The sequence below is a fragment of the Halocola ammonii genome (assembly GCF_049334165.1).
GTDB lineage: Bacteria > Bacteroidota > Bacteroidia > Flavobacteriales_D > Sanyastnellaceae > JBEGHD01.
The window spans coordinates 1-57,671 of sequence record NZ_JBEGHD010000011.1 but is presented as its reverse complement, the minus strand read 5'-3'; the positions used below and the strand labels follow the sequence as shown (position 1 = coordinate 57,671).

Annotated in this window: 47 protein-coding genes (1 of these 47 running past the window's edge); 21 read left to right on the top strand and 26 right to left on the bottom strand. The window is 45.0% G+C overall.

Features of this window, described 5'->3' with window-relative positions; all coding sequences use genetic code 11:
• On the top strand, nucleotides 1-3,244 hold the 3' portion of the coding sequence (locus ABHV44_RS11925; RefSeq protein ID WP_459074924.1) for a hydantoinase B/oxoprolinase family protein. The gene continues 500 nt to the left of window position 1, outside the view; 3,244 of the gene's 3,744 nt are visible here — the last part of the coding sequence; the start codon falls outside the window, past its left edge; the stop codon is at nucleotides 3,242-3,244.
• A gap of 22 nt (nucleotides 3,245-3,266) precedes the next feature.
• On the opposite strand, the gene ABHV44_RS11920 is transcribed toward ABHV44_RS11925, so the two are convergent.
• From ABHV44_RS11920 to ABHV44_RS11845, 16 genes are all read right to left on the bottom strand, one after another.
• Entirely contained in the window at nucleotides 3,267-4,280 is a 1,014-nt protein-coding gene (locus ABHV44_RS11920) for a potassium channel family protein (protein WP_459074923.1), read from the bottom strand.
• Nucleotides 4,281-4,291: 11 nt separating this feature from the next.
• Nucleotides 4,292-4,522 carry a PspC domain-containing protein gene (locus ABHV44_RS11915; protein WP_459074922.1) on the bottom strand — a complete coding sequence of 77 codons (231 nt, stop codon included), beginning with the start codon at nucleotides 4,520-4,522 and terminating at the stop codon, nucleotides 4,292-4,294.
• On the bottom strand, nucleotides 4,503-5,798 hold the full coding sequence (locus ABHV44_RS11910; RefSeq protein WP_459074921.1) for a DUF2851 family protein: 1,296 nt from the start codon (nucleotides 5,796-5,798) through the stop codon (nucleotides 4,503-4,505). Before ABHV44_RS11910 ends, ABHV44_RS11915 begins: the two co-directional genes overlap by 20 nt.
• 50 nt (nucleotides 5,799-5,848) lie before the next feature.
• Nucleotides 5,849-6,667 carry an orotidine-5'-phosphate decarboxylase gene (pyrF, locus tag ABHV44_RS11905; RefSeq protein ID WP_459074920.1) on the bottom strand — a complete coding sequence of 273 codons (819 nt, stop codon included), beginning with the start codon at nucleotides 6,665-6,667 and terminating at the stop codon, nucleotides 5,849-5,851.
• Nucleotides 6,664-7,740, bottom strand: coding sequence for a peptide chain release factor 1 (prfA, locus tag ABHV44_RS11900; RefSeq protein ID WP_459074993.1), 1,077 nt, complete (start codon nucleotides 7,738-7,740; stop codon nucleotides 6,664-6,666). The genes pyrF and prfA overlap by 4 nt, the downstream gene beginning before the upstream one ends.
• Before the next feature lie 20 nt (nucleotides 7,741-7,760).
• A complete protein-coding gene (locus ABHV44_RS11895) occupies nucleotides 7,761-8,930 on the bottom strand; it encodes an AIR synthase related protein (protein WP_459074919.1) in 1,170 nt (389 codons plus the stop codon).
• A 107-nt stretch (nucleotides 8,931-9,037) separates the two neighbouring features.
• Nucleotides 9,038-11,035 (bottom strand): OmpA family protein, encoded by a 1,998-nt coding sequence (locus tag ABHV44_RS11890; RefSeq protein ID WP_459074918.1) that lies wholly within the window; start codon nucleotides 11,033-11,035, stop codon nucleotides 9,038-9,040.
• Nucleotides 11,036-11,326: 291 nt separating this feature from the next.
• Complete coding sequence (locus tag ABHV44_RS11885; protein WP_459074992.1) at nucleotides 11,327-13,513, bottom strand: glutamine synthetase III family protein; 2,187 nt, start codon at nucleotides 13,511-13,513, stop codon at nucleotides 11,327-11,329.
• 174 nt (nucleotides 13,514-13,687) lie between these two features.
• Nucleotides 13,688-15,028, bottom strand: coding sequence for a glycosyltransferase 87 family protein (locus ABHV44_RS11880; RefSeq protein WP_459074917.1), 1,341 nt, complete (start codon nucleotides 15,026-15,028; stop codon nucleotides 13,688-13,690).
• Between the two features lie 10 nt (nucleotides 15,029-15,038).
• Complete coding sequence (locus tag ABHV44_RS11875) at nucleotides 15,039-16,514, bottom strand: cellulose synthase family protein (protein WP_459074916.1); 1,476 nt, start codon at nucleotides 16,512-16,514, stop codon at nucleotides 15,039-15,041.
• On the bottom strand, nucleotides 16,511-17,194 hold the full coding sequence (locus tag ABHV44_RS11870) for a glycosyltransferase family 2 protein (RefSeq protein ID WP_459074915.1): 684 nt from the start codon (nucleotides 17,192-17,194) through the stop codon (nucleotides 16,511-16,513). The genes ABHV44_RS11875 and ABHV44_RS11870 overlap by 4 nt, the downstream gene beginning before the upstream one ends.
• Before the next feature lie 79 nt (nucleotides 17,195-17,273).
• On the bottom strand, nucleotides 17,274-18,509 hold the full coding sequence (locus tag ABHV44_RS11865; RefSeq protein ID WP_459074914.1) for a pyridoxal phosphate-dependent aminotransferase: 1,236 nt from the start codon (nucleotides 18,507-18,509) through the stop codon (nucleotides 17,274-17,276).
• 94 nt (nucleotides 18,510-18,603) lie between these two features.
• Nucleotides 18,604-19,068, bottom strand: a complete 465-nt coding sequence (locus tag ABHV44_RS11860) for a GNAT family N-acetyltransferase (RefSeq protein ID WP_459074913.1) — start codon at nucleotides 19,066-19,068, stop codon at nucleotides 18,604-18,606.
• Entirely contained in the window at nucleotides 19,065-19,427 is a 363-nt protein-coding gene (locus ABHV44_RS11855) for an RNA-binding S4 domain-containing protein (RefSeq protein ID WP_459074912.1), read from the bottom strand. Before ABHV44_RS11855 ends, ABHV44_RS11860 begins: the two co-directional genes overlap by 4 nt.
• 75 nt (nucleotides 19,428-19,502) lie before the next feature.
• Entirely contained in the window at nucleotides 19,503-19,655 is a 153-nt protein-coding gene (locus ABHV44_RS11850; RefSeq protein WP_459074911.1) for a hypothetical protein, read from the bottom strand.
• Nucleotides 19,656-19,677: 22 nt separating this feature from the next.
• Nucleotides 19,678-22,098 (bottom strand): TonB-dependent receptor, encoded by a 2,421-nt coding sequence (locus ABHV44_RS11845; RefSeq protein WP_459074910.1) that lies wholly within the window; start codon nucleotides 22,096-22,098, stop codon nucleotides 19,678-19,680.
• 99 nt (nucleotides 22,099-22,197) lie between these two features.
• Between ABHV44_RS11845 and ABHV44_RS11840 the strand changes: the two genes are divergently transcribed.
• On the top strand, nucleotides 22,198-22,590 hold the full coding sequence (locus tag ABHV44_RS11840; RefSeq protein ID WP_459074909.1) for a hypothetical protein: 393 nt from the start codon (nucleotides 22,198-22,200) through the stop codon (nucleotides 22,588-22,590).
• 2 nt (nucleotides 22,591-22,592) lie between these two features.
• Here the strand turns inward: ABHV44_RS11840 and dnaX are convergent, their stop codons facing one another.
• Nucleotides 22,593-24,296 carry a DNA polymerase III subunit gamma/tau gene (dnaX, locus tag ABHV44_RS11835; protein ID WP_459074908.1) on the bottom strand — a complete coding sequence of 568 codons (1,704 nt, stop codon included), beginning with the start codon at nucleotides 24,294-24,296 and terminating at the stop codon, nucleotides 22,593-22,595.
• A 224-nt stretch (nucleotides 24,297-24,520) separates the two neighbouring features.
• Here dnaX and rpsF point away from each other — a divergent pair, with 224 nt between their 5' ends.
• The 3 genes from rpsF to rplI are packed head-to-tail and all read left to right on the top strand — an operon-like array spanning nucleotide 24,521 to nucleotide 25,633.
• Nucleotides 24,521-24,886, top strand: coding sequence for a 30S ribosomal protein S6 (gene rpsF, locus ABHV44_RS11830; protein ID WP_459074907.1), 366 nt, complete (start codon nucleotides 24,521-24,523; stop codon nucleotides 24,884-24,886).
• Between the two features lie 28 nt (nucleotides 24,887-24,914).
• A complete protein-coding gene (gene rpsR / locus ABHV44_RS11825; protein ID WP_459074906.1) occupies nucleotides 24,915-25,178 on the top strand; it encodes a 30S ribosomal protein S18 in 264 nt (87 codons plus the stop codon).
• Nucleotides 25,179-25,186: 8 nt separating this feature from the next.
• Nucleotides 25,187-25,633: a 50S ribosomal protein L9 gene (rplI, locus tag ABHV44_RS11820; RefSeq protein ID WP_459074905.1), complete on the top strand. Its 447-nt coding sequence runs from the start codon at nucleotides 25,187-25,189 to the stop codon at nucleotides 25,631-25,633.
• 362 nt (nucleotides 25,634-25,995) lie between these two features.
• Here the strand turns inward: rplI and ABHV44_RS11815 are convergent, their stop codons facing one another.
• Nucleotides 25,996-27,516, bottom strand: coding sequence for a hypothetical protein (locus tag ABHV44_RS11815; protein WP_459074904.1), 1,521 nt, complete (start codon nucleotides 27,514-27,516; stop codon nucleotides 25,996-25,998).
• Nucleotides 27,517-27,730: 214 nt separating this feature from the next.
• Here ABHV44_RS11815 and ABHV44_RS11810 point away from each other — a divergent pair, with 214 nt between their 5' ends.
• The 7 genes from ABHV44_RS11810 (at nucleotide 27,731) to ABHV44_RS11780 (ending at nucleotide 35,814) form a co-directional block, all read left to right on the top strand.
• Entirely contained in the window at nucleotides 27,731-30,127 is a 2,397-nt protein-coding gene (locus tag ABHV44_RS11810) for a DUF2339 domain-containing protein (protein WP_459074903.1), read from the top strand.
• Between the two features lie 148 nt (nucleotides 30,128-30,275).
• On the top strand, nucleotides 30,276-32,309 hold the full coding sequence (gene uvrB, locus ABHV44_RS11805) for an excinuclease ABC subunit UvrB (protein ID WP_459074902.1): 2,034 nt from the start codon (nucleotides 30,276-30,278) through the stop codon (nucleotides 32,307-32,309).
• Nucleotides 32,310-32,510: 201 nt separating this feature from the next.
• Nucleotides 32,511-33,014, top strand: a complete 504-nt coding sequence (locus ABHV44_RS11800) for a hypothetical protein (protein ID WP_459074901.1) — start codon at nucleotides 32,511-32,513, stop codon at nucleotides 33,012-33,014.
• 38 nt (nucleotides 33,015-33,052) lie between these two features.
• Nucleotides 33,053-34,186 carry a glycosyltransferase gene (locus ABHV44_RS11795; RefSeq protein WP_459074900.1) on the top strand — a complete coding sequence of 378 codons (1,134 nt, stop codon included), beginning with the start codon at nucleotides 33,053-33,055 and terminating at the stop codon, nucleotides 34,184-34,186.
• Nucleotides 34,177-34,785, top strand: a complete 609-nt coding sequence (locus ABHV44_RS11790; RefSeq protein WP_459074899.1) for an RNA polymerase sigma factor — start codon at nucleotides 34,177-34,179, stop codon at nucleotides 34,783-34,785. Before ABHV44_RS11795 ends, ABHV44_RS11790 begins: the two co-directional genes overlap by 10 nt.
• Nucleotides 34,786-34,797: 12 nt before the next feature.
• Nucleotides 34,798-35,427, top strand: a complete 630-nt coding sequence (gene rsmG, locus ABHV44_RS11785; RefSeq protein WP_459074898.1) for a 16S rRNA (guanine(527)-N(7))-methyltransferase RsmG — start codon at nucleotides 34,798-34,800, stop codon at nucleotides 35,425-35,427.
• A gap of 72 nt (nucleotides 35,428-35,499) precedes the next feature.
• Nucleotides 35,500-35,814 (top strand): HPF/RaiA family ribosome-associated protein, encoded by a 315-nt coding sequence (locus ABHV44_RS11780; protein WP_459074897.1) that lies wholly within the window; start codon nucleotides 35,500-35,502, stop codon nucleotides 35,812-35,814.
• A gap of 265 nt (nucleotides 35,815-36,079) precedes the next feature.
• Here the strand turns inward: ABHV44_RS11780 and ABHV44_RS11775 are convergent, their stop codons facing one another.
• Entirely contained in the window at nucleotides 36,080-36,787 is a 708-nt protein-coding gene (locus ABHV44_RS11775) for a response regulator transcription factor (protein ID WP_459074896.1), read from the bottom strand.
• A 123-nt stretch (nucleotides 36,788-36,910) separates the two neighbouring features.
• Here ABHV44_RS11775 and ABHV44_RS11770 point away from each other — a divergent pair, with 123 nt between their 5' ends.
• The 4 genes from ABHV44_RS11770 to ABHV44_RS11755 are packed head-to-tail and all read left to right on the top strand — an operon-like array spanning nucleotide 36,911 to nucleotide 41,026.
• The gene (locus ABHV44_RS11770) at nucleotides 36,911-37,324 is read left to right on the top strand and encodes a PaaI family thioesterase (RefSeq protein ID WP_459074895.1); all 414 of its coding nucleotides are present in this window, start codon (nucleotides 36,911-36,913) and stop codon (nucleotides 37,322-37,324) included.
• A gap of 14 nt (nucleotides 37,325-37,338) precedes the next feature.
• Nucleotides 37,339-38,412: a chorismate-binding protein gene (locus tag ABHV44_RS11765; RefSeq protein WP_459074894.1), complete on the top strand. Its 1,074-nt coding sequence runs from the start codon at nucleotides 37,339-37,341 to the stop codon at nucleotides 38,410-38,412.
• Between the two features lie 18 nt (nucleotides 38,413-38,430).
• Entirely contained in the window at nucleotides 38,431-40,122 is a 1,692-nt protein-coding gene (gene menD, locus ABHV44_RS11760; RefSeq protein ID WP_459074893.1) for a 2-succinyl-5-enolpyruvyl-6-hydroxy-3-cyclohexene-1-carboxylic-acid synthase, read from the top strand.
• 4 nt (nucleotides 40,123-40,126) lie between these two features.
• On the top strand, nucleotides 40,127-41,026 hold the full coding sequence (locus ABHV44_RS11755) for a 1,4-dihydroxy-2-naphthoate polyprenyltransferase (RefSeq protein WP_459074892.1): 900 nt from the start codon (nucleotides 40,127-40,129) through the stop codon (nucleotides 41,024-41,026).
• 3 nt (nucleotides 41,027-41,029) lie between these two features.
• Here ABHV44_RS11755 and ABHV44_RS11750 read toward each other — a convergent pair whose 3' ends face one another.
• Nucleotides 41,030-41,251, bottom strand: a complete 222-nt coding sequence (locus tag ABHV44_RS11750; RefSeq protein WP_459074995.1) for a hypothetical protein — start codon at nucleotides 41,249-41,251, stop codon at nucleotides 41,030-41,032.
• Here ABHV44_RS11750 and ABHV44_RS11745 point away from each other — a divergent pair.
• From ABHV44_RS11745 to ABHV44_RS11725, 5 genes are all read left to right on the top strand, one after another.
• Complete coding sequence (locus tag ABHV44_RS11745) at nucleotides 41,224-42,282, top strand: o-succinylbenzoate synthase (RefSeq protein WP_459074891.1); 1,059 nt, start codon at nucleotides 41,224-41,226, stop codon at nucleotides 42,280-42,282. The genes ABHV44_RS11750 and ABHV44_RS11745 overlap by 28 nt on opposite strands.
• Entirely contained in the window at nucleotides 42,272-43,303 is a 1,032-nt protein-coding gene (locus tag ABHV44_RS11740; RefSeq protein ID WP_459074890.1) for an AMP-binding protein, read from the top strand. The genes ABHV44_RS11745 and ABHV44_RS11740 overlap by 11 nt, the downstream gene beginning before the upstream one ends.
• Nucleotides 43,300-43,878, top strand: a complete 579-nt coding sequence (locus ABHV44_RS11735) for a non-canonical purine NTP diphosphatase (protein WP_459074889.1) — start codon at nucleotides 43,300-43,302, stop codon at nucleotides 43,876-43,878. Before ABHV44_RS11740 ends, ABHV44_RS11735 begins: the two co-directional genes overlap by 4 nt.
• A 190-nt stretch (nucleotides 43,879-44,068) precedes the next feature.
• Nucleotides 44,069-45,025 (top strand): acetyl-CoA carboxylase carboxyltransferase subunit alpha, encoded by a 957-nt coding sequence (locus ABHV44_RS11730; RefSeq protein WP_459074888.1) that lies wholly within the window; start codon nucleotides 44,069-44,071, stop codon nucleotides 45,023-45,025.
• Between the two features lie 245 nt (nucleotides 45,026-45,270).
• Complete coding sequence (locus tag ABHV44_RS11725) at nucleotides 45,271-46,977, top strand: tetratricopeptide repeat protein (RefSeq protein WP_459074887.1); 1,707 nt, start codon at nucleotides 45,271-45,273, stop codon at nucleotides 46,975-46,977.
• An 83-nt stretch (nucleotides 46,978-47,060) separates the two neighbouring features.
• On the opposite strand, the gene ABHV44_RS11720 is transcribed toward ABHV44_RS11725, so the two are convergent.
• From ABHV44_RS11720 to ABHV44_RS11695, 6 genes are all read right to left on the bottom strand, one after another.
• The gene (locus ABHV44_RS11720) at nucleotides 47,061-47,606 is read right to left on the bottom strand and encodes an RNA methyltransferase (RefSeq protein ID WP_459074886.1); all 546 of its coding nucleotides are present in this window, start codon (nucleotides 47,604-47,606) and stop codon (nucleotides 47,061-47,063) included.
• Between the two features lie 71 nt (nucleotides 47,607-47,677).
• On the bottom strand, nucleotides 47,678-50,830 hold the full coding sequence (locus ABHV44_RS11715; protein ID WP_459074885.1) for a two-component regulator propeller domain-containing protein: 3,153 nt from the start codon (nucleotides 50,828-50,830) through the stop codon (nucleotides 47,678-47,680).
• A 10-nt stretch (nucleotides 50,831-50,840) separates the two neighbouring features.
• Entirely contained in the window at nucleotides 50,841-51,809 is a 969-nt protein-coding gene (locus ABHV44_RS11710; RefSeq protein ID WP_459074884.1) for a hypothetical protein, read from the bottom strand.
• Nucleotides 51,802-53,757: a PKD domain-containing protein gene (locus ABHV44_RS11705; RefSeq protein WP_459074883.1), complete on the bottom strand. Its 1,956-nt coding sequence runs from the start codon at nucleotides 53,755-53,757 to the stop codon at nucleotides 51,802-51,804. Before ABHV44_RS11705 ends, ABHV44_RS11710 begins: the two co-directional genes overlap by 8 nt.
• Nucleotides 53,757-54,671: a PorP/SprF family type IX secretion system membrane protein gene (locus ABHV44_RS11700; protein ID WP_459074882.1), complete on the bottom strand. Its 915-nt coding sequence runs from the start codon at nucleotides 54,669-54,671 to the stop codon at nucleotides 53,757-53,759. The genes ABHV44_RS11705 and ABHV44_RS11700 overlap by 1 nt, the downstream gene beginning before the upstream one ends.
• A gap of 1 nt (nucleotide 54,672) precedes the next feature.
• The coding region (locus ABHV44_RS11695) for an HYR domain-containing protein (RefSeq protein ID WP_459074881.1) at nucleotides 54,673-57,671 on the bottom strand (2,999 nt) is incomplete at its 5' end.

Sequence of the window (57,671 nt, the reverse complement as noted above, 5' to 3'; positions counted from 1 at the left end):
AACCCAACAGCGCAAAGATCTTTTTAATCTCAACGTTAAAAAACCTTCGCCACTTGCTACCCATGTTGTAGAACTCAACGAAAGAGTGAGTTCAAAAGGAGAAATTATTCAGGAAGTGGATGAGCGTAAATTGCTGGAGGTGGCAGAAAAGTGTTCTTCAAAGGGGATTAACAATGTGAGTGTTTGCCTGCTCAACAGCTTTAAAGATATTTCGCATGAGCAAAAAGTCGCAGAGGCATTAAAAAATGCAGGAGTTGAGTACGTAACACAATCGGCCAAACTCTTGCCGGAAATCAATTACCTCGATCGCACCGAAACTGCGGTGGTCAACTCTTACCTTCTCCCCATTGTCGACAATTATCTCAACGGAATAGAAAAGCATGTCTCCACCCTCAACGTGATGAAGAGCTCTGGCGGACTCGCGGGAAGACACGACTTTGAACCTAAAGACAGTCTCCTCAGCGGGCCGGCCGGTGGAGTTGTTGCCGGCTCCGTGATCGCCCGCCAAACTGGTGAAGACAAAGTGATCACGTTCGACATGGGCGGAACGAGCTCGGATGTGGCTCGCTACTACGAGCGCTACGACTACACCTACAACACAACCATTGGCGATGCGCACATCAGCGGACCGGCACTTCACATTCACACCGTTGCTGCCGGTGGCGGATCAGTTTGCGATTTTGACGGGAAAAAATTCACCGTAGGACCCGAAAGTGGTGGGGCACAACCGGGGCCAGCGAGCTACGGAGCTGGAGGCCCTCTTTGTATCACAGATGTCAACCTGCTACTCGGCAAAATGGCTACCGACAAAATGAGCATTCCGCTAAATCGGGAAGCAGCTCAGTCGGCTCTGGAAAAAATTCTCGAGAGAGGGGAAACGAGTGGATCTAAAGAGCAAGTACTGCAAGGATTTCTCGACATCGCTAATGAAAAAATGGCTGATGCCATCAGAAAAATCTCGGTTGGGAAAGGCTACGATCCAGCTGAATATGCGTTGCTCGCTTTTGGCGGAGCCGGAGGAATGCATGCCTGCAAGGTGGCTGAGTTGCTCAACATGAAAAAACTAATCATCCCACAAGACGCAGGAATACTAAGTGCTTTTGGAATTGGAAATGCACTCGAGGAACGCTTCGTTTCCAAACAGCTGCTCACTTCTCTCGAGAACGCATCGGAGATTGACAAGGCAATTGAAAATGCATCAGATGAAGCACTTCAGGAACTCAAAGAAGTCGGTTACAGCGAAGAGGAAATCCACGTTCGTCACGTGTTTTGCTACCTGCGTTTCGAAGGTCAGGAGCACAACATCGAAATCGACAGAAATGAGACCGACAACCTGGAAGCGGCCTTCGAGGAAACTTACCGCTCGCTTTACGGCCACTACATCACTGATAGAAAAATAGAACTCGACACAATCAAGGTCGTTGCAAGTACTCGCGAAGAAAAAATTGAAGTTGCTCCGGTACCCTCCGAAAAAATCCCGGCAAAGCCAATTAAAAAACAACAGGCCTGGACCGGTAATGAGATGGAAGAAGTTGGAGTTTTCGACATCGATCAAATGCAGCCCGGGTCTTTCTTCCGCGGACCAGCGATTTTGGTTTTCCCCACATCTACCACTTTTATCGAAAAAAACTGGTCTGCCAGTTTCGATGAAAATTTAACACTGCGCGTAAAGAGAAAACAGACTGAAAAAACCAAAGCTCTCGATCAACCAGAAGAGGTACAACTCGAACTTTTTAGCAATCGCTTCACCAGAATTGCCGAAGAAATGGGAGCGCTGCTTCAGCGAACTGCCTTTTCGGTTAACGTAAAAGAACGGCTCGACTTTTCTTGCGCCTTGCTCGACACCAATGGAGATTTGGTGGTGAACGCGCCTCACATACCTGTTCACCTTGGGGCATTGGGTGTTTGTGTTAAGGCCGTTAGAGGGGAACTCGATCTTCAGGAAGGCGATGTAGCAATTACAAATCACCCTGGTTTTGGTGGCTCCCATTTGCCGGATGTCACTTTGGTGATGCCGATTTTTCACAAGGGAAATCTGATTGGTTACGCGGCCAACAGAGCGCACCATGCAGAAATTGGCGGAATTACTCCCGGATCGATGCCGGCCAGAGCAACCCGTCTGGCCCAGGAAGGCGTAGTGATTGCCCCTACCTACATAATGAAAAATGGCGAGGTGAAATGGCAAGAAATTGAAGAACGGCTTACATCGGGGAAATATCCGACCAGAGCACTTCAGGAGAACCTGGCCGATCTAAATGCCGCACTTGCTTCACTCAATTCGGGAAAAACCCAACTCGTGGAGCTGGTCGAAAAAGAAGGAAGAGAAAAAGTGATGCACTACATGCACTCACTGAAAAAATACGCTAGCGATAGCCTTTGGAGAGCTCTCAAATCTTTTGGTCAAAAAAACTGGCAGGCAGTGGAAAAGCTAGACGATGGAAGTCAGTTGGCTGTAAAAATCGAAATGGGTGAAAAGTTAGTTTTCGACTTTGAGGGAACTTCGCCCACTCACCCAAAAAACCTCAATGCCAACAGAGCAATTACCACTAGTGTCTTGCTCTACGTGATGCGCCTCATCGCTGGAGAGAACATTCCGCTCAATGAGGGAATGCTCGACAAAGTCGAGATCCGACTTCCAGAAGATTGCATGCTCAACCCAACTTTTAGTGAAGATCCTGAAGAGTGCCCTGCCGTGGTTGGAGGAAATGTTGAAATCAGCCAGCGATTGACCGACACACTCCTGAAAGCGTTCGAACTGGCAGCTTGTAGCCAGGGAACGATGAACAACGTGCTCTTTGGAAACGACCGTTTTGGCTACTACGAAACTATTTGCGGAGGAACCGGAGCGGGACCAAATTTCGATGGGGCCGATGGAGTTCACCAGCACATGACTAACACGCGAATTACGGACGCAGAAATCATGGAATATCGCTATCCGGTGCGGGTTCGTGACTTTTCAATCCTCAAAGGTTCGGGTGGTGCCGGAAACCACAGAGGTGGAAATGGCGTGAAACGGGAACTTGAATTCCTGGAGGATGTCACTCTCACTGTTCTCACTCAACACAGAACCACTGCACCTTACGGAATGAATGGAGGTGCTCCCGGGCGAAGCGGTAGTCAGATGGTGAGACGGAAAAACGGAAATATTGAGCCGATGGAATTTATCGACACTTCGGAGCTAAAGGCTGGAGACAGATTTATCATTGAGACTCCAGGAGGTGGTGGATTCGGAAGGAAAAGTTAGTTTTCTGAAAGCAGAGAAGACTCTAGTTCAGACCCAGTTCTTTGTTCAGGTCATCGATTTGTTGACGTTGACCCAACACAAAAATTTTGGCGTGTTTCGTAAGTCGATCGTCCGGACCTGGATTTAGAACAAATTCACCATCTTCGCTTTTGAGACCGATAATGTTCACTCCGAAACGCTTTCGAATGTCGAGTTCGCGAAGTGTTTTATCTTTCATTTCATCAGGCAAGTCTTTACAGGCTATCTCCTCGAGATTGACATTGCCCTCACCCGCCACCGAGATTTGATTTACAAAGTCGAATACATCAGGACTCGTAACCATAGAAGCCATCTGTCCCCCTCCCACTTTATCGGGCATGATAACATTATTGGCACCACCAATGATCAGCTTCTTTTCAGTAGTATCCACAGACGCTCGACTCACAATTTGTATTGTTCCATTCAGTTCCCTTGCAGTTACCACAACAAACAAGTTTTCAGCGTCATCAGGCAGTGCAGATATTAAAGCACTTGCCTTTTTGACATGGGCTTTTTCAAGTGTTTCATCTTCAACGGCATTTCCATGCAAGTGTAAAATCCCGTCCTCCTTAAGCTCTTCGCAAGTCTCTTCACTTTCATCTATTACTATGAATTCATAATTGTGCTTTTGCAGGTGATTACAAGCCATTCTGCCTACACGACCATAGCCACACACAATAACATGATCGTTTAGATCATCAATGCGATTTTTCATTTTGAGAATTTTTAGTTGATCCTGAAATTTTCCGGTTACGAAGAAGCTAGTCACCGCAGAAACGGTGTAAGCAAAAACACCAAAACTGAAAACAATTAGAAAAATAGTAAAGACCTGTCCACTAGGTGAAAGGTCTCCCACCTCCTTATAGCCTACTGTAGAAACAGTAATGACAGTCATGTAAAGAGAATCCAAAAAGCTAAAACCCTCAATTAGCATGTAGCCAGTGATTCCACCAACGAGAATGATGAAAATAATACCTAAGGCGAGATAGATGCGCTTAAAAGACTCAGTACTCAGCAAGGTCGACAGCTTTACTCAAGTTCCCAAATGGTTTTGCGCTTCTTTTTCAGCTTGAAGTAATTCTTGTTTTCAAGAACAAAGGCCATCACAAGATAAACTATGATAGGCGAACCGAGAGTAATAAAAGACAAATAAATAAATGATAGGCGAACCTTGTGCGCCTTGATGCCGAGCTTGTCGCCCCACCACGCGCATACACCAAAAGCTTGCTTTTCGAAGAAATCAAATATCCTGTTTATCATGACGATTTGCTTTTAGTAATTGAACACCAATATGGCAATTTAAGCATTTTTTGTGAGTGCAGTATTCGTTCTTTAACTCTATGAGAGCCTGACTGTCGTAGGCGTTCTCAGCTTCAATCCCAAGTTTCTTCCAGTTGCGGATGATCTGATTGTTTTCAGCTCCGCAAGATTGAAGCAATCGAAAAGCCCGATTGACAAATCTCTCTTCTTTCTTGTAGCGGCCGTAAACAAAAAGAAAAGGAACGACTGTATTGATGATAATATTTTCAACTGAGGACTTCCCGAGTTTTTTCACGCGCTTTTTCGACTCTTTGCTAAATGTATAGTGCCGATCCCAAAACTCACTGGCTTGAACATCCAGCAAGAGATGCACTTCTTTCGGCTCTTCAATTTCGATAAATTTTGAGAAAAGGTTGCTCGACTTGTAAATTAAGTGAGCAAACTGAGCAATCCTCACGTAAGGAAAATTCGAAGGCATCAATCTCAGGAGTTTCCAGTTGGCGGAGGCGATTGGCTTCAAATCAAATTTACTCTTCAAAAAATTATATTCGTTGATCAGGTCGTTTTCGTAGTAGTTCTCTGCTTCTTCGGGGAGCAAGCCCGACTGGCCAAAGAGCAATGCCTCAATTTGAAACTGACTCGATTTGTGCTTTCCCAAAATTTTCAGCGGGAGTGATTCCGCCAGCCGCTCAAAAGCATGGGCATTCACCTTGAAGCCAAAGTTGCGTGCAAGAATCTGATAAAGCGTTTCGCTCCAATCGTATTTATTGGCTTCGAGCTTGTCAGATATGTAATCGGTCTTTCGTTCCAGCCTTTCTACAATCAGCCGGTCGAGCCACGAACTCATGTAAAAAGATTTCACCTGATGGATATGGGAAGCACATGGGATCCAGGTCTTGTTTTTCAAAAACTGCTGATAGCGATGGTAGGCATCCATGTAGATGTAGCCGGAAACCACCAGAGTTGGCAAGTCGCCCTCCTGCCTCAAATGAACCGGTCGGTCGTTGTTGAGGACTACGTGCAAAATCACGTTGTCATAATTCTCGTCTTGGTGGTGTTTGTGTGCCCACCAGTCGGAAGCATTCTGGTGGATTTCTACATTTCCAAACCACTCGCGCTCTCCGAGTTTGATTCGGGCCTGAAGGAAATCGGGACCTGCATTGAAGTTGTGAACTCCGGGCTTGAGCACCGTAATGGGTTCACCTTCGGTTGTTTTGAGCCGGGGCGTAGTAAAGAGCTGGAATTTCCAGAGGTAGTGCAAAAAATCTTCGTTCATGGCTAAGGCTTTTCAAAAATGAAATTAGCACAAAGCTGATAACAAAGCAATTAGATCACTCCCTTTTCTCTGAGTAGGGCTTCCATTTCGGATTGTAAACTTTCGGCCTGGGCTCGTGCAGCGGTTTCAAAATCGCTTCCGTTGGACGCGTAAAGAATGCTTCTCGAAGCGTTTACCAACAAACCGCAATCTTTATTCATGCCGTAGTGAGCTACGTCTTTCAGGCTTCCGCCCTGGGCTCCCACTCCGGGAACCAACAAAAAGTGATCGGGAATAATTTTGCGAATGTCTCCCAACATTTCTGCACGCGTTGCGCCCACTACAAACATGGTGTTCTCAGCAGTTCCCCAACCTTTTACTCGCTTGATGATTTTTTGATAGAGTGGGGTGTCCTTGTCGTAGATAAATTGAAAGTCGAGCGCTCCGGGGTTTGAGGTCAAAGCCAGCACGATCGCCCATTTCCCAGGATAACTCAGAAATGGTTTGATAGAATCTTCTCCCATGTAAGGAGCCACTGTAACTGAGTCGCACTTTAGCTCTTCGAAAAATGCATTGGCGTAGTACGAAGATGAATTTCCGATGTCTCCTCTCTTAGCATCGGCAATCACAAAAATGTCATCGGGCAGATAGTCGATGGTTCTTTCGAGACTTTTCCAACCCTGCAAACCGTAGCGTTCGTAAAAAGCGAGGTTTGGTTTAAAAGCTACTGCCAAATCTTTTGTCGCATCGATGATCGACTTGTTGAAAGCAAAAATCGGATCTTCGGTATTCTTGAAGTGATCCGGAATTTTGTCGAGGTCAGTGTCTAGTCCAATGCAGAGAAATGACTTCTTCTTTTTAATGTTTTCAATCAGTTGCTCTCTTGTCATGAGTCTTCTCCGGCTTTAAGTTTCTCAGAGTTTTCGGCCATTTTCAGCGCATCGATGATTTCCTGAATTTCACCTCCATCGATCACGCTTGAAAGGTTGTAAAGAGTGAGATTAATTCGGTGATCGGTCACTCTTCCCTGTGGGTAATTATAGGTTCGGATTTTAGCAGAGCGGTCACCGGTAGAAACCAGGGACTTTCTTTCCGCAGCTCGTTCAGCTTGCTTTTTCTCCAGCTCTTTTTCATAAAGTCTAGAACGCAAAACCTGAACTGCCTTCTCGTAGTTTTTGTGCTGACTTCTTCCATCCTGGCACTCCACCACCATTCCTGAAGGGATGTGGGTGAGGCGAACGGCACTTTCTGTTTTGTTTACGTGCTGACCACCTGCTCCTGATGAGCGATAAGTGTCCTTTTTCACATCCGACATGTTCAGGTCGATATCCACTTCATCGGCTTCTGGAAGCACTGCCACAGACGCAGCACTGGTGTGAACCCTTCCCTGGCTTTCTGTTGCCGGAACACGTTGAACACGGTGCACTCCAGATTCGTATTTCATAGTACCATACACTTCATCCCCGGAAACACTAAATGTGATTTCCTTGAATCCGCCCATCGTACCCTCGTTGATATTGGCGATATCGAGCTTCCAGCCTTTTCCTTCAATGTACTTGGTGTACATTCTAAAAAGGTCACCTGCAAAAATACTGGCTTCGTCACCACCAGCTCCGGCACGAATTTCAACGATAACATCTTTCTTGTCTTCCGGATCTTTGGGGATGAGCATGAACTTGATTTCTTCCTCGAGCTTGTCGCGCTCTTTCTCCAGATCGTGCAGCTCTTCTTTAGCCATTTCCTTCATCTCCGGATCGTCATCCTGCTCAATCATTTCACGTGAAGAAGAAATGTTGTCCAGTACATTTTTGTACACATCGTGCATTTTGCTGTACTGTTCCAATTCGCTGTATTCTTTCATCAGCTTGGCGTAGCGCGTTTGATCCGCAATCACGTCAGGGTCGACAACTAGCTTGCCTACCTCACGATAGCGATCGGCAATTGCTGCCAGTTTGCTCAACAAATCACTCATCTCAAATTGGATTAATATTCAAAAGTTCCGTGCTCCGTGTCGATCGTGAGACTGGCTTTTTCAGCTTTTTCACAACGGCCAACGATCTGAGCATCCACGCCAAAGGATTTCGAAATTTCGATCACTTCAGACGCATATTCTTCAGGAAGGTAAATCTCCATGCGGTGGCCCATATTGAACACCTTGTACATCTCTTTCCACTCAGTACCAGACTCTTCCTGAATCATCTTGAAAAGCGGTGGAGTTGGAAAAAGATTGTCTTTTACGACATGAAGATCGTCCACAAAATGTAGCACCTTGGTTTGGGCTCCACCACTACAGTGAACCATTCCATGGATTTTGTCACGGTGCGATTCTAGTAGCTTCGAAATGATTGGAGTGTAAGTTCGAGTTGGGGATAAAACCATTTTCCCAGCATCAATTGGCACTCCGTCAACCTTGTCAGTTAATTTTTTACTTCCCGAATAAATCAACTCTGAAGGCACTCCAGGATCGAAACTCTCGGGAAACTTGCTTTTCAGCTCACCGCCAAAGACATCGTGACGAGCGGAAGTAAGGCCGTTGCTGCCCATTCCCCCGTTGTATTCTTTCTCGTATTTGGCCTTTCCAAAAGAGGAAAGTCCGACTATCACATCGCCATCGGATATATTGCTATTGTCGATCACCCGGTCGCGCTTCATGCGGCTCACCACTGTAGAATCGACAATGATCGTTCTCACCAAATCACCCACATCGGCTGTTTCGCCACCAGTAGAATAAATCGAAAGTCCCATTTCGCGCAAGTCGGCAAGCAACTCTTCAGTGCCATTGATGATTGCCGAAATCACTTCTCCTGGTACCAGGTTTTTGTTTCTGCCGATGGTCGAAGAAACCAGAATGTTCTCGGTTGCACCAACACACAACAGATCGTCCACATTCATGATCAATGCATCCTGGGCAATCCCCTTCCACACCGACAAGTCACCAGTTTCTTTCCAGTACATGTAAGCCAGCGAAGATTTTGTACCTGCTCCATCGGCATGCATCACCACGCAGTGATCTTCACTGCCTGTGAGATAATCTGGGATAATCTTGCAAAACGCCTTCGGGAACAGACCTTTATCGATGTTTTCAATGGCCTTGTGAACGTCTTCTTTTGACGCGGACACTCCCCTGGCATCGTATCTAGATTCGGTTGGCATACTGTGATTTTTTGTAGTGCTCCAAAAATTTGGCGCAAAGATAAGGGGCTGACCCGACATGCAGGCCAGCCCCTTTCAATATTTTATCGACTGATTGTTAACCTCCGCTAATTGTTCTGAGGCGGTACATAATCATTGCTTCGAATAGTAAAGACTGTCCGCCTGTTTTTCTGGTGGGCAGCTTCTTTTGCTTCCTCAGTAGCCATGGCACTGATTTGCTTATCGGTGATCTTAGGCTCTTCCTCACCTTTACCAACGGCATATAGTCGAGCCTTGTCGATTCCCTGATCAATAAGATAATCTACACAAGTCTGTGCACGTCTTTGAGAAAGTTCCTGGTTGTAGGAAGCTGAACCTCGCGTATCGGTGTGTGCCTCGAGGTTAATTACGAGCGTTGGGTTTTTCTCCAAAAGGTCAACAAGGTATTGAAGTGAATCCGGTGAGTTCACCGTGTCGTTAACAAGGAGGTTTGCTTTGTTGAATGGATAAAGTACAGTCGGGAAAGTGTACTCTTTATCAATTCTGATTTCCTGAATAAAGTACTCACGAGCAAAAGTTGTAGACTCGCTGAGGCCAACAGTACTGAACTGATCACCTGTTCCGATGTAATTCTCTTTAGAAACATCCACCGTGTAGTTCGTTTCTGGTTTAATTTCACCATCACAAAGTGAGAAGCCACCGTTTTCATCTGTCGTCAACTCGAAAGAAGAACCGTCAGATCCATTTACAATTACTCTCGCATTTGGGATTGTAGCTGCAGTTTCGTCATCGTAAACCGTAGCCTGAAGGCAGAACTCAAGAGGTGGCATTTTGAATGAGTAGATGTCATCCAAACCTTTTCCGCCATCGCGGCTAGAAGTGAAAAGTCCTTTATCTTCTTCTCCTTCGAAAATAATTCCGTAGTCGTCAGCTGCAGTGTTGATCGGGTAGCCCATGTTTTTCACATTTCCCCACTCGCGATCACCTGTTGCTTCAGCTTCGTAAATGTCCAGTCCTCCAAGACCACCATCGTGACCGTTTGAGGCGAAGTAAAGAGTTCCGTCTTCGCGGATGTAGGGAAAGCGTTCGTCATCTGCAGTATTGATCTGCGGACCGAGGTTGGTGATATTTGTCCAAACATCTTCTCTTCTGTCGTAAGTTGCCATCCAGAGGTCCCTTCCACCCTGGCCACCTGGCATGTTTGAAACGAAAATCATGTACTCATCATCCGGGCTGATCCATGGATTACCAACGTGGCTCGAGTCGTCTTGCTCTCTGTCGATCATTGGCACGAGCTCTGAAACTCCGTAGTCGTTACCTCTTTTCTGTGCCTTGTAAATCTTACAAGGTAGGCGCCCGTCATCGTTAAATTCACAGCGAGTGAAGTACATGTCGCTCATTCTGCTATCGAAAGAGCCGGTTCCTTCGTTAGACTTTGTATTAACAGTACTGTTCAATGGAACTGGTGTGCTCCACTTTCCTTTTTTGTCTCTTTTGGCAGAGAAAAGATCCATGAAGTTGTTTCCAGTCTTTGGATCGGTGTCGTCTCCCTGAGCGCTTGGACGCGAGCTGGAGAAAACGATTTCTTCCAACCTTCTATCCGAAAACGCAGGGCTGAAATCGAAGTACTCAGTGTTGAGCAAAATTTCGTTTTCTACGATGTAGCGCGATTCCGGGTCTTCGAATTGCTCTGCAGCTTTCTCTGCTGCTTCTATCATCATATCAGCTTTTCCCTGATCTCCACCTTCGCGAGCGTAGCTGTTGAACTGCTCCACTGCCTCATCATATCGCTGCTGATTCAGCATTACTTCACCTAAGCGATAAAACACAATTGGATCCTGAGTGTGGTATCTGGCAGTGAGAGCTTTTTTGTAATACTCCTCAGCGTTTTCGTTTTGGGTTACCTGGCGATAGCACTCTCCTATTCTAAAAAGGATGTAAGCCGCTCTTTCGAGGTCATCCTCTTTTTCGTAAGCTGTTTTGTAAAGGTCTGCTGCTTCGTGGAAGCCTTCATTATCGTACTCAACTTCAGCTACGATAAATTGTTTGCTCTTGTCCTGACCGTAAGAAGACAGTGAAAAAGCAATGAATAGAAAAGAGTATAGTAAGATTTGAGCTGTTCTCATTTGTATCGAAAATTTAACGACATTGGATAATAGTAAGGGCGAAAATAATGAAATAATAATTAGATACACAAATGCATTATGCCGCCAGAGCGTGCATGATTCAAAGAAATCAGCGGATGTGCTACTTAGGCAAAGTCAAAAACATTCATTACAGTTTCCAACATCCTATGCGACTTTTTTAACATGTGCTTTATTAAACGCCTGTTAGACGAATTCATTTCACAAAAAAACCGGGGAGCACCTTTTTAGCACTTCCCCGGTCTTGCAGGTTAAAAAATTGTCCGTCTGGACCTAGCGCGTAAAAAGTAATTCTCTGAGCTTCGGCATTGGCCACACCTCATCGTCAATCAGCGACTCAAGGTGATCAGAGTGAATTCTAATCTCTTCAGTGATTGGCTTCATTGAGTGGGCATAAATCTCAGCGATTTTCTGAACATCCTCTTCTCTGTCAATCTCCTCTGACTTTTCGTGAAGTAGATCCAGTTGCTCGCGAATACCGTTTACGTGATCGGAGATGTCGCGAATCAATTTGATCTGAGTTTGTGAAGCAGTTCCTGCATCATTTCCGAGCACGTCCATCAATCCTTTCACATTTTCAATCAATCTGTTCTGGTAAGTGATGGCCGCAGGAATGACGTGGTTTTGAGCAAGGTCTCCGCAAACTTTCGCTTCGATCTGTCTTCTTAGAATAAAGTTTTCCATCTCAACTTCCCAGCGCGCGTCCAACTCCTGGGGTGCAAGGACATTCAGACGATCAAACATCTCGCGAACGTCTTTATTGAGCCAGGTTCCAAGTGCTGAAGGTGTGTCTTTCAGGTTTGAAAGACCGCGCTTCTCAGCTTCTTTCACCCATTCTTCACTATAGCCGTTTCCTTCAAAACGAACATCTTTCGACTCTTTGATGAGCTTTTGGAGTTCTTTCAGAATTGCTTCGTCTTTTTTCAATCCGTCTTTAATGCGCTTATCTACAGCTTTCTTAAATTTCTGAAGCTGGTCAGCCATAATCGTGTTGAGCGCGATCATCGCATTGGCACAGTTGGCACTCGAACCAACAGCACGGAACTCAAATTTGTTACCAGTAAAAGCAAACGGTGAAGTTCTGTTTCTGTCGGTGTTGTCAAGCAGGAACTGAGGAATCTTTCCGATCTCAAGCTTGAGTTCGGTTTTGTCCTCTGGAGTCATTTTTCCTGCTTTCACGTTTTTCTCGAGGTCATCCAAAAGTTGGGTGAGCTGCGAACCGATAAAAACTGAAATAATTGCCGGAGGCGCCTCGTGAGCTCCGAGTCTGTGATCATTCCCTGCAGAAGCAATGCTTGCGCGAAGGACGTCTGCATGATTGTGAATGGCCATGATCGTATTCACAAGGAATGTGAGAAACTGAAGGTTCGATTTAGGATTCTTGCCCGGCTTCAATAGGTTCACTCCTGTATCAGTGCTGAGTGACCAGTTGTTGTGCTTTCCTGAACCGTTCAAACCAGCAAATGGCTTTTCGTGAATCAGTACGCGGAAATCGTGTTTCTTAGCCACTTTCTCGAGAAGGTCCATCACAAGCAGGTTGTGATCGTTGGCCAGGTTGGCCTCCTCAAACATCGGAGCCATCTCAAACTGGTTTGGCGCTACCTCATTGTGGCGAGTAGTCACCGGAATTCCAAGTCTGTGCGACTCCACTTCAAAATCTTGCATGCAAGCCATCACTCGCTCGGGAATAGAACCGAAATAGTGGTCGTCAAGTTGCTGACCTTTGGCCGGTGCGTGCCCAAAAAGGGCTCTTCCGGTTAATGCAATGTCTGGGCGAGCGTTGTAAAGTGCCTTGTCAACGAGGAAGTACTCCTGCTCCCATCCGAGAGTAGTATTCACACGTTTTACATTCTTATCGAAATACTTACATACATCAGTTGCCGCTTTGTCGACAGCATTCAACGCTTTAATAAGAGGCATTTTATAGTCGAGTGCAAAACCGGTGTAAGAAATAAAGATCGTTGGAATACAAAGTGTGTTTCCGATAATGAATGCCGGAGACGATGGATCCCAAAGCGTGTAACCGCGAGCTTCGAAAGTGTTTCGAATCCCTCCACTCGGGAAGGAACTGGCATCAGGCTCTTGTTGAACAAGCAACGAACCGTCAAATTTCTCTAGCGCTCTTCCATCACCTGTTGGTGTGATGAACGAATCATGCTTTTCTGCTGTGGCACCTGTTAGCGGCTGAAACCAGTGCGTGTAATGCGTTGCACCGCGGTTCATCGCCCACTCTTTCATGGCAGAAGCTACCTGATCTGCAAGCTTTCGATCGATGCGAGTACCTTTATAAGTAGCTCCCATCACACTTTCGTAAGCTTCGTCAGTCAGGTATTCACGCATGGCATAAGGGCCAAAAACGTTTTCACCGTAGAAATCCGAGATTTTCTTCGAGGGCGGAGTTTGGTAAAGCGGTTTGCGATGAAAAACATCTTCTAGCGCTTTGATTCTGAAAGTCGGCATGTTGCTGTGATTTTGTGGCATTGATTAATAATTTGCAAATGTAAATGATAACAACTCCGATTTCGACAATTTTTATTCTCTTTTTTCAACGACCCCTAATTTTTTAGGGGGTAAAAAATGTTTTTCCCTCTTTTGCTGCCAGACACCCTTCTTTTAGCCGAGACAAAATTCCTTTCACCCTGCTTTTTGAACAAGTGTTGAAAACTTTCTCTGTGCAATTCCTTCCCAGAAAAGTGCAATGAACAACACAAGATACTCGAGCCACAGCCACATTGGAGAGATCTGAAAACTGTTTTCGTGGTAAAAAGCGTAGCTGAACAAAACAGTTGCTGACCACCAAAGTGGAAAGCGCCAGCGAGTGAAGACTGAAATCGCTACGAGAAGAATCACGTACCACGGGTGCACGATGCTGGCGAAAAGAAAGTAGAGCAAAAGAGCGAAGAGTACTTTATCGAGTAATCGGCCCTTCAGTAGTTTTTTCTGAAAAGCAAAAACAAGAATCGCGAGCGTCACTAAAACGGCTACTACTGGTCCGGCAGTGCGGATGATATTGTAACCGGTGACCCACTCTCCCACTTCCCGAATGAGAAAATAGAAACTCGCATTGAACTCGAAGTAGCGGAAATACAAATCGATGCTCGACCAGAGATTGGCGAATAGCTCAGTAGAGAAAAAAGGAACAAAGAAAACAGCAAAACTGAGCAGTGCCGAGAATCCAAGCAACAGGAAATTCTTGAATTTCATTTCCGCCAAAATGAATGGCAAAAACATGAGCGGCAAAAGCTTTATCGAAACGGCTGCGCCAAGGAGAAGTCCCGACAACAGATATTTTCTTCTAAAACAAAGCAGCAAGGCACCGAGCAAAAAAGCGATTTCCACACCTTCGAAGTGCAGATTGGCGGTAAGCTCAATAATCACCAGTGGGTTTAGCGCATAAAGCAAAACCAGATATTCAGGCTTTTTGAAAAAACGAAGAAGCTGCACCATAAACAGGATCGTAGCCACTTCGGAAAGAATAATCAGAATCCGCAGAAAAAAAATTTCAAGCTCGATGTTACCATTAGCCAAAAATGAAGCTCCGGCAAACATCAGCTGATTGAGCGGAGGGTAAACTGTGTAGTAACTGGGTGAGTTTATACTTTCGAAAAGCTGTTGATCAAGTTGGAAAGCAGACCGCTCCTCTTCGCTCAGTTCCGAAGGCAGGTAAAGATATGGGTTGCCCCCGTTGGCCGAAATTCGTCCGTCCCAGGCAAAACGGTACACATCATCAGAAAGCTCGGGAGTGCAGAACAGAAGTGAGAGACGTAGAAAAATTGCTGCGGTTAAAACCCACTTCCAGCTGAGTATTTTCATTGAACTCAACAGCAGCGCAAAACCACCAAAAGCGGAAGCCATGCAAATCAGAAACTGGTAGAAGTTTTCTCGGGAAGTGAAGTAAGCAGCAATAAATAGACCTGCAAAAAGCAAAACCAGTCCAACGACAACTTTCCAATCGAACTGGTTTTTAGGGTTCATAATTCTGCGGTTAAACTCTGGTGTGCCTCACTGAAAAGTAAAAAACGTAGCCGAATCCGAGAGTGAGCATTAGGTGGAAAGGTAGCATTCCAAAATCGCCCAGGTGAAAAGCCAACACAATTCCGAATATGAAATAGAGCGTGAGCAGACCTTCCACGAAAGAAAGCGGACTCACTTTGAGCGACCGGTATTTGTTTCCGCGCCAGGTTCCCCCAGTTTTGCCAATCGCAAATTTTGGTGTACGGATAAAAGGCGTTTTTCTTCCGAGATAGCCCTCCACAACTGCCACTGTATTGTGCAACGACATTCCCATAGAAACCGAAAGGAACATCGGAAAGCGAACCACAAAGCTTTTGAAATCTGACCACCAGCCCCGACCGCTTTTTTCCATGGAAACCCAATAGAAAAAACTAAGGATGAAAAAGCTGATCAAAAAAATGGAAGCCAGATTGAAAAGCAGGGCATACTGCACACTTTGGCTTTTAATGAAAAGCATCGGAATGCTCAAAACTGCCGTTAATAGAATGCAAATAAAAACTGCGCTGTTGAGCAAGTGAAAAATCGCATGAATTTTAGTTCCGGAGTCGATGCCTTTCTCACGTAGTACTTTCGGTAGGTTTTTAACAGCACACTCCGCTGCACCTTTTGTCCAGCGAAACTGCTGGTTTTTTAGAGCGTTCATCTCGGCCGGAAGTTCCGCAGGTGAGCCGACTTCTTGTTTATAGACGAATTTCCATCCGGCAAGCTGAGCGCGATAGCTCAGATCGAGGTCTTCGGTGAGCGTGTCGCTTTGCCAACCGCCTGCTTCATCGATGCACGTTTTTCGCCACACTCCGGCAGTTCCATTGAAATTGATAAAATGTCCACTGCTGTTTCTTCCCGATTGCTCCACAGTGAAGTGCGCATCAAGACCAAAGGCCTGCATTCGGGTAAGCCAAGAAAAATCTTTGTTCAGGTGCTCCCATTTGGTTTGCACCAATCCCACTTTCTCATTTGCAAAGGCTGGGATAGTCTTTTTCAGAAAATCTTTGGATGGGACGAAGTCAGCATCGAAAATAGCGGTGAATTCACCCCGGCAAATTTCTAATCCGTAAGCAAGTGCACCAGCTTTAAAACCACTTCGCTCAGGTCGCTTGATGTGTTTGATGTCAATTCCACGAGCTTTTACCTCCTCGATTTTTTTTGCAGCCACCTCAAAAGATTCATCCGTGCTGTCATCGAGCACTTGAATCTCAAGTTTGTCTTTTGGGTAGTCGAGTTGTGCGACAGATTCGATCAGGCGCTCCACCACATAGAGCTCGTTGAAAACGGGAAGCTGAACGGTGACAACGGGCCACTCTTCTGGCTCAGCATCCTTGTCAGACCCTACAAGTTGCTTCTTCATTTTTCGATAGGCCAAAGCCAATTGAAGTTGGATCAGGCTGTAGCAAAAAATGAAAGCCAGAAGCAAACCGTAAATAATGATGACGACCAGTTCCAATTTCACCTGTATTTGAAGATTGTCCAAATAATTTTATAGCCCGCTAAAATAGAGCCTTTGAGAGTGCCTGTAACTTTCGAAACTCCAATTCTTTTTCTGTACTTCACCGGCACTTCCTCGAAGGAAAGATTCTGTTGTGCCGCTTTCACCTGCATTTCCACAGTCCAGCCAAAATTCGTGTCGACCATTCCAAGCTCGTTGAGCTTTTTGAGCTTGATTGCTCTGAACGGACCAAGGTCGGTAAACTTCACTCCATAAAAAAGCTTAATCAATTTTGTGGCGAGCCAATTACCAAACACCTGCTGAGGCATCATCGAGCCTTTTTCTTTGTTGCCAAGAGCACGAGAGCCAATCACAAAATCGATGTCGCGGTTTTTGATTGGCGACACAACTTTCTCGAGTTCCTCCGGATGATCCGAATAATCGGCATCCATAAAAACAAGTACATCCGCTCTTGGGGAAATTTGATTGACGTAAGAAATCCCACGAAGGCAGGCAGCTCCGTAGCCCTGCATCTGCTCGTGAAGTACTGTGGCACCAGCTTTCTCAGCCTCAGCCGCAGTGCCATCAGAAGAATTATTGTTGACTACAACGACATTTCGAACGATCTTAGAGTCGATGTCTCCGAGAACAAGACCGATGCTTTTTTCTTCGTTGTATGCGGGGATTACCACATCAATGATCATGATGCAAACTTAGCTAAAGGCGACAGCCCAGTTATCACAAAATCATGTTGACTTTCAACAGTGCAAAATGGAAAAGGGGTCACTCGCCAGAAGCAGAAACGTTCTCCTCCTCTGGCACGTCAATTCTGCGTGGATACTGTTCAAGCGCTTTTTCCAACACTTTAGCAGCTTTCCTAAGCGATTCCACATTCAGCACGTAGGCCAATCTGACTTCTCGCTTACCTTTTCCGGGCGTTGAATAAAATCCGGTAGCGGGAGCCATCATCACCGTCTGGTTTTCGTATTCGAAAGTTTCCAACATCCACTGGCAAAAATCATCGCAATCCTCTACCGGAAGTTCAGCTATGCAGTAAAATGCGCCAGAAGGCTTCGGACATCTCACACCTGGAATTTTGTTGAGCAGATCTACCAGTACATTTCTTCTCTCCACGTAATCTTCAATCACGCGATCGAAATACTCCTGCTCTGTGTCGAGTGCTGCCATTGCAGCAAGCTGGCCTAGAGTGGGTGGGCTCAACCTGGCCTGAGCAAATTTCAAAGCCATGTTGAGAACCTCTTTGTTGCGGGTAATCAATGCACCAATTCTTGCTCCGCACATACTGTAGCGCTTCGAAATACTGTCGATCATCACCACGTTGTCTTCCACTCCTTCGAGACTCATCACTGAGAAAGGAGTGGCTCCATCGTAGCAAAATTCGCGGTAAACCTCATCGGCAAAAAGGTAGAGGTCGTGTTCTTTAACCAGGTCTTTCAATCGCTGAAGCTCTTCCTTTTTGTAGAGGTAGCCAGTCGGATTTCCGGGATTGCAAAGCATAATCCCTTTGGTCTTCGAAGTGATCTGCTTTTCAAATTCTTCGATAGGCGGAAGTGCAAATCCGTTTTCGATTGAGGCAGTCACAGGTTTCACTGTGATTCCGGCCATGAGGGCAAAACCGTTGTAGTTGGCATAAAACGGTTCGGGGATAATCACTTCATCGCCTGGATCAAAACAAGTCATGAAAGCAAACACCAGAGCTTCTGAACCTCCGGTAGTCACCAAAATGTTGTTCGCCTCAATGTCTACATCCTTTGTCTTGTAGTACTTTGCCAGACCTTGACGATATTCCTCAAAACCTTCGGAGTTGGTATAGGCGATAACATTCATTTTCACTTCATTCAACCGATCAAAAACCACTCGAGGTGTTTCGATATCCGGTTGACCGATATTCAGGTGATAGACTTGTCTCCCGGCTTTTTTGGCCGCCTCGGCATAAGGAACCAATTTTCTAATTGGTGACGAAGGCATGTCTTGCCCTTTCTGAGAAATCGAAGGCATAGGCTTAATAATTTAAATCATCCACAATGAGCGCTCCGCGCAGATCTTTATAAAAATAGCCAGCAAATATGATAAATTCAAATGAACTTTCATTCTAAAGTTTGTACTTCAGCGGGAGCTCAATCCTTTTGTACATCAATTTGTGGGGGCCAATGTTCGGTTTGTCATACCAATCACCCTTAATTTTGAAGCCCAACTTCGTGTAAAAATCGAGTGCAACTTTTCTCGCATCACACCACAACAAATCAACCGACATTTCTTTCAGTTTTTCTTCGGCTTTTTCGATTAGCGCACGGCCAGCCCCCATTCCTCTCACTTCGGGGTCTGTAGCCATGGCCCGCAGGCGGTAGTGAGTTTCGCCTGGCAGCTCAGTATTTTTCTCAGGAAAAAAAGATCCGATGCTGACAATTGAATTGTTGTAAAAAGCACCGAGATGAAAAGCGCCTTTCTGCTGATCGACATCAATAAAACACTCTTCCGTAGAATTGAGGTGAGGCCACAGAACGGTGTGCCTCAGGGGATGTGTTTCCTCCGCAGCAATCTCTCGAACCGCAATCATTTCAAAAACTTGTTGATGTCTCTGCGATCTTTCTTGGTAGGTCGTCCCATTCCTCTTCTCCGCTGTCCCTTTTGTGCGAGTTTGATTTTTTCCATTTTCTCCTTTTGCTCGTCAGAGGTCACCTCCTGCATAAAGTCCTCAACCAGCTTGGCCCCTACCCGGCTCTTCGGAAAATCCAGCACCTTGTAGCTGTGGGTAATGGGACCTTTTCGCACATCCACCACTTCGCCTTCTTTCACTTCTCTGCTGGGCTTCACAGCTGCATCATCAATCGAAATCCTGCCTTGCTTGCACTCTTTCGTAGCCAGACTTCGCGTCTTAAAAACCCTCACTGCCCACAAATACTTGTCTACTCTCATCTTCTTTTGCTTTGGTGCGAAAAATCAAAAATAACGATCTCACTCGGTCGATTCAATGCTAGCTTTTACCAGATTTCAAGGAATCACAAACAGATAAAGGATTCTGAAGAAAATGAACATCACCACTCCGGCAGCAACGAGTGTGTAAATTCGTAGGCGGAACATCGTCCATTTTCTGCGAAATCGTTCCAATTCCTGATAATCGAGGATTTGTTCTTCACTCTTCATTCTGTTCACCTTCGTTTTTTGATTACAGCTCTACAATTATTCCGATGCTCGGAAGCACGTTTCCGTTGGAGGTATCTAAGAAAACGGGCTGGTACGATCCGGGATTGTTCGGATCTTCCACCGGTTGACCATCAGGGCCTTCTTTCACTGTCAAGTAAGGTTGAAGCGGAGTCACCTGATTGTAAACGTTTTGCACATCAAGGAAAAGATTCAAACTCCACTTTTCAAAAAACCATTTCTTGTCGATGCGGATGTCGAGCTGGTGGAAAGGATCAATTCTTCTTTCGTTGAGCCTCGTGTAGTCCGGCAGTCCCTGCATGTTGACCTGCCAGTTTGGGATAGCCACAGAAGCACCAATGTCGTAAGGAGTGTAGGGCAATCCTCCGCTAAACAGGAATCGGAAACCGACTTCCCAGTTTTTCTTGAATTTTTTACCTCCGGTGAGACTGATCAGGTGGCGACTGTCCCAGGAGCTCGGCACGTACTCGTCACCACGACCTGTGAATTCGCTTCGAACCCAGGTGTAGGACAAAATGCCGTAAAAACCCGAAAAGAGTTTTTGCTGGTAGAGAAACTCTGCTCCGTAAGCTCTTCCCTGAGAAACTGAAACCACTTCTTCGTTTCCGATCACTCCAAAGTCGGCCCCCAGGTTGGCAAGTGAAATTCCTTTGTCGACACTCAACGGATAGTTGTCGTAGTCCTTGTAAAATCCTTCTACCGAAATGGTGGAGTTGCGCTTATCCCAGTTGTACTCTGTTCCCAAAACCAGTTGCTTGTTTCGGATGTAGCTCACATCATTTTGCTGATTGACGAGCACTCCATTTTGGCGGTAGCCCAAAACGGTGTAGGGCGGTAGCTGGTGGTAAATTCCGGTGTTGAAATTGAGCGTCCACTGCGGTGCCAGTGCATAACTGGCAGAAAACCTTGGAGAAAGCTGGTTAAGCGGATTTGCCATGCGATCTGTGTAGTCGTTTCCAACGGCCCTCACCCCTAGCGAAAGTGAAAGCCTTTGATCGAATACTTTTTTACTGACCTGCCCAAAAACTCCATACTTGTGGAGTTTGAGGTCGCTCGAAAAGTTGATGTTAACTACGGTATCGAGCGCGTAGCTGTACTGCTCAAAAGCAGAGCTGTTATTGTACTTGGCATACTCGTAGTTCACTCCGTAGTTCCATTCCCAGGAATCTTCTCCAAATGTTTGCTTTTCGATTCGCAGTTTATTCTCGATTTCCTGCGAAAGGTAGTCGCTCACCTTTGGCAGGTTTTCATTGTTGTTGCGATACTTGTAAGAAGAGTTGTTGAGCATGTTTCGACTCATCACTGTGGTCCAGCGGCCGTTCTCCGTGAAGTGATCCCACTTGGCTCCTATCGAATAATTCCACTGCTCGCTCACAGGCAGGTAGCCGAGGATGTAGTCGTTTCTTCGAAAATCTTCAGACGTTGAATCTTCGGCAAGCGAAAGATTCAGATTGAACTGATCGATGGCCCCAAGACCGATGACCGTGATCTGATCGTTTTCAGAAATCTGACTTTTAAGTTTGAACTGAAAATCGTTGTAGGTTGGGAGAAACGGCAATTGCAAAGCCTCAAACAAAAACTGAAGGTAACTCCTTCGGGCGGAGAAGATCAGCCCAGTGTTTTCCGAAATCGGGCCTTCCACAGTGACTCCGAGATCTGAAGAACCTACTACAGCATTCAGTGTGAACTGATCGGTTCGTGGGTCTTTAAATCCAAACTCGAGAACGGAGCTCAGGGCGTTTCCGCGGTTCGTGGGAAAAGCACCCGAGTAGAAATCCACGTTCTTTACGAGATCGACATTGATCAAACCTACAGGGCCACCGGATGCTCCCTGCGTTGCAAAGTGGTTGATGTTGGGAATTTCGATTCCATCGATAAAAAATCTGTTCTCGTTTGGAGAACCTCCGCGAATGATCACATCGTTTCGGAATGCCGGTGTACTGGCCACTCCCGGCAGCGATCGAATGGCTTGAGAAATGTCTCGGTTTCCACCGGGGTTTCTCCGAATTTCGTTCACTCCGATCGATCGAACTGAAACAGGCGACTCTTCCCTATTACTTCTTCTTGAGGCTACAACTTCGGCAGCTTCAGTTTGCACAGCAGTTTCCTGCATTTTTACATTAACAACGGCCGGTCGTGCATTGGTCACTTGAATTTCAAAAACCGTTTCTTTCTTAAATCCAATCGATGTGACTTCGAGGTTGTAAAGACCGGGCTTCAATCCGGTTAAAGAATATTTACCATCGATGTCCGTGGAAGCTCCGCTGCTCTCGCCCTGGATCACCACATTGGCAAAAGGAATGGGCTCGTTATTCTTTTCATTGGTCACAACTCCCTTGATTTCACCACTTTGCGAAAAGGCAAAACCTTGAGTAAAAAGAAGGAGTATAATTAGGTATCCTGCTCGGTTGAGAATCACTTTCATTTTGTTTGGTTTGGCAGACATGCCGTTCAACAAAAAACGACAAAATGAAGTTCACCGAAAAGGATTTAACGAGTAAACAAAATCTAAAAAACACTTAGAATGAAACTGATCGTTTTATCTATCAGCATGCTGTGCTGTGTCTTCTCGAGCTTAGCTCAAAACACCAGCCAGCCAATCCAATTCCGTCCAACTACATTTCAACAAGCTGATCTTATTTCCAGCTACACACCTGTTGTTCCATTTGAAAAGGCAGCGAGATTCACGGATAAGATTTTCGAATCTCTCAACCTGGAAGACGAAAAGCTTTTTGACCAGCTTCTTGATGTCAACTACAAAACTGAGTTGGCCATTGGAAAAATCGGGACAAACGAAATCAGAAGTTCTGAGAAAGAAATCAGAAGACTACAGTTGGCTTCCATCAAACAGATCCTGAACCCGGATCAATTTGAAAAATTTCTAGAAGAGTTCGGCCGCGAATTCGGCCAAAAATAAAATTAAGTATCCAGGTCGAGCTTGAGCTTTCTACGCAGCTCATCGAGAAGTGGATTTTTCTTGAGCATGGAATCGTATATGTCTTTATCAGACATGTAGCCTCCTTTTTCGTTGGAGAGTTCAACCTTGGCATTGAGCTCAATGTAGAAGTTGTTGAGTTCCTTTTTTAAAAAGACCAGAACTTCCCCGCGCACCTCATTGAGATAATCCACCTGAGTGTTGTTCTGCAACTTCAGATCAATCATCTGCTCGTCACGTTTTGAGGGCTCAAGTTTGAAAAGTGCCTCGATGCTCATCTTCTCGTGGTCAGTCTCCACAGCATATTTTTTCCAGGCTGCTTTCAATTGCTCCTGAGAAAAAGGATCGCGCGGCAAATCCTGTCGCATTTCACCTTCTTCTTGCTCGTTGTCCACTTGTTCCTCCTTCACCGGAGCCAGCTTTTCTTTAATAGAGAAGCTGTCCACATTACGCTTTACACCCTGATATTTCGATTTCCCCATTGGCTTCTCAGCCACTCGGCTCACACGGTCTGCAGGATTTAAAGCAGGATTGGAAACTGTTTTCTGAGGCTTTCTTACTGATGGCCTGAGCGACTTTGGCAGGTCGAGCGGAATTAGGCGGAGGTCAGACTTTTTTTTTTGACCCTCGTTGTACGGGATCGAACACATCTGCATCAACGCCAGCTCCACCAGCAGTCGAGGATTTTTACTCGGACGATAATCCAAATCGGCCTGGTTGGCAATGTCGATGGCTTTCACCAAAAAGTGAATTCCACAGCGCTGTGACTGATCGAGGTATTTTTCGCGAATGCCGTCACCCACATCCATCAAAGTGACGGTAGATGCATTTTTACTCACCATCAAATTCCTGAGGTGTTCACCGAGTCCGGTGATGAAATGATGGCCGTCAAAGCCATTGTTCAAAATTTCGTTGAACGTCAGCAGCGACCCAGAAATGTCTTCTTCCAAAATCTGATCAACCAGCTTGAAGTAGTAATCGTAATCGAGCACGTTCAGGTTTTCGATCACCGATTCGTAGGTGATTTTCTTTCCTGAAAAAGCAATGATCTGATCGAAAATCGAAAGGGCATCGCGAAGCGCACCGTCAGCTTTTTGAGCGATGATGGTCAGCGCATCCGGCTCGGTTTCCACCCCTTCCTGCTCAGCAATGTGAGCGAGGTGGTTGGCGATGTCTTTAATTTGAATTCTGTTGAAATCAAAAATTTGACAACGCGAAAGTATCGTTGGAATAACCTTGTGCTTCTCTGTGGTTGCCAAAATAAAAATGGCGTGAGCTGGTGGCTCTTCAAGTGTTTTCAAAAACGCGTTGAACGCACCGAGCGAAAGCATGTGGACCTCATCGATGATGTAGACCTTGTACTTCCCGGTTTGCGGTGGGATTCGCACCTGGTCGATCAGCGAGCGGATGTCTTCCACGTGATTGTTGGAAGCAGCATCGAGCTCAAAAATATTGTAAGAAAAATCCTTGAGATCTTCGTCTTCTCCAGTGTTGATGCTCTTGGCAAAGATCCGGGCGCAGGTGGTTTTCCCCACACCTCTCGGACCGCAGAAAAGGTAAGCCTGAGAAAGCTGGTTGGTAGCAATGGCATTTTTGAGTGTCGAAGTAATCGACTCCTGCCCCACTACCGCATCCCACGCTTCGGGGCGGTATTTTCTCGCTGAAACTATAAAATTTTCTGCTGCCATTTTCTCAATTGGAATGTTGGCAAATATCGATAAATCACTTCGACATTTAAAACCGGGTTTTCCACAATTTATTCAAAGTTGCAAACGCAATGTTGCTTTAACCAACTTTAATTAAAGACAAATTCTGCAACTCAATTTCTCTGTCTACCTTTGCCCGACAGAAAAGAATTGTTATTTTTGCGCTCCCAATTTTGGGAAACAACCATTTTATAGATTCAAAATTTATGAACCGTTACGAAACTGTTTTCATTATGACTCCCGTTTTGTCTGAGGAACAGGCAAAGGAAACAGTTGAAAAATTCAAAGGTCTGATCAAAGACAATGGCGGCAAAACAGTGCACGAAGATCACTGGGGATTGCGCAAATTGGCTTACCCGATTCAGAAAAAAACAACTGGATTTTATCAACTATTGGAGTTCGAATGTGATCCTGAGCAAATCGCTGCTTTTGATCTCGAACTGCGCAGAGATGAGCGCGTAATCCGCTTTTTGACCACCAAAATGGACAAGCACCATGTTGAGTATGCCGAAGGCAGAAGGTCAAAGTCTTACAAGTCCGAAGCGCCACAGCCCAAGAAGGCTAAAGCCTAGTTTTTCAAACCTTTAATTTTTTAAAAAAATGGCTGAATCAGAAATCAGATATCTCAATCCCATCCAGATTGAGACACAAAAAGAAAAATACTGCCGCTTTAAGAAAGCCGGTATCAAATACATCGATTACAAAGATCCCGAGTTCCTTTTGAGACTTTGCAACGAGCAGGGAAAAATTCTTCCTCGCAGAATTACAGGTACTTCATTGAAGTACCAACGCAAAGCTTCACAAGCTATTAAAAAGGCTCGTCACCTGGCGCTCATGCCTTATGTTGCTGACCTTTTAAAATAAGTTGAATCATGGAAATTATTCTCAAACAAGACGTAGAAAAACTGGGATCTGCCAATGAATTGGTAAATGTAAAACCCGGTTATGCCCGCAACTTTTTGATCCCAAAAGGTTACGCAGTGAAAGCTACTCCTAGTGAAAAGAAAATGCACGAGGAGACTATTCGCCAGCGCGCTCACAAAGAAGCTAAGATTAAAGAGGAAGCTGAGAAAATCGCAGCTAAACTCGAAAAAGTCGAGCTTAAAATTGGAGCGAAAGCAGGTGAAAGCGGAAAAATCTTCGGTTCGGTAAACACTATTCAAATTGCAGAAGCACTTTTGAAGAAAGGTTTCGAAATCGACCGCAAGAACATTTCTGTAAAAGAAGATACGATTAAAAACCTGGGCGAGTACGAAGCGGAAATCAAGCTTCACAAAGATGTAGTCGTACCAGTGAAATTTGAAGTTGTAGGCGAGTAAGCCAAACTTCAACAAAATACCCAAAGCGGTTCTGATTTTTATCGGAGCCGCTTTTTTTTGTTTTAGAATTTACAGCTACTGAATTTTAATAGTGACAACTAAGGAAGGCTTAATGCCTTTTCACTCCTTAAAGAACCTTAATGATTTGCCACTAGCAACGGTAAAAAACACATAGGCACAATAGGTAAGCTAAGGCACATAGAAACTTGTAGCTCGACACACTATGTGCCTTCAGCCGATTGCAAATAGTAAACTGATTAGAGTCAGCTCCCCTATCCGAATGAAAAACAGGAGAACTTCTATGTGACTATGTGGTTAATTCCCGCTTTTAAATAGCAACTTTGCTAGGCATCTAGAAAGACTCATCGATTCACCAACTCCAACAATGTTTCGTAGTATGGCCGTTCGGTGAACTTGCTCTTCAGCCATGCGTAGTAAGTCATCGCCTGGAGATCCTCTTCGCTGCTATCCCGTATCACAAAGGTGGGCTTAATCTTTTCCTGGTAAACTTTTTCATTCACCCGCTCGGGGTAAGCTACAACTGATTTCACCATCTGCAAAAACGGCCTCACCAGTTCGTACTTGGAGCGTTCCATCAAAGAGCGGTACTTCCGCTGGATAGAACGAATCCTGTTCAGCGCAATTTCCGTGTTTCCCATCTCTACCTGAGTGATCATTTCAATAAGCGAGCGCTTCAGCATCCACTCCTGCCCCATGGTTCGCTCACACCACTTGTCGGTGTTGGGCAGTTGCAGTAGCATTTTGTTTGCCGACCTAAAATCGCTTTCGTGAAAGTAGTACACAGCCAGATTCAGCCTCAGGTTGAGCCTGTCGGCATTTGGCCTTTTGAAAAATTCGCTCTCCGCTGCTTCATTTAAAATCTCTATCGACTTTTCGTTTTGATCACTAAAACTCTGCACGGCCGCTTTCAGCAAAATGGCTTTTGGGAAGAGATCCGATCGATAGCGCTTTTTCATTTTTTTCAAATCGCTCAGAAGTGTCTCAATCATCGCCAAAGAAGCCGGGAAATTTCTGTTTCTGTAGTAAGTGTGTGCCAGATAGTAGACCAGCTTCGCTTTGAGCTGTGGGTGGCGGGACACAAACTGTTCTTTGGAGAAAAGCCGATCGGCATGAAAAACGAGGAACGGTTCGAGGTTCAGAAAATCTTTTCTGGCTACGAAAGCGCTCCTGACCAAAGTGACAAACTCAAACATCACTTTCGGGCGTCTCTGCACAGCTTCGTGAAGGTTGTACTGCTCCATAATTCTGTTGATCAACTCCTGCAAGTCGATGTCGGAAATCCCGAGCTTCACCTCTTTAAAGAGCAAACGAATACTCGCACTAGCCATCAGGATCCGGTCGTCTTCTTCGATCCTTTGACGAATGTCGCTTTTCTTGTTTTCGATGTCGTTTAGTTCGGGAGCTCCGGGCAAGTGACAGTGAGCCAGCTGACAGTCGTAAACCTCGTTGAGCTTTTCACTGAGCTCTTCTCTAATACCAATGCTCTCCGCCTTTTCCAGAGCCCTCCAGGCGATTTCGGAATAGTTGTGGTCGAACAAGTATTTGGCGTAAACAATCCATCCGTCTACGGTCTGAATAGATTCCGCAGCTTCTCTTTCCACAACGAATTTCCGCAGGTCCGATTTCAATCTTTTCTTTACTGCGTGAAAGGCATTTCTGCTGCGGTCATCGAGCGAGCCGTAAATTTTTTCGATGAGCTCATCCAATTCACAATCCTCCTTCTTATTCAGGGAATTGAATAAACTTAAATCTCTTCGTTGGTGGTCTTTTGGTTGGTTCACTCCTCGAGCCAAAAGCAGATTTTCAAAGTCTTTTTTGAAGTCCGGCTCCAGTGAATCGATGATCGCTTGAAGTTCTTTCATACTTCTAAATTACTCCTTTTACACGTCATTTTATAAAAGAAACTGGCAAGCAAATAATAGCAGTTATTTCAGTTATGTCCAATGACATAAGCAGACCACCACTTTATCCTGGCCATGTCAACAGTTATTTACGCGTCACTTTAATTTTTCATCAGGTTCGGTGGTTCACTGAGAATGCGCCTAAGTTTGGACCCAAAACCAATACCTAATTGCTATGGAAGGCGTAATTATTTTAGTCATAATTAGTACGTGTGCAATTATCATTTCACCGATCATCACCGTTGCGATGGTTTCTCGAACCAATCGCAGATTAGATATTTTCACCAGACGATCTGAGCGTTTGCTCGACATGCTTTTTAAGCAAGCAAACGACCCGGAAGCCTACAAGGAAGATCTGGGCATTTTCTTTAACACAGCCGATAGAAAACAGCGCGAAGAGCAATTTACTGAAGCTCCTGAAAGAAAGGAAGAGAAATCGGAGCAAGCACAAAAGACAGCTCCAAAAGCACCTTTAATTAGTACAGAATCTCTAAGAGTTTCACTTTTCGAGACTGCAGATAATCAAACAAGAACCAGTTTCTCTGAGCAATCCGAACAAACAAAACGGACTTTTGAACCCGTTGCTAAAGCTAAGCGCAACTGGGAAAAAATTATCGGAGAAAACATTCTCAATAAAATCGGTATCGCCATTCTGGTTCTGGGAATCGGCTACTTCGTACGCCACACATTCTCCAACCAAAACCTTCAGGAAGTAGGAAATATTTCTGTTGGATTCTTAGCCGGATTGGTCCTCTTCTTCCTCGGACACCGAATGAGAAAAACGATGCGGGCTTTTAGCTCTGTTCTTGTCGGTGGAGCCGTTAGTGTGTTTTACTTCACCGTTTCCATCGCTTTTCGCGACTACGAGCTGATCAACCAAAGCACTGCAGCTCTCGCAGCAGTCGGCATCACTGGTCTTTCTTGTTTTTTCGCTTCAAAGTACGACAGGCAAGAGCTTGCCATCATCGCCCTTCTGGGCGGACTTGCCTCTCCACTCATGGTCAGCACTGGTTCCGGAAATCACATCGTTTTGTTTTCTTATCTAATAATTCTGAATGCGGGCATTTTATTTCTGGCCAACAAAAAGGACTGGAAAGCGCTTCACCCGATCGCTTACATCGGAACTATCATCTACCTTTTCGGATGGTGGTTGGGCAAAACTGCTGCTACCACCCATGCCGACCTTATCGAAGTTTTGATTTTTGCTACTGTCTTTTTCGGGATGTTTTTGGCGCAAAACTTACTGGCTTTCAAAAAGGAATCCGACAAACCCAGACCGTTCCAGCTCTCTCTACTCGCCAGCAACTCAGCAGCACTCTTTGGTTTGGGAATGCTACTCCTTGAGCCGATTTCTGACGGCAAGTGGCAGGGTCTTTTTGTTGCTTCTTTAGCACTGATTCACGGAATTCTCACTTACGTCTTGTTCCGGAAAAAGCACCGCGATCATTTCCTAAAGCTTTTGCTCACCGGGCTCTCTCTGACGTTTGTGAGTTTGATTGCCCCCATCCAGATGAGCGAGCATCACATCACGCTTTTCTGGGCTGCCGAAGCGGCAATGTTGAGCTGGCTCGGTTTCCGCAGCAAGCTCACATCGATTAGCAAAAGTGCACTCGTACTGACTGTAATCATGCTGATTTCACTAATCATGGACTGGGAAATCATTTATTCCGAAAATGGTCTGAATCCATTATTAAACCGTGGATTCCTGGCTACCACAGCAGCTGTCCTTGGTATTGCAATCTCGAGTTTTTGGCAAAAACAATGGGTTCCGCTCTTTGGACAAATTGAGTTAAACCAACCAGGAAAAACCCTGAAGCCACTTGCTGTAGTCGTAGCTTTTGTAGGTGTCTTTGTTGAGCTGAACTACCAGCTCTCCAGAGCTTTCGACTACATCCAATTGAAAAATCTGGTTCTGGCACTTTACGTCTACCTCTTCTGCTTCGGCTGGATTTGGCTAAAAGGAAACCTCCAGAGCTACTGGAATCGATCCGTACTTTACGCGCTAACATTTGCCGGAGCTCTGGCTTTTCTCAGCATCGTGCGCCCCTTAGCCGTTTCTTTCAGAGACATCGCGCTGCCGGTAAGTGGCTTCGATATTTTTATGGTATTTCACTATTCCTTCTACATCATTTTGATTAGTGCCGCCCTGAAAGTTCGCTCGTTGCTTAAGCAATTTGGATCGCTGTCTGAAAGTCAGAACAGCTGGCTCTCTTACTGCACGTGGTTCTTTCTTTTCATCGCCATCACAGCAGAATACAACCACCTTGGCATAATGATTTCGTGGCATCCTATGGCGAGCATCTCGAAAATCCGATCGCTGATATCGAGTCCAGAACACGCGATCTTGTGGAGCTCGATGGCATTTGTAGCAATGTACTTCGGAATAAAAAGTAAAATCAAATCGCTGCGCTATTTCGGCCTGGGACTCTTCGCCCTCGCCTTGCTACGACTATTCCTCTTCGACCTGGCGCTCATCTCAGAAACAGGGAAAACTATTGCCTTTGTTTCCCTCGGCATTTTGTTGCTGCTGGTTTCTTTCATGTACCAGCGGTTAAAAGCCGTTCTGTTTTGATTGCGTCACGCTAAAGCTGCCCATTGCAGTAAAAATGCCTCGTCCAATTTCCCTGGACGGGGCTTTTTTTTGATCCAAACATCAAGGCAAACAACTTTGGCTCCGGGGCGTTAGTATTCGTAATTTTACCATCCATTCGAAATTCATCATGAAGTTTAAACTGCAATCGTCTTACAAGCCTACGGGTGATCAACCAGAAGCCATCAAACAACTGTCGGAAGGTGTAAATGACGGCACTCCTTTTCAGACTCTTTTAGGAGTTACAGGATCGGGAAAAACGTTTACTGTAGCTAATGTGATAGAGCGTGTTGAAAAACCGACACTGGTACTTTCACACAATAAAACTTTGGCGGCCCAGCTCTTCAGCGAATTCAAGGAATTTTTCCCTGACAATCTGGTGGAGTATTTTGTTTCGTACTACGACTACTACCAACCCGAGGCATTTATTCCTTCTTCGAACACCTACATCGAAAAGGATCTGCAGATCAATGATGAGATTGAAAAACTGCGGTTGAGTACTACCTCGGCACTTCTCTCGGGAAGGCGCGATGTAATTGTTGTTGCCAGCATTTCTTGCATCTACGGTATCGGTAACCCAAAAGAGTTTCACAAAAGTGTGATTCACATCAAAGAAGGTCAGGTGATCAGCAGAAATAAGTTTTTGCTTCAGCTTGTCGAAAGCCTGTACTCGAGAACGAAAGCAGATTTTCAACGAGGAAATTTTCGCGTTTCGGGTGACACCGTTGACATCTACCTCGCCTATGCCGACCACGGTTTGCGTGTTCTTTTCTGGGGAGATGAAATCGAAGGAATTGAGACTTTTGATGTTGAAACCGGGCAGAAACTCAACTCTTTCGAAGAAATCAACATCTACCCCGCCAACCTCTTTGTGACCGGAAAAGACACACTGAACAGTGCTATCTGGGAGATCCAGCAAGACATGGTGAAACAGGTTGAATTCTTTGAATCCGAGGGGAAATTTATTGAGGCCAAGCGATTACAAGAACGAGTTGAGTACGACATTGAGATGATGCGAGAGCTCGGCTATTGTTCTGGAATTGAGAACTACTCGCGCTACTTCGACCGAAGAGAACCCGGCCAACGACCTTTCTGTCTGCTCGATTATTTCCCGGAAGATTTCTTGCTTGTGGTGGACGAAAGCCACGTAACCGTTCCACAAATCGGAGCAATGTATGGCGGTGACCGATCTAGAAAAGTAAACCTGGTAGAATACGGCTTCCGACTGCCCGCGGCCATTGATAACCGCCCGCTCAAGTACGAGGAATTTGAAACAATGCTCAATCAGGTGATCTTCATCAGTGCCACGCCAGCGGATTTTGAGCTGGAAAAATCTGAAGGTGTTGTTGTGGAACAGGTGGTAAGACCAACTGGTCTACTCGATCCTCCAATTGACGTTCGGCCATCACTCAATCAGATTGACGATTTGATAGGAGAAATTGAAGCTACCACGCAGCGTGGTGAGCGAACACTTGTAACAACCCTTACCAAACGCATGGCCGAGGAGTTGACCAAATATTTGGAAAAACTCAACATCAAATGTCAGTACATCCACTCTGAGGTAAAAACATTGGAGCGCATTGAAATTCTCCGCGAGTTGCGGGAAGGAACTTTTGACGTGCTCGTTGGTGTCAACTTGCTTCGGGAAGGTTTGGATTTGCCAGAGGTTTCGCTCGTTGCCATTCTAGATGCCGACAAAGAAGGCTTCCTGCGAAGCAATCGCTCACTCACTCAAACAGCGGGGAGAGCGGCTCGAAATGTAAATGGCCGTGTGATTATGTATGCCGACAACATCACTGAAAGTATGCAGCACACGATTGATGAGACTGCTCGCAGACGTGAAAAGCAGATCGCCTACAACGAGGAACACGGAATCACTCCGCAACAGATTATGAGTGCGAAGAAAAATTTGTTTCAGCAAACCGATGTGGAGAGCAGAAGGCCAAAAGAATACGAGACGCCACAAAGCGGAGCTACCATTGCAGCCGACCCCGTGATTCAGTACATGGGACCAGAAAAACTCCAGCGCACCATCGCCCAAACTCAGCGAAAAATGGAGAAAGCCGCAAAGGACCTCGATTTCATGGAAGCAGCAAGACTGCGAGATGAAATGTTTGCGCTGAAGGAATTGCTGAAGGAGAAGGAAAAAGAGGCGGGAGAGTGAGGTAATTCGGGTAATTTAGGAATTGAGGTGCAGCCGGCCATGTCTACGACATTCCTTTCCTTCAAATCCCAAACTCCCCCCAACGGTCTCTGTTGATAATTTCCCAGCTTGCCCGCAGACTGCTTTTAAAAATCCACTTATTTCACATTGAGAAAAATCTGGAACGAGGTTTGAATTCCCTCTCTATCAAAACTGAATATCATGAGGCATTTATCATTCTACACGATTCTCTTTGCGGTGCTGGCAACATTACTGGTGAACTGCAAGAACAAAGAAAAAACGGCAACGACCGAGACTGAAGAGGTGGAAGAAGTTCAGGAAACAACAGAAGAAATGGCTGAAACCAGGAATGGAGACAGCCTGTCCGTGACAGTCGATCGTTCGTATCATTTCAGAGAAACTGACCCCTACGACATTGACTCTATCTGGATGGCCGGTGACACCATTCATATCAAAGTTCAATACGGTGGTGGCTGCGAAGAACATGAATTTAAACTGATGACCAACGGAGACTATGCTAAGAGCATGCCTCCACAAATGACACTTCACCTGGAGCACGAAAACAACAACGATCGCTGCCGGGCACTCATCATGAAGGAATTAAAATTCGATTTGAAACCCATTCGGAATCCATCAGCTGAAAACCTGCTGATTCGAATCAACGGATTGCAAAATGATCCGGTCACCTATTCCTACAACAGGTGAGTTATCAACAACGACTTACAACCTTAATCAACCCATAAATGCTCTCCTGGTATTACTCGCTATCGCCCGCCCAGATGACTTTCTGGTGGATTTTTATCGCTACTCTGGCGATCCAAATCTTTTATTATTTCTTCTTCTTTATCAGATTAATCCTCACAAAGGAAGGGCAAATTCCTACAAGCTCGGAGGGGGTGTCTGTTGTAACTTGCGCCAGAAATGAGGAAGACAACCTCATGCAAAACGTTCCTTTAATAATGAGCCAGAAGTACCCCGAATTTGAGTTGATTGTTGTCAACGACAATTCGTGGGATGCAACAGAAGAGATCTTAGAAGCTTTCAAAGTTGAATACAAAAACCTGAAAGTTGTCCACCTCGATGAAAGCAAACATCGGATGAATGGAAAAAAGATCGCTCTGACGCTCGGAATAAAAGCAGCGAAATACGAAAAAGTGCTGCTTACCGATGCCGACTGCAAACCTGGTTCTGAAAACTGGATCGCAGAAATGACAAAACATTTGAATGAACAATCTGATATCGTGTTAGGATTTTCGCCATATAAAAAAGAAAAAGGACTGCTCAACAAGCTCATTCGCTTCGATGCATTTAGCATTGGCGTGCAGTATCTTTCTTTTGCTTTGGCCGGAACACCATACATGGGCGTGGGCAGAAATCTAGCTTACAAGAAAAGCACTTTCTTTTCTGTAGGTGGTTTCAAAAAGCACTACTCCATCGCCTCTGGAGATGATGATCTGTTTGTTCAGCAAGTGGCAAGCAAGAAAAATACTGCAGTGAGTTTTACACCGGAGTCCCAAACAGTTTCTTCACCAAAGAGAACCTGGGGACAGTGGTTTCGTCAAAAAAGACGTCACATGACCACTTCCACACACTACCGCTTTCTGCACAAAATCCTTTTGACCATTTTTCCAATTTCCTACTATACTTTCACCATTGCGTTGATCGCCCTGCTCGCCATGCAGGTTAATCCGCTGGTGATACTTTCCCTCCTTGCACTGAAATTAATCGTGCAAGTTTCTATCCTCTACGGCTCTGCCAGACGCATGAATCAAACCGATTTGGCGCTTTTCGCTCCAATTTGGGAACTCGTGCTCATGGTAGTCCAACCATTGATCTTATTGTCAAACTCAATTAATAAACCTAAACAATGGAACTAGGCAAAAATCTATCTGAAAAGGGGAAGTACGACTACGCTCTGGTGCAACGCGCCCTCAAAGAAAAAGACCAGCAAGCTTACGCTGAGCTTATGGAGCGCTACAGAGATGCCATTTACTACATGCTGTTGAAAATGGTAAACAACCAGAATGATGCTGAAGATCTAACGATTGAAGCGTTTGGCAAGGCTTTTAAACGCCTTCACCAATACACTCCAGCGTTTGCCTTTAGCACATGGCTTTTTAAAATTGCCTCCAACAACTGTATCGACTTTATCAGAAAGAAAAGAATTAAAGCACTTTCTCTAGATGCAGGTTACACATCTGATGACGGTGATTCAGTGGCTTTTTCTATCAAAGATGAAAAGCTGGATCCAGAAGCTTCATACGAAAAGCAGCAGCGCGAGAAGAAAATGCGCGAAGTTGTTACTCAACTCAAGCCTCGCTACAGAACACTCGTGGAATTGCGCTACTTTAAGGAGCTTTCTTATGACGAGATTGCCGAAGAACTGAACCTGCCTCTCGGTACAGTGAAAGCACAACTCTTCCGCGCTCGTGAGTTTCTCTACAACATGATGAAAAATACCAGAAAGGCTTATTAATTTGCGGCCCATATGGGAATCGCAATTATCGAAAAGTACTTTCCCGATCTTACCGATCGGCAAAAGGAACAATTCAGTCAGCTGGGTCCGCTCTACGCAGAGTGGAATGAGAAGATCAATGTCATTTCGCGAAAAGACATTGACAATCTCTACGAGAAGCACGTGCTTCACTCTCTGGGCATTGCTAAGGTGGCAAAGTTTATGAATGGCACTCGCATCCTCGACATCGGAACTGGCGGAGGCTTTCCGGGTATTCCACTTGCAATTCTTTTTCCGGAGGTGCATTTCACGCTGGTGGATTCTATCGGTAAAAAAATCACCGTAGTAAAAGAAGTTGCTGAAGCACTTGGACTGAAAAATGTGGAAGCGCAGCACGCTCGAGGCGAAAAGATCAAGGGCAAGTTCGACTACGTTGTGAGCCGGGCTGTCACTGCGTTGGAGAAGTTCCTGCCCTGGACCAACGGCAAAATCGACCGGAAACAAAAAAATCACCTTCCCAATGGAATTCTTTACCTCAAAGGAGGCGACCTGAAAGCCGAGCTCAAACCCGTTAAAAGGTATTACGAGGTAACCGATCTCACTAAATTTTTCGAGGAGCCCTTTTTTGAAACTAAGAAAGTGGTTTACATCAAGATGGTTTAAGTTTGACAACTTTATCTGAACAAGGACAGAATTTGAGCTGTTCTAAAATTTCAAAATAGAAACAAGATCAATATGGAAATTCAAGTAAATACTGACAACAATATTGAAGGAACTGCTCGCCTGGAGAGCTACGTTACTGAAACCGTTAAAAAATCTCTAAAACACTTTGACGAGCGTTTAACTCGCGTTGAAGTTCACCTTTCTGATGAAAATGCAGACAAAGGTGGTGAGCGCGACAAGAAATGTGTTTTGGAAGCTCGACCACGAGGTATGGATCCAATTGCTGTAAGCAGTAATGATGAGTCCATGGAAAAATCTTTGAGCCACGCTTTAGATAAATTGAAAGCTGCATTGAAAAATGCTCTGGGAAAAGCAGGAGTTAGATAAGTAAAATCTCATCAAAAAACATTTAAAGCCTCGGAATTCATTGAGAAATGAATTTTGAGGCTTTTTTATTTGCGGAAAATTATACTTAGATAAGTCTGAACATCAGGGGTATAAAAGCAAAAAAGGGCTCATAAATGAACCCCTTTCTGTAAACCTGCAAGGAAAATTTTGAAACCAACGCAGTCCTGGAAAAAACTGCGTAACTAATCTAAAGACGAGCGTTTCAAATTAGGTTGCCTTTTTATGAAAACTTTTTTTCATTTTGTTAAGGCGTGAACTTGTATCCTACCCCTCTGACGGAGTGAAAGTGAATGGGTTGCTTCGGATCTGGTTCAAAATATTTTCTAAACGCGAGTATAAAATTATCTATAGTTCTGGTGGAGGGATAAACATTGTAACCCCAAACGGTTTCCAGAATCTCTTCGCGACTCACAACTTTGTTCTTCTCATGAATCAATAGCTTGAGCATCATCATTTCTTTCTTAGAAATTTCCTGCTCCCTACCCTCTTTATCTCGAATCTCATAGTGCTTAAAGTTGACGTAGTTGTTTTCACCAAAGCTAAACTCTTCCAAATCCGAGAGTTTTTTGCCTTCACTCTCGCCACTTCTTGCCACGAGCTTTTGAACTCTGAGGAGCAACTCTTCCAAATGAAACGGCTTGGACAGATAATCATCTCCACCTATTTTTAAGCCTTCTACTCTGTCGGGACCACTGCTCTTAGCGGTAAGAAACAGCACTGGGGTAGTATTGCCTTCCAGTCGGATAGTTTTGCAAATGGTGAAGCCATCCACTTCAGGTAACATCACGTCAAGAATGGCCGCACTGAACTTTTGTTGACGCAGTCGTTCCAGTGCTTCGCCACCTGTTTTGGCAAGAACAACATCATACCCCTCGAGATCGAGATTCAACTGAAGCATCTCTCTGATGGAAGACTCGTCTTCTACAACCAATATGCGCGGCTTCTCACTCATGCTTTTGCTAATTGATGCAAAGAAAAGTATTTAAATAAGAAATGAAATGCTCGAAATGTCGATTATAAACAGAATGAGTCAATTCTATGACCATTCATTTACCTTTGTGCAAACTCTCATTTCATGACTCAGGAAGAAAAAGCTCAACTAGAAAGAATGTCTGAGAATACTCTGCTGCAAAGCCTGGGTATTGAGATTCTCTCCATTGAGGAAGGTCGGATAAGCGGTAGAATGCCAGTCGATAAACGAACTCACCAACCTTATGGACTGCTGCATGGAGGAGCTTCGGCAGCCCTGGTGGAAACACTTGGTAGTATCGGTTCTCACTTTTTGATTGATCAAAAACAACAGTTGGCTGTTGGAATTGAAGTTAACACAAACCATCTGAAAGGTGTGAGATCAGGGAGTGTTGTGGGAGAAGCGAGTATTTTGCATCGTGGACGAAAATCGCATGTTTGGAACGTGGACATCAAAAATGAAAATGGAGAACTAACAGCTACCGGACGTCTTACCGTGATGGTTGTAGATATAAAGTAATAGCAACAATTAAAATGGAACTTCTGCCTGCCGTAGATATCGCACTAGCGAAGAATTTCGCTTTTGCAGCCTACAGACTCCCAGCCAGGGATCAGTTTCAGTTTATTCTGCAAAATGGCGATGAACTGAAAAAGCCTTCTGAGCGTTGTTTTGTCTTTCATCCTTTCGAAGCCTCCACGAAACATCCGTCAATCTACTTACAGGCCGATCACGTTTGCAGTGAGCGATCTTTCAGTCATTCAGAAAAGCTGGCCGACAAACTTCAGTTGCAAGCAGGGTTCGCACGCCCACAAGAAATCGACCTCAAATCAACATCGAAAGAAACACATCTGAATCGGGTGAAAGATGCCATTAAAAGAATTGAACGTGGAGATTTCGAAAAATCAGTTGTAGCCAGAATAGAAAAAGTAGACCGAGGCGATGCCAGTATTTCAAAACTATTGGATGCACTCGCAAATCGATACCCATCGGCTTTTGTTTGCGTATTTAACCACCCGAAGGCTGGGACATGGATTTGTGCCACACCAGAAACTTTGGTGAAAGGAAAGGAAAACCGATTTGAAACAATGTCCCTGGCGGGCACTAAGCCATCTAAAAGCGAGCCTCGCGACTGGACTGAAAAGGAACGACAAGAACAGAAAATTGTCACTCAGGATATTTTAAATCAACTTGAAAAGTTAGGAGTTTCGAAACTGAAAAGCTCTAGAGTGGAGACGGTGAATGCCGGAAACGTAATGCACTTAAAAAGCACGATTCGATTTGAGTCTGACAAATCCATTCTGGAAATAGCAATGGCCTTGCATCCGACTCCTGCAGTGAATGGTTTCCCTAGAAAACCAGCTATGAAGTTCATCTGCGAACACGAAAAAGAGGAGCGAAAATACTATTCCGGTTTTCTCGGTCCGATTGGCCTACACAAAGTAGATCACCTTTTTGTTAACCTTAGATGTATGGAGGTTTTTCCGAATAATTTCGTTTTGCACATCGGTGGTGGAATTACCGCAGATTCTGACCCTCAATCGGAATGGGAAGAAACAGCCCACAAAGCAGCAACCCTCCAGTCGGTAATTGAAAAATTTAGAACTTAGCCGCCCAATTTTGAGAGGATGATTTCAGACAAGAAGCCCGTAAGAGATTTAGTGACACTGATGGCAGACAAGGGAGTGACGGATGTTGTCATTTCACCGGGATCTCGAAACGCTCCACTCACCATTTCTTTTCACAACCACCCAAAAATTAATTGCTACTCGATTATCGATGAACGATCTGCAGCTTTTTTCGCCCTGGGCATGGCTCAGCAAACAGGTCGTACAGTGGCCGTTTGTTGCACTTCAGGTAGCGCGGCAGTGAATTATGCTCCGGCAGTTGTGGAGGCGTTCTATCAAAAGATCCCACTCCTGGTGATCACAGCCGACAGGCCAAATGAATGGATCGATCAGGGCGATGGACAAACCATGAGGCAGCAAAACCTCTACGCCAACTTTATCAAAAAGTCGTATAGCCTGGCTCAGGAAGCCACAGACAGAGACTCTGTTTGGCACAACCAAAGACAAATCAACGAAGCCATAGATCTTGCACAGGCAGATAATAAAGGTCCTGTGCACATCAACCTACCGCTGAGAGAAAACCTCTACGGAACCACAGAAGAGCATGAGATTCCTCCCAAGGTGATCCATTCTCCGAAAATGGACATCCAGCTCGCTCAGTCTGAGGCAAGCCACCTTGCAGACAAATTGAGTAAGGCTCCAAAAGTACTCGTGCTCTGCGGGATGACCCCTAAGAACGAAAGGCTTGAGAAGGCGCTTTTTGAGTTTTCTGAAAAAACCGGAGCTCTGGTGATGACCGAGGCTTCATCGAACCTGCACCACTCCAACTACATCGGTTGTATCGATCGACTTTTGGTAACGATGTCTGAAAAAGAAGAGCAAGAGTTTGTTCCAGATATTTTAATCACTATCGGCCACAGCATCGTCTCTAAAAAAATTAAAAAACATTTCCGTTGCATGTTGCCAACTGAACACTGGCATGTAGATGCAGCTGACGAATACATCGACACTTTCCAGGCTCTAACATTGAGAGTTTCTTCGAAGCCCGAGACGTTTTTCGAACAAATGAATCAGAAGACTATTTCGCCTTCTGGAGATTACAGAGATAAGTGGCTAGAGCGAAACAGACTGAATCACAAGCACGGTGAGCGATTTATTGAAAAATGTGAGTTCTCCGATCTCAAGGTATTCAGTAAGATCTTGAAAAAGCTGCCGGCAAACTCCCTTCTTCAAATGGGAAACAGCTCAGTAGTGCGCTACATTTTGCTCTTTGACCCTTCACCGCAAATAACTTACAACGGGAACCGAGGCACTAGCGGGATAGACGGCTGCACCAGCACTGCCGTGGGGGCAGCATTGGGCAGCCAAAGAGAAACGACACTAATTACGGGTGATGTCGCATTTTTCTATGACAGCAATGGCCTTTGGAACAATTACCTGAAACCGAACCTAAAGATCATTTTGATCAACAACGGTGGTGGCGGCATTTTTCGAATCATCCCCGGCCCATCGACTTCAGAAGCTCTTGAGCCATACTTTGAAACGCATCATCAGATGGATGCTCGAAAGCTGGCAGAACAATTTGACCTTGACTATTTTTCCAGTGAAAATGAAGCCGAACTGTCCGAAGGCCTCGACTGGCTGTACAGCAACCGCGAGCGTGCAGGAATCCTGGAAATCAAAACCCCTCGCCTCGAGAACGATTCGGTTTTGAAATCGTTTTTCAAACACTTAAAAGATCAGATTCACTAACGCTATGGCTGTGAAACCCTGGATTAGCGCAATGCGCTTAAGAACTTTACCTCTTGCTGCTTCGTGTGTTTTCACAGGAAGTGCCATGGCCAAACTCCACGGTAAATTCGAGCTAAACGTGTTCCTGCTCACATTGCTGACCACTCTGATGCTGCAAGTTCTCAGCAACCTCGCCAACGACTATGGCGACTCAGTTTCCGAAGTGGATAACGAAAAACGCGTTGGGCCTCAGCGTGCAGTACAAAGTGGAGCCATCAGTCAAAGTTCAATGAAAGTTGGAGTGATTCTCTTCGCCATTTTTTCTTTTGCTTCTGGTGTGTGGCTTTTGGTTGAAGCCTTTGGAAGCGCACTCTCATCAAAGCTTCTCATCTTCCTTTTGCTGGGAATTGCAGCAATCGGAGCAGCCATAAAGTACACCGTTGGAAAATCTCCTTACGGCTATCGAGGCCTGGGCGATCTTTTTGTCTTCCTCTTTTTTGGACTCGTGGGAGTTGTCGGCACGTACTTTTTACACACCTTTCAATTCAACTGGACCACCGTGTTGCCAGCTGCGACTATCGGATTTTTCTCCGCTGCAGTGCTCAACATGAATAACATGCGCGATCACGAAAACGACCGACAAAGCGGGAAACACACAATTGTGGTAAAAATGGGATTTGAGACTGCACGTTGGTACCAAACTTCACTGGTAGTTTTGGGATGGTTCTGCGCCATAACTTTTGGCTTGTTGGAGTTTTCGAACTGGAGTCAGTGGATTTCTCTTCTTCCAATTTTGATTTTCGCTGTCCACTTAAAAACGGCCTGGACCGAGAAAACTCCGGCCAAGTTGGATCCCGAACTCAAAAAAATCGCTTTGGGGACTTTTGCGTTTTCGCTGCTACTTTTTGCTGGGATGTGGATTTAAGAATCAACGGTAGATCCCTAACAATTCATCAGTAGAATAAACTTTCCCACTGTCGACTTCACGCTCCGCTGTCTCGATCCTTTCAATAAACTCGGCACTTGATATCGAAGTTCCGTCTATTAAAGTTCTGCCTTCTACAAATTCGTCAATAACTTGAAACATCCTAATTTCGCGGCTGTTGAAGAAAGCAATTGACCATGAAAGCGAGCTGGACAAAAAAGACATTTCACTTCAAATTTCGGGCGAAAACCTCGCGTGAAGTGCTTACCCAAAAGCACTCGTGGTTTCTTGTTCTCGAAAGAGATGGTCAGCGCGGAATTGGTGAATGCTCCATCATAGAAAGTCTCAACCCTGAGACACCAGCACAAATTGAGTCTAAACTCAACGAAATCTGTGATGCCTGGAATTCTACAAAACTATTCGCAGAAGACCTTTCATCGCTTCCATCAGTTCAATTTGGATTTGAAATGGCCAAGCAGGACTTGAAAAATTCAGAAATCGGAATCCTCTTCCCGTCAGGGTTCACAGCTGGAAAATCTGGCATTCCGATCAACGGATTGGTCTGGATGGCAGACCTGGAAAGCATGTCCAACCAAATCGAGGAAAAGCTGGAGGCCGGCTTCGATTGTATAAAACTGAAAATTGGTGCTCACGAAACACAAGAGGAACTAGACCTTCTTCGCGCTCTCAGAGAAAAACATCCTTCCTCACAAATTGAAATCCGCGTAGACGCCAATGGCGCTTTTGATCTAGAGAAAGCAAAATGGGCACTGGATGAGCTGGCTAAATTGGAAGTTCATTCCATCGAACAACCGATCAGGCAAGGACAATGGAAATCGATGGGTGAGTTGTGTAAAAACACTCCGGTCCCAATTGCGCTTGACGAAGAATTAATCGGAGTGACCGAAGAAAACGAAAGGCGCGAACTCCTGAAGGAAATCAAACCACAGTACCTGATCTTAAAGCCAAGCCTGATAGGTGGTTTTGAGCAGGCCGATGAATGGATCAAACTTGCTGAAAAAGTTGACGCAGGCTGGTGGGCGACTTCAGCTCTCGAATCGAACATCGGGCTGAATGCGATTGCTCAATGGGTTTTCACTAAAAATTCTGAGATGCCGCAAGGACTTGGAACCGGGCAACTTTACACCGACAACATCCCTTCGCCTTTAACTATTGAAAAAGGTCATTTACTCTACCAGCCCACGTCAAGCTGGGATCTGACAACTTTCGATAAAGCTACGAGCCATGTGGATTGAAGGAAAAGCCGAAAGAAGTGAGCTAACCAAATTGGCGCATACTCTGGTGAACTCCGGAGAAGAGTGGAAAGAGTCGATCGGCAAGTTCATTTCGGAGTGGCTCAACGATTCAGATTTCGTAGAAGTCAAAACGAGTGGATCCACAGGCAAGCCGAAAACCATTCAGCTTTCAAAAAAACTGATGAGCAAAAGCGCTGAGAACACGAACGACTACTTTGGGCTAAACGATCGTACCACCGCCCTGCTTTGCCTGTCGGCAGAAAATATTGGCGGAAAGATGATGATTGTCAGAGCGCTCACGCAAGGCTGGACTCTTTTCTGCGAGGCGCCTTCCTCCTCACCGAATTCTGAAAACAAGAGCTTTGATTTTGCGGCCATGGTGCCGCTTCAGGTCGAAGAGCTTCTGAACAAAACACCAGAGAAAATCGACAAAATTGCCAAAGTGATTATTGGTGGCGCTCCAATATCGGAGCGTCTGGAGAAAAGGCTACAGGGATGTCGAACTCACTTTTTCTCTACCTACGGAATGACAGAAACGGCATCCCACGTGGCAATACGGCCGCTGAACGGGAATAATCGCTCTGCATTCTTCAAGCTCCTTTCGGGCATCAAGGCCAATCAGGACGAGAGAGGCTGCTTGACTCTGAAGGCAGACTTTTTCGAATCTGAAATCATCACCAACGATTTAGTGGAGTTCGAAGATTTTGATGAGTTCAAAGTAATTGGACGTTTCGACAACATCATTAATTCTGGTGGTGTGAAAATCCTGCCGGAAAAAGTGGAAAAGAAACTCGAAGAGCTCCTGGATCGCAGATACTACATCTCGTCAAAAAGCGATGAAAAACTAGGTGAGCTCGTAGTACTGCACATTGAGTCAGATCCACTCGATTTAGCTACCGAACGATTGCTTTTCGGAGAAATGAAAGATGTTTTGGACAAATACGAAGTTCCCAAAGAGATTGAATACCACGATAAATTCGCTGAAACCCGAACCGGAAAAGTGAAAAGAAAAAAGGCATGAAGAAATTAGTTTTCGCATCGAACAACCCCAACAAAGTAAAAGAAGTGGCCACACAGCTTGGAGATCAGTTTGAAATTGTTTCTCTAAAGGAGGCCGGCATCGAAGAAGACATTCCAGAGACGCAGTCGAACCTGGAAGGAAACGCCAGACAGAAAGCGCATTTCATCAAGGACAAGTATGGCTTTGATTGCTTTGCAGACGACACAGGCCTCGAGGTAAAAGCTCTTGACGGTGAGCCAGGAGTGCTGTCGGCTCGCTATGCTGGCAGAGAAAGAGATTCTGAGGCAAACATGGACAAGGTGCTGAACGGCCTCGAGGGTGAGCTCGATCGATCTGCACAATTTCGCACTGTGATCTGTTTACTCCTCAATGGTGAGGAACACCTTTTCGAAGGTGTGGCCGTGGGAAACATTCGGGAAAAAAGATCGGGAAGTGAAGGGTTTGGTTATGATCCCATTTTTGAGCCAAAAGGTTTTGATATTACTTTCGCGGAAATGGACATGGCGCAAAAAAATGAGATTAGCCACAGAGGAAAAGCAGTAGCAAAACTGGTTGAGTTTCTATCGAATCAATAGTTTTGCCCTGGCCGACTCTCGCCTTCACCAGATGCCAAAAGGCATTCGTGAAGATTATGGCACAAATTAATTGCTAACTTGCGCCACTTCTGCACAAATGAAAAAACCTGCAAACTGACTTATATTTAAAGAAGGTTCGGGGAGATTGCAGAGCAACAATTATCAGAAAAGAGTTACTAAACAATAATTTATGGACGTTTATCTCGATTTTGAACAACCTATTCAGGAACTACACGAGCAGCTCGAGAAGCAAAAAGAAATTGCTGAAGACAGCCAGGTGGATGTCTCCAAACCCATGAAGGAGCTGGAGAAAAAGATTGCCGAAAAACGCAAAGAAATTTATTCAAACCTCACCTCCTGGCAGCGAGTGCAGGTTTCTCGTCATCCCAAAAGACCTTACACGCTTTCATACATCGAGGCCATTACAGAGGGCAATTTCATTGAGCTCCACGGTGACCGCGGTGTAAAAGACGACAAAGCCATGGTTGGTGGCCTTGGTCAGATCAACGATCAGACGGTGATGTTCATCGGTCAGCAAAAAGGGGTGAATACCAAAATGCGCCAGTACCGCAACTTCGGTATGGCCAACCCTGAAGGCTATCGCAAGGCCCTGCGACTAATGAAAATGGCTGAGAAGTTCAATAAACCGATTGTCACTTTTATAGACACTCCGGGAGCTTACCCAGGACTGGAAGCAGAAGAGCGCGGACAGGGTGAAGCCATTGCTCGCAACTTGTTTGAAATGATGAAACTCAACGTACCCGTAATCTGCATCATCATTGGCGAAGGTGCATCGGGCGGTGCTTTGGGAATTGGCATTGGGGACAAAGTACTCATGTTGGAAAACAGCTGGTATTCTGTAATTTCTCCAGAAAACTGCTCTACTATCTTGTGGAGAAACTGGGATCACAAAAAAGAAGCAGCTGAAGCTCTCAAGTTGACTTCAGAGGACATGCTGTCGAACAAATTGATTGACGGGATTATTAAAGAGCCTGTCGGAGGTGCTCATGCAGACACTGAGAAAATGTTCCAAACCGTGAAGAAAGAGATCCTCAAAAACCTCGAAAAACTGAACAATCAGGAACCGGATAAGAGAAAAGAAGCTCGTATTCGAAAGTTCAGCAACATGGGGATGATTATTAATTAAACGTAGACTGTGAACATTTTCATCAGTTTATGGAATCGGGGTGTAGATATTTTTCTACTTTCATTCCCCGAACAAAAGCTCAATAAAAGGTTTTTGAATATAAATCAACCATAAGAAATTAACGGATAATCAATGTTTTCAAGCTTTAATTGAATAGGCAAAATTTTATTAAACCAAAAGGAATAGTAGTTTTGCAGCAATTTTGAAGAGCAAAGAGACACAACTAAAAATAAAATCATTTTCGCATGAAGACCCAAAGTTTTAGAATTCTCCTGTTTTCCCTTTTGGCCGTAACAGTGCTAGCCGGATGTGGCGGCCTCGGCAAGATGGAAAAATATGTAGAAGAGCTCAATGCATCTGCAGAGCCTTCTCCGCTAATCGTTCGCGGTGACAGTATCGAAGTAACGATCACCGGAACATTTCCGGAAAAATATTTCCACAGAAAAGTTCTTGTAGAAGCTACGCCAGTCCTCGTTTATGACGGTGGTGAGCAAGCCTTCGAAATGAAAGGTTTTCAGGGAGAAAACGCAGCTGGTAACTACGAAGTAATTCCTTACGAGCAAGGTAAAAGCTTTACCTACAACGACAAGATTGCTTTCGTTGACGGAATGGAAGATGCTACCCTCGAACTGCGCATCAAAGGAATGAAAGGGGATAAAACTCAACAGTTCCCTCCACTTGAAGTTGGAAAAGGTACACGTACCACTCCTTACCTGATGATGAGCGATGATAAAGTGCTTCTCGCTGAAGATAACTTCCAGCGCGTGTTGAGCTTTGAGCAAAACGCGGTAATCAACTACCTGGTAAACTCTTCTGTCGTTCGTGGTTCTGAACTTCGCGATGCAGACATCGAAGCTCTTGAAGATTTCATGGAAACTGCATCTGAAGATGACAAAATCACTATCACAGGTGTTGAAATTCAATCTTACGCTTCTCCAGAAGGTGAGATTTCGAAAAATGAGAACCTCGCTCAGGAACGTGCAGAATCAGCACAGAAAGTTGTAAACAGAGAGTTGAAACAAAACGACATGGCTCCAGAAGACATGGATTCTTTTTACAACCTAATGCCGAAAGGTGAGGACTGGGAAGGATTTAAGGAAGCGATGGAAGCTTCAGACATCGAAGACAAGAACCTGATCATCCGCGTTCTTGAGATGTACGAAGATAAAAACAAGCGTGAGGAAGAGATTCGCAACCTGTCTAAAACATTCCAGGTTATCGAAAAGAGAATTCTTCCTGATTTGAGAAGATCTCAAATTGCCGTTCGTTACGATGTGATGGGTTACTCTGATGAAGAATTGAAAGAACTCGCCATGTCTAACCCAGACACGCTTACAGTTGAAGAAATTCTTTATGCTGCTACTCTTTATCCAGACCTCAACGACAAGTTGACAATTTACCAGAGTGCAGAATCGAACTACCCTGAAGATTTCAGAACTGTGAACAACGTTGGTTACATCCTGATGATGCAAAACAAAATGCAGGAAGCTAAAGCCAAATTCGAACAAGCTAACTCTATCGAGGAGAACCCAGTTTCTACAAACAACCTCGGTGTAATTGCTCGTCTCGAAGGAGAAAGAGAAGAAGCTATCAGCTTGTTTAACGATGCGATGTCGGCAGGAGATGAAGTGAAATACAACAAAGGTCTCGTGATGATCCAGCAAGGTGAGTACACTGGAGCGATCAACAACATGAGCAACTACCAAACTTTCAACCTTGCACTTGCAAAAGTGTTGAACGGAGATGCAACCGGAGCAGAAAGCACGCTTAACAACAGCGGTAACGATTCAGCAATGGCTCACTACCTCGCGGCAGTGATTGCAGCTCGTCAGAACAACGCTTCTGAGGTGAACAATCAGTTGGAAATGGCAGTTGAAGCTGATCCGTCACTGAAAGAAAAAGCGAAAAATGATCTCGAATTTATCGACTACTGGGACAGCTTCACGTTCTAATCGATAAGTGATAAAATTAAAAACCCGGACTTGCACTCAGCAAGGTCCGGGTTTTTTTATGTCCTTTTCCGAAGACTATTTATTTATCCAACCCTTAGCTTCTTTGAAATCTCATACATCACCACTCCTGCACAAACAGAAACATTGAGCGAGTGCTTGGTTCCGAATTGCTCAATTTCTAAACTGCCATCACAGAGGTCGATTACACCTTGCTGTACTCCTCTAACTTCATTGCCAAGAACCAGGGCTACTGGTCTATCAGTCTCCAAATTCAATTCAGAAAGTTTTTGTGAATTTTTGGTTTGCTCGACACTGAGCACCATGTAACCCAAAGAGCTGAGCTCCTTCACGGCCTCTTCAGCAGATTTATGGTATTTCCACTCTACCGTTTCAGTGGCGCCAAGGGCCGTTTTTTGAATATCGCGATGTGGTGGCTTCGCAGTAATTCCACAAAGCACAACACTGCTGATACCAAATGAATCAGCAGATCGAAAAATTGAACCCACATTATTAGCGCTTCGAATGTTGTCGAGAACTATCACAACCGGAAGCTTGGGGGATTTTTGGAATTCCTCAGGAGTAAGCCGGTTGAGCTCATCGGTGCTGAGCTTTTTGTTTTCTGTAGACATGAAATGTGCTTTTGCTTTTCAGAATTGGCAAAGTTGCAACTCTTTTGGCAAAGATGAGCAGTAAGAGATTTCTAAAGGCGAACGCCTATTAAGATGATGTCATCCACTTGCTCATAAGAACCTTTCCATTCAGCAAAACGTCTCGCGATGTGCTCTTGCTGCTCGCGCATGTTCATAGCTGTGAGATCATCAAGCAAATTGAGAAGTCCTTTCTTCTTGAGCTTTTTACCTTTTTCGCCCCCAAACTGATCTTGTAAACCATCGGAGAACATGTAAATCAAATCACCTTTATTCATCTGGATCGTATGCTCAGTGAATTCAAAATCATCACTCGGTGTGGCATCACCGATGGAAAGTCGATCACCAGAAAGAACTTTTCTCTCACCATTTTGATAAAATACAACGGGCCTCCGGGCGCTGGCCATTCTAACTTCTAGCGTATTCTTATCCAATTCTACAAGCGAAACATCCATTCCATCTCGCAGTGTGTTTTGATGATCTTGCGAGAGTGTTCTGCGCATTTCTTGCTGGAGTGCCAACATAGCTTTAGCTGGCGAGTCAATCTCCCGGGAATTACTCACTTCCTTTAGAAGCGAGGTGCTGATAAGGGACATAAAAGCACCTGGAACCCCGTGTCCGGTACAGTCTGCGCAAACCAGTACAATCTTTTCTTCGAATTCTTTGACCCAATAAAAATCTCCACTGACGATGTCTCGTGGTTTATTGAACACAAAAGATTCAGGGAAACACTGATGCATCTCGTTGTCGGAGGGCATCATTGCCGTTTGGATGTGCTTGGCGTAGATGATACTATCAGTAATGTCTTTATTCTTCTGCTCCAGCAGTTCTTTTTGCGACAGCACTTCTTTAGAACGAGCATTCAGCTCTTTCTTTAAATACTCTTGATTCGCCTCAAGAAAGCGAAGTCTGCGGACGATGATAAACCGGACCAGGGCAATTAGGAAAACAATGACCAAAACGAAGAACCACCACTTCAACCAAAAAGGCTTGTCCACGAAAATGGTGAATGACTCTACGGATTCACCCCCCACTCCATCGCTGTTGAATGCCTTCAGCTTGAAAGTATAAGTGCCTGGGTCCAGCCTGTTGTAAATTGCAGTTCTGCTCTTGGTCGGTTCAGACCAGCCGGGATCGTGTCCTTCAAGGAAATAACTGTACTCAACTTCTTCGGGGTTCTGATAGCTCAATCCCAAATAATCAACGCGCAAACGATAAGTTCCGTAGCGAAGGTCGATGCCCTCAGTGTAGTTATAGACACTATCCGAAATCACAACTTCAGAGATGATGAGTTCCGGTTCTACAGTGTTCTTGGCGTCTTTTGATGCAGTGTAGTAGAGCAATCCCTTGTCAGTTCCAATTGCCACGTTGTTTTCGCGATCAGAATACATGGCGTTGGAGTAAGTGGCGCAATCCATATCCTCAGTTTCTTCGAATATCTGCCAACCTTTGCCAGGCAGCATAAAGCTCAGGCCTCCATTATGGCCAACCCAAATCTTTCCATCACTCGACTTGGTGAGTGAGTAGCAGAAGTCGGAGTACAAACCATCTTCGCGAAGAAAGTGGCTCCATTTGCCGAGGCTGTCGAGAGTCAAAACTCCATTGCCGAGAGTGGATACGAGCAGGCTCTCGTCATGTGTCGTCTCCAGAGATGATGTTTGCATCAAACGGTCATCTACCGGAACATTCATTGAAATCAACTCTTTTCCAGTCCACCTGGACAACAGGCTTCCTTTGGCCGCAACCCACAATTCGCCCTTGTAAGTTGCAAGTGCTTTCACAGAATTATGAGGCAAGCCACTGGCTACTGTTAGATGATCAATGATTTTTTCTCCTTCGAGTATAAAAAGTCCACTGCCCGTGGCTACACAAAGTTTATCGTTAAATATTTCAAGATCGTTGATGATCTCGGCAAGACTGCCTCTCTCAAGCTGGATTTTTTCAAAAACCGTATCGGAATTTAGTTTTCGAAAAAGGCCAGAATTTCTTGTTCCCAACCACAAGTTTCCGGCACTGTCCTTCACCAGAGAAGTGATCTTGTCCCTGGGTAGACCGGAATTCTCTGCGTTGTACTCGCGAGTGACATGCCCTGGGTTTGTTCTGGTGTTGAGTAATCTACCGTGGCCTCCCAACCAGTATTCATTATCCTGAAAATAAACAGAATGAATATCGTCATCTTCAGCTCCTTTCCCGTAGGAGTAAAATACGACTGGCGAAGGCTTTAGCTTGTAAAGCCCCTGACCAAAGGATCCAACCCAGGCATTCTTTTCTTCATCAGTAAAAACAGTTTTTATGTTTAGTGCACCGAGAGAATTTTCTTCATTGTAGTTTATGAGGCTCGGTTCGGACTTGTTTTCATTTTCAAACTCAATTTTCCACAAGCTTTTTCCTCTTGTTGCCAACCATAAATCACCTGAAGGACTGCACGAAACCGAGTAAAACTGAAACCGATCTAAATCAAGTTCAGGTAGAATTTCATCTACAACTAAGCCCTCATTTTCGGAAGAGCTGGAAACACTAAAAACCCCTTCGTCATCTGCAGCCAGAATGAGCTGGTCTTCTCTCTTCACCATGCTGTAAATATTGGTAAGAGGAACCTCCATAATCATTTGGACATCAATGACCTCATTGTTTTCAGAAGGGAGGGTAAACTTGAGCGCACCCATATCTGAACCTGCTATGCACAGGTCACTTTCCAGGATCTCCAAAGTGTGCAAGACGTAATCTTCAAATCCATTAACAAACTGTCGGATACTCAATTCACTATCGAATCGGAGGATGCCATCGCTTTGGGATGCAGCCCAAATATTCCCCGATTCGTCTTCTGTAAAGTCGACAATCTTGGAATCCGCGTAAGGCCCCATCGGAAGGACTCTAAAAGAATGGCCATTATAAATTGTAATGCCTCCGTTTTTGTGCCCAAACCAAAGTCGCCCTTTGCTGTCCTGAAAACTACACTCGATGATATTTTCTGACAGTCCGGAATTCTTATCGAATTTCACAAATTCGAATCCATCGTAGCGAAACAACCCCTCTCCTGTCCCAATGAAAAGATAACCTTTAGCTCCTTTATTGATCGTGTTGACAAAGGAATTGGTCAGGCCACTCTCATTGTCAAAATGCTCGTAGTTGAGCTTTTGTGCGAAAGTATTCTGAGCAATGAGAAACAGAAGTAGAAATAGAAATTGTCTCGCTGAATTGTGCATCAATTTGTGCTTAGCGTTTTATTGGTGTCAACTTTCCTTTTCCTTTGGGTCGGGGAATTCCACCGATAGGAATGTTGTAGAATGGAAGTAACTCCCCGTACTGGTTGGTGATATAAAAAACCACATTGTTGTTGTTGACGGCTCGTGTGTCATCTTTAATGAACTGAATATCGAGCGAAGTTCCCCGTTCTTCATCACTAACCTTGTAGGAACTGGTGGACCATCGGTCATCTCCCGAAGTGGCTACATTTTCAGACACAGATTTTACCGAAACAATTTGGATAAACCCGTCATCATCCCAGTCGAAATTGTTTTGTTTTAGCGAGACCACAGCATCATCTACATACGGATAAACATGGGACTTCTGCCAGGGCTCAGAGTGCATTCTAAACGAGTATTCGAAAGTGAAAATATTTCCACCTTCCACCGGAACATTCGAATTAGGTTCGGTACTCATGAAGTAGCGGTACACATTACCGTCATTTCCCCTGACTCCTTCGCAAATCACTTTGAAAATATTGCCTCCCCATTTTTCACTTTTTTCTCCTTCGGTTGGATTAAATGGGCCGAACGTGTACCACTTGTTGTCGTACTTCTCGTCTTCTTTAAAAACTTTTGAACCAAGTAGGTTTCCACTTTTCCAGTTCCCTATCGGGTCGACTTCGCGAGCATCGTCTTCTGTGATGCACCCGAGCCCTCCATACACTGAAAACTTGGTGTAAGTATCAAATCCTTCATTCACTTCATCGTGCTCTCCTCCGCAGTCAGGATCAAAGACACGGATATAAAATGGCTTGTTGAAGTCACTGGGAACAGCAAAGAAAAAGACCTGGGTGAAATCATCGTCTCCCCAGCTTGTTTCTGCCTGTTTTCCGAAGGTGACCAACCAGGGAATGTTTTCTTCCTCTGCCGGCACGGGCTGTGCCATGGCCACCACTGAAGCAAATATAAAAGTGATAAGGGTGTATATTTTATTCATTTTCCTGGTCATTTATTTTGTTAACTCTACAGAGCTGAACTTTGCTAAAACCATCAACACTAACCGTTGCCGCCCTACTTTTTGAAGTATTCAGAGCACTAGCCTTTATACGGCTCGCATCGATTCCCAGATACTGAAAATAATTCTGTATCGTGAGAGCTTTGTAGAGTGAAATGTCATCTTCTTCCTCGTCTTTCGAGGCCGGATAAAACGACTCGATTTGCAATCCAAACTGTGGATGCTGTCTCAGTATCATGATCAGATAATTGAGGTCGTCTTTGGTCTTGTCTGTCAATTCATCTTTACCTGCGAACTGCACATCCAAAAGGTCCCTCAATTTATTGTTGTACTTCCGCAGTGTAGAATCTGCAGGGAATGGAAGGTTTTCAATCCCAGATGTGTCATTCAGCTGAAGAGCAATAGAGTCAATAGAGAGAAGAATATTATTTGAAATCATTGCGGCAAAGTCTTCAAGTGTGCTCACCGAGTCGAGTGGAATCAGTTTCATCTCTTCTGGTTCTATTTCAATCTCACCTTCTAGCACGAGAACATCTTTATAAACACAGGATTTTTTTCTCTCACCTTCATCATCCATAGTGCTCATCACACCGAGTTGGATACGGTGAAGCCCTGTTTCTTTAAACTTCCAGCTAACAGAATCGGTTCGCAACATCTTTTTAGTACCTGGAAAAGACCAGAAGTACTTTTGAATTTCGAAGTCCGTCATGGAAGTGCCTTCAGTGGTGAAGATCACTTCTTCGCCCGCTTTCACTGTGTCGGCAGAAGTAATGTAGGGTTGGTTTTCTTTTTCAATGAGCAATTCCAGTTCAGACACACCCGTATAAACATTGCCGGTAATCGTGTCTCGCACATTGAGCGAGAGCTCGTAGTAGCCAGTGTCTGCATAGCAGTGTTCAACTTTCAAGCCCCGCTTTATAGTGCCGTCTCCAAGATCCCATTCGTAGACAATCGGCAAAGTGTCGTTTGGCTGCATTGCCTGTTCTTCCACCAGGTAACAGAAAGTAGGCTGCTGAATTTCTTTACAATTTTCGAAGGTTGGGTCGATGGGAGCAAACCGGAAGAGATCATCGCTTTTTCCAGATCTATTGGAACTGAAAAAACCTCGTTCATCGTTGACAAAGGCGATCCCAAAATCGTCAAATTCCGAATTGATCGGCTCTTTCATCCGCACAGGTTTTTGCCAGTTGCCATCCTTCATTACAGAAAAGTAAATATCCATTCCCTGGCTATCTTCCTGTCCATTTGAAGCGAAGTATAATCTCCCCTCAAAAAAAGAAGGAAACATCTCACGACCATCAGTATTGATATAATCCGGCAAACGTACAGGTCTCGACCATCCCGAGCGGGTTTTATCGCACATGTAAAGATCAGATGAGCCACTTTGATCACTCACAAAAACCAACCTTTCACCGTCTTGCGAAACTGCGGGATGAGCTACATTGAATTCTCCTTCGCTGTTGAAAGCAAACGGCCTTGGTCGGATAAAGGCATCCCCTTCCTGCATGACCACATAATAGATTCCTAAAACTGTGGGATAACGATTGTCTCCTTTTCTTTTACCCCTGGCCTTCATGCTGCTGGAAAAGTAAAACCTTTCTTCCTGAGCACTCCACGTTGTGGGCCCTTCGTGAAATTCCGGTCTTCTCCATTCAGAGAGAATTTTGGGAGATTTAAGGGTGAAGTCGTCCTTAACTTTTGACTGGAAAATATTGGTCATGTACGTGTCGGAGCTGTCCACAACTGTGTTTAAAAGGTCTGCTTTTCTGTTGCTGCAGAAAATCAGTTTGTCGCCAAACATTGCCGGAGCGTACTCGTCATAGTTGGTGTTCACTTCCGCTGGAAAAACCTCAAAATCCTGAGCAGTAGCAAAAGCCGAAACACTCAGGAGCAAAACAAGGGTCCATATGTTTTTTAAGGTTTTCGGCATCAAAAGAATTTTGGGTTAGCAGCATGAGAAACGTACTTAAAATCGTAAGTCAAAGTAATCTCGTGTGTACCATTTTGGTATTGTCCAATTTTTTGGAAAGTCCAGCCAAAGGAGTACCCTACGGCAAACTGCTGGTTTACAAAATACCTACCTAAAACGATCAGCGACTTGTCCGTTCTAAAAGACAATCCTCCCTCAATAAATTCATCGTAGCGCGCCATCACGTTGATATCGGCTTGAAGAGGCGCTGAGTGTAAATAGCGCAGCATCAAAGATGGCCTGAGGTCCCAATAGCGGTCAATGGAGTATTCCATTCCTCCGTTGAGCATCACGTTGTAATTTTCAAATTTATTGGAAGCTACGTAGCCCTTCCCCTCGAAAGAATGAGTGAGCATCATCGGAATAGAAAGGCTTGCGTACCAATCGGAATTGTAATAATACGCTCCGAAGCTAAAGTTTGGTAGAAATGCAGTTTGCCTGTCTTGCATAAAGGCTTCGTCCTGTCCTTCGTCTGTATTAATTTCTGTCCAGTTGGAAACTCGTTGAGAGGCACCTGCGGCCAATCCAAAGCTGAGTTTACCTTTTCGAAGTTTTAGGCGATATGCAAAATTTGCATAGGCTCCTGTTTGGCGAGTGACTCCAATTTTATCGTTGAAGATCATCATTCCAACTGCGAAAGATTCATTTTTGAGGGGAGTGTGAGCACTGATTGTTTGGGTCACAGGAGCGCCCTCAAATCCAGCCCACTGAGAGCGGAACGAACCAGCCAGTGACAAAGCTTCTCTACTGCCGGAAAACGCGGGGTTTAGTGGAAGTGCATTTTGCATGTACTGGCTGATAATTGGGGTATGCTGAGCATGGGCACCAATTGCCAATAACACAAACAGGGCGGTATGTAGTATGCAGTTCTTCATGTTATCTGCGGATCACTATGTATCCGCGAAAGCTCAATGATTCATTTATCTCCAAAACATAGAAATACGTGTCTTCGGGCAGTGGGTTACCACCTTTTGAAAGTCCTTCCCAATCGTTGTTGTAATTTTCCTGCTCGTAAACCAGACTTCCCCAGCGGTTGAAAACTCTGATTTCACTAGTGATTGCATTCTCGATTCCGCGAATCACGTAGCGATCATTTTTGTTATCGCCATTTGGAGAAAAACCTGAAGGAATGTTGAGTCCGTTGACAATCACTATGGCGCTGTCGCGAGTAGTAGGACAAACCCCATTGGAAATTTCAATCTCAAAAATGTTGGTTCCTTCACCGAGGTTTGTGATCATGGTTGTCGGACTCGATTCATTCACAACAGTTCCCTGGCCTGCAACGGTCCTCCAGGTGATGTCTCCAGCTCCAGCGTAATTTCCCTGAAGCTCCACTTCGTATTTAAACGAAAACTCATAGTCTTCACCAGCATCGGGCTCGCCCGGCATTTCGTAAAAGGCCACGCTCATTTGATCCTGAGCAGTGCAGCCATTTTCAGTCACTACATCCAAGGTCAATTCATAGCTACCAAATTCGTTAGCCACAAGGATTGGATCTTCCACAAGGTTGGATGGGTTTGCGTCTACCATTGGTGAAGAAGCTGTCCAATTAATCTGCGACCCAAAGGTTGTTGCATTAACTTCTTTCATGTCGCCACAAGTCTCCAAATCGGGACCGGCATCGGCAACAGCAGCCGGATAAACTTCCAGCTCTCTGTTGAATTCTTCGAAGCATGTACCGATCTCTGCTGTGAAGTTAAGGTTGTAAACTCCTGGTTCAGTCTCATTAAAAATCCCATCTACATCTGTTCCATCAATCCAGTTCCAGTTCAACTCAGAATCCACATAGGTTGTGATGTCAGCTGGCGAATCTTCCGGGCAGAAACCTTCCGGGAAGTCTGGCAACTCTGTATCGATCGGCTCTTCAACCTCAACTGTAAAAGAACAAGTTGAAAGGTTTCCGTGAATATCCTCGGCCGTATACTCCAAAGTTGTTATTCCAATCGGGAATGTGTCACCACTTTGAAAAATGTTGGACGAGGTTTGGTCGAAAGTGTTGATTTCGCAATTGTCCACTGCCATTGGGGCATCAAAAGTCACAGTTTGCTCACACTGAATAATGTCATCGGGACAGGTGAGTTCTGGAGCTTCATCGTCCGTCACGGTGATGGTGAAGGAACAGGTGTTCGTGTTGCCCGAAAAGTCCGTAACCTCGTATTCAATCAGAGTTTCTCCAACTTCAAAGAAAGAACCACTTGACGGACCTTGAATTTGGTCGACATTATCCACATCGCAATTATCAGAGCCCATAGGATCGTCAAAGGTGATTACCTTTCCGCATTCTCCGGGAGCGGCAGACTCTACAATATCGTCAGGGCAAATAATCTCCGGAGCTGTGAGATCTTCGTAGGTCACTATAAAAGTGCAGCTAGTTGAATTACCTGAGTTATCGTAAGCTGTAAGAGTGATTTCATGTTCGCCTGGCATCACAAAATCTCCTACTTCTGGAGATTGCGTGATAGATGCAATTTCGCAGTTGTCTTCGATGAGCATCGAATCTGCAAAGTTGGGCAGCGCAATCGGGCAAGACTCCACTTCGATTGTCAAGTCGTTGCATGTCAATGTTGGCGCTTCATTGTCTTCAAGGTAAACGTAAAAAATGCATTCCGAGAAGTTTCCATAAGGATCGGTAACTGTGAGCGTGACTTCCGTAGAATCTGACATGATAAATGTATTTGCCGAAGGCGACTGATTTACGGTGGCAGTGCATGGCTCATCGTAAGTCACGTCTCCAGTAAAGTCTGGCAAGGCAAAGCCGCAATTTTCGTCTTTATTGAAAGTCTGGTCTGAAGGGCAGTCATTTATTACCGGAGCTGTATCGTCAACGGTAGCGACCATAAAGCTGCAGATCGTTGAGTTTCCGGCATCGTCTGTCGCTGTAATTGTAACTGGTTGACTTGAATTTCCCTGAAGAGTGACAGCTCCAGGAGCTGGACTTTGCACCAGATCCGCTACGGCACAGTTGTCTGTAGCTCCAACTAGTGTTGTAAAATCTTCGAGTACGTAATCGCATTGATCTGCGAGGTCAATGAAAATCGTATCTGCTGGACAAGTTTCAAATTGCGGGCTTTCTACATCTTCGAGAGTGACTTCGAATGTGCAGGATGTGGAGTTGCCGTTAATGTCGATAGCTTCGATTATAACTGTTGTAGCAGAGCTTATCTCGGTTCCAGCTAATGGAGTTTGAGTTACAGTCTGGATATCGCAATTGTCCTCAAAGCTGCCAGCTTCCTCCATCTCTGTAATGTAGTCAGGAAGCGAAGTGCTGCAACTGTCAGTGAGGTTTAGCACATCATCTCCTGGGCAAGTAAAAGAAGGCGCTGTATTGTCTTCAAGAACGAGATCGAATGTACAAGTTGCTGAGTTTAGAGCATCGTCAGTTGCTGTGAGAGTCACTGTGTAGGTTCCATCACCGTCTGTGATTATTTCTCCCAATGCTGGACTTTGAACTACATCCAGATCGGCATCACAGTTATCGCTAAAAGTTGCCAAAGAAATAAAGTCAGGAACAGTGAATACACAGTTCGAATCCAGAGAATAAGTTTGAGTGGCCGGGCAAGTGATCGTTGGATCGATTTCATCAACCAACGTAATTTCAAAGTCAACCGAGGCAGTATTCCCTGCGTTATCTTCGGCTGTGAGCGTAATGGTTTGCGTTGTTCCGTGGCCGCTAAAAACCGCTCCAATAGCTGGAGTTTGAGTTACATCAACAGCCGGATCACAGTTGTCTGTCGGAGATATCTCAGCGGTGTAGTCAGGGATAACAAAGTCGCAATCGCCATCCAGCGATTCGTTTCGGTCTAGTGGATTTTCAGAGATGACCGGGTCGATGTCGTCAATCAAAGTGATTTCAAAACTGGTACTGGTTGTGTTTC

Bases quoted from the DNA above. Each gene is read 5' to 3' on its own strand.
- menD (WP_459074893.1), top strand. From the start codon at position 38,431: ATGATTTCAGACAAGAAGCCCGTAAGAGATTTAGTGACACTGATGGCA.
- ABHV44_RS11840 (WP_459074909.1), top strand. From the start codon at position 22,198: ATGAAACTGATCGTTTTATCTATCAGCATGCTGTGCTGTGTCTTCTCG.
- ABHV44_RS11870 (WP_459074915.1), bottom strand. From the start codon at position 17,194: ATGATCATTGATGTGGTAATCCCCGCATACAACGAAGAAAAAAGCATC.
- ABHV44_RS11890 (WP_459074918.1), bottom strand. From the start codon at position 11,035: ATGAGAACAGCTCAAATCTTACTATACTCTTTTCTATTCATTGCTTTT.
- rsmG (WP_459074898.1), top strand. From the start codon at position 34,798: ATGGGAATCGCAATTATCGAAAAGTACTTTCCCGATCTTACCGATCGG.
- ABHV44_RS11700 (WP_459074882.1), bottom strand. From the start codon at position 54,671: ATGAAGAACTGCATACTACATACCGCCCTGTTTGTGTTATTGGCAATT.
- ABHV44_RS11790 (WP_459074899.1), top strand. From the start codon at position 34,177: ATGGAACTAGGCAAAAATCTATCTGAAAAGGGGAAGTACGACTACGCT.
- ABHV44_RS11750 (WP_459074995.1), bottom strand. From the start codon at position 41,251: ATGTCTTTTTTGTCCAGCTCGCTTTCATGGTCAATTGCTTTCTTCAAC.
- ABHV44_RS11895 (WP_459074919.1), bottom strand. From the start codon at position 8,930: ATGCCAACCGAATCTAGATACGATGCCAGGGGAGTGTCCGCGTCAAAA.
- ABHV44_RS11745 (WP_459074891.1), top strand. From the start codon at position 41,224: ATGAAAGCGAGCTGGACAAAAAAGACATTTCACTTCAAATTTCGGGCG.
- ABHV44_RS11845 (WP_459074910.1), bottom strand. From the start codon at position 22,098: ATGAAAGTGATTCTCAACCGAGCAGGATACCTAATTATACTCCTTCTT.
- ABHV44_RS11710 (WP_459074884.1), bottom strand. From the start codon at position 51,809: ATGAATAAAATATACACCCTTATCACTTTTATATTTGCTTCAGTGGTG.
- ABHV44_RS11810 (WP_459074903.1), top strand. From the start codon at position 27,731: ATGGAAGGCGTAATTATTTTAGTCATAATTAGTACGTGTGCAATTATC.
- rpsF (WP_459074907.1), top strand. From the start codon at position 24,521: ATGAACCGTTACGAAACTGTTTTCATTATGACTCCCGTTTTGTCTGAG.
- ABHV44_RS11735 (WP_459074889.1), top strand. From the start codon at position 43,300: ATGAAGAAATTAGTTTTCGCATCGAACAACCCCAACAAAGTAAAAGAA.
- pyrF (WP_459074920.1), bottom strand. From the start codon at position 6,667: ATGACAAGAGAGCAACTGATTGAAAACATTAAAAAGAAGAAGTCATTT.
- ABHV44_RS11910 (WP_459074921.1), bottom strand. From the start codon at position 5,798: ATGAACGAAGATTTTTTGCACTACCTCTGGAAATTCCAGCTCTTTACT.
- ABHV44_RS11865 (WP_459074914.1), bottom strand. From the start codon at position 18,509: ATGCCTTCGATTTCTCAGAAAGGGCAAGACATGCCTTCGTCACCAATT.
- rplI (WP_459074905.1), top strand. From the start codon at position 25,187: ATGGAAATTATTCTCAAACAAGACGTAGAAAAACTGGGATCTGCCAAT.
- ABHV44_RS11885 (WP_459074992.1), bottom strand. From the start codon at position 13,513: ATGCCGACTTTCAGAATCAAAGCGCTAGAAGATGTTTTTCATCGCAAA.
- ABHV44_RS11850 (WP_459074911.1), bottom strand. From the start codon at position 19,655: ATGAAGAGTGAAGAACAAATCCTCGATTATCAGGAATTGGAACGATTT.
- ABHV44_RS11775 (WP_459074896.1), bottom strand. From the start codon at position 36,787: ATGAGTGAGAAGCCGCGCATATTGGTTGTAGAAGACGAGTCTTCCATC.
- ABHV44_RS11740 (WP_459074890.1), top strand. From the start codon at position 42,272: ATGTGGATTGAAGGAAAAGCCGAAAGAAGTGAGCTAACCAAATTGGCG.
- ABHV44_RS11755 (WP_459074892.1), top strand. From the start codon at position 40,127: ATGGCTGTGAAACCCTGGATTAGCGCAATGCGCTTAAGAACTTTACCT.
- ABHV44_RS11880 (WP_459074917.1), bottom strand. From the start codon at position 15,028: ATGAACCCTAAAAACCAGTTCGATTGGAAAGTTGTCGTTGGACTGGTT.
- ABHV44_RS11705 (WP_459074883.1), bottom strand. From the start codon at position 53,757: ATGCCGAAAACCTTAAAAAACATATGGACCCTTGTTTTGCTCCTGAGT.
- ABHV44_RS11715 (WP_459074885.1), bottom strand. From the start codon at position 50,830: ATGCACAATTCAGCGAGACAATTTCTATTTCTACTTCTGTTTCTCATT.
- ABHV44_RS11915 (WP_459074922.1), bottom strand. From the start codon at position 4,522: ATGATAAACAGGATATTTGATTTCTTCGAAAAGCAAGCTTTTGGTGTA.
- ABHV44_RS11765 (WP_459074894.1), top strand. From the start codon at position 37,339: ATGGAACTTCTGCCTGCCGTAGATATCGCACTAGCGAAGAATTTCGCT.
- ABHV44_RS11725 (WP_459074887.1), top strand. From the start codon at position 45,271: ATGAAGACCCAAAGTTTTAGAATTCTCCTGTTTTCCCTTTTGGCCGTA.
- ABHV44_RS11730 (WP_459074888.1), top strand. From the start codon at position 44,069: ATGGACGTTTATCTCGATTTTGAACAACCTATTCAGGAACTACACGAG.
- dnaX (WP_459074908.1), bottom strand. From the start codon at position 24,296: ATGGCAGCAGAAAATTTTATAGTTTCAGCGAGAAAATACCGCCCCGAA.
- rpsR (WP_459074906.1), top strand. From the start codon at position 24,915: ATGGCTGAATCAGAAATCAGATATCTCAATCCCATCCAGATTGAGACA.
- ABHV44_RS11800 (WP_459074901.1), top strand. From the start codon at position 32,511: ATGAGGCATTTATCATTCTACACGATTCTCTTTGCGGTGCTGGCAACA.
- ABHV44_RS11855 (WP_459074912.1), bottom strand. From the start codon at position 19,427: ATGAGAGTAGACAAGTATTTGTGGGCAGTGAGGGTTTTTAAGACGCGA.
- ABHV44_RS11720 (WP_459074886.1), bottom strand. From the start codon at position 47,606: ATGTCTACAGAAAACAAAAAGCTCAGCACCGATGAGCTCAACCGGCTT.
- ABHV44_RS11795 (WP_459074900.1), top strand. From the start codon at position 33,053: ATGCTCTCCTGGTATTACTCGCTATCGCCCGCCCAGATGACTTTCTGG.
- ABHV44_RS11770 (WP_459074895.1), top strand. From the start codon at position 36,911: ATGACTCAGGAAGAAAAAGCTCAACTAGAAAGAATGTCTGAGAATACT.
- uvrB (WP_459074902.1), top strand. From the start codon at position 30,276: ATGAAGTTTAAACTGCAATCGTCTTACAAGCCTACGGGTGATCAACCA.
- ABHV44_RS11860 (WP_459074913.1), bottom strand. From the start codon at position 19,068: ATGATTGCGGTTCGAGAGATTGCTGCGGAGGAAACACATCCCCTGAGG.
- ABHV44_RS11780 (WP_459074897.1), top strand. From the start codon at position 35,500: ATGGAAATTCAAGTAAATACTGACAACAATATTGAAGGAACTGCTCGC.
- ABHV44_RS11815 (WP_459074904.1), bottom strand. From the start codon at position 27,516: ATGAAAGAACTTCAAGCGATCATCGATTCACTGGAGCCGGACTTCAAA.